The following is a 57,671-nucleotide window of genomic DNA, read 5'->3' on the forward strand; positions in this document are numbered from 1 at the left end:
ACCTACTACCAGGACGACGCGGATTCCACGCGCACCCTCACGCGCGACATCACCTTCCGGAACACGACCTACACGGCCAACAGCACGGTCAGCGTGGATGTCGGCCTCGACGCCTACGAGGGTTATTACGTCTGGTGGGCCGCGCAGAAAGAGAACTGGTCGCTCGGCCCGCGCGTCGGGTTGGTCTGGTATCGACTCGACATGTCGATGGCGCTGCAGGTGGATGTCAACGGCACTGTCGCCGGCGGCGCGTTCCGCGAGGAAGCGCAGGCCGACGTGCCCTCGCTGACGCTCGGCGGCGCATGGCGCTGGACGCCCGGCGGCCACAACAGGTGGCGCATCGGCGCGGACGCGGGGTATTTCAAGGCGAACATCAACGATATCGACGGCGACGTGGTCTTCGGCCGCATCGGCGTCGAATATTTTCCGTGGGAACGCTCCGGCTTCACGCTCGACTACTCGGTCAGCAAGATCAATGTCGATGCGGCGAAGACCGACTTCATCGGCAACCTGGACTTCATCGACAGCGGCTTGAAGCTCGGGTACATCTACCGCTGGTGATGCATGACGCGCGCACCGCCTTCGCCCTGGCGCCAGCCCCTGGCGTGGCTGGTGGTGACGCTGCCCGCAATCGCCGTGGCCGCGAGCCTGTTCGTGCTGTTGCCGACGACGGGGTTGCCCTCGAGTCGCGCGCTGCGCGGTGAAGCCGATCTGACGGCGCAGCGCATGCACCWGGTCGCGCGCGTGCACAGGGTCGGCGCGACCATGGACGTGCAACTGCTCGGCGACGGCCTGGATCGGGCAACGCAACTGGAACTCGTGCTGCGGCATCCCTTGCGCGCTGCCGATGATCGCCGCGTCGCGCTCGCACCGACGTCGACCGGCTGGCACGGTCGCCTGGATGCCGTCGACTCGGCGCATGACTGGATCCTGGAACTCGCGCCGGCCGATGGTCGCTGGCGGTTGCTCGGGCATTGGCCGGCGAATGCCCCCGAGGTTGCGTTGCGGCCTGCTGCCACCACGCAGTAGTCGGTGGTCGACGCCGTCACTCCCCCACGCAGAGGCCGCCCGATGTCCGTCACCAATCCCGAAACCGGCACCAACGTCCATGAAATCGCCGAGCGCATCTATCGCATCAGCACGCCGATCGACTTGCCGGACGGCACGGCGTTCTCCTTCAACCAATACCTGATCGAGGACGACGAGCCGCTGCTGTTCCATACCGGGTTGCGGCAATTGTTCCCGTTCGTGCTCGAAGGCGTGGAGAGCGTGATGCCGGTGACGCGCCTGCGACACGTCGCGTTCTCGCATGTCGAAGCCGACGAATGCGGCGCGCTCAACGACTGGCTCGCCGTCGCACCGAACGCCACGCCGCTGTGCGGGACGATCGCCGCCATGGTGTCGGTCAACGATCTGGCCGATCGCGCGCCGCGCGCGCTCGCCGACGGGCAGGCGCTGTCGCTTGGCCGCCACACGGTGCAATGGATCGACGCGCCGCACCTGCCGCACGGATGGGAATGCGGTTTCCTGATGGAACAACACACGGGAACGATGCTGTCCGGCGATCTTTTCACGCAACCGGGGCGCGGGCTGCCCGCGCTGACCGAAGACGACATCCTCGGCCCGAGCGAAGCGTTTCGCGGCGCGATGGATTATTTCTCGCACAGCAGGAACGCCGGCGCGCTGCTGGAGAAACTTGCGAGCCACAACCCGACGACGCTCGCGTGCATGCACGGGAGCGCGTGGCGCGGCGATGGTGCATCATTGCTGCGTGCCCTCGCGGGCGAACTGGCGCGCTGAACGCATGAGCAAGACAGTCGTCGTAACGGGTGCGAACCGCGGCATCGGGTTGGCGTTGGCTCAGCAGTTCGCCGCGCGCGGCGATCGCGTGATCGGCGTGTGCCGCAAGACGAGCGATGCGCTCCAGGCCACGGGCGCGCAAGTCGAAGCCGGCATCGACGTCACCGATGCGGCGGCCGTGCAGTCGCTTGCCAGGCGCTTGCGCGACGAACGCGTCGACATCCTGGTCGCCAACGCCGGCATCCTCGAGCGCGGCGGGCTCGATCCGCTCGACATCGACGCGATCCGGCGGCAATTCGAGGTCAACGCGCTCGGCCCGCTCATCGTCGTCCGTGCCTTGCGCGACGTGCTCACCAGCGGTGCGAAGGTCGCGCTGATGACCAGCCGCATGGGGTCGATGGAGGACAACAACTCGGGCGGGTACTACGGTTATCGCGCGTCGAAAGCCGCGTTGAATGCGATCGGCAAATCGCTGTCGCTGGATCTTGCACCGCGCGGCGTGTCGGTCGTGCTGTTGCATCCGGGCTATGTCGGCACCGACATGGTCGGCGGCACCGGCGATGTCACGCCCGAGGAGGCGGCGACGCAACTGATCGCACGCATCGACGCATTGACGCCGGAGCGTTCGGGCACGTTCCAGCACGCGAACGGGTCGGCCTTGCCCTGGTAGTCACTTCGGCAGGCGTCATTTCGGTTTGATCTTCGCCTTCGCCGCCGTCTTCAGCTTCGCGCGCTCATCGAGTACCGCCGTGACCAGCGCGCCGACGAACACGATCACCGCGGCGTAATAGATCCACACCAGCGCGAGCACCAGCGTTCCCATGGAACCGTACGCAACGCCCGGCGATGCGGTCTGCAGATACCACGCGATCGCCGCGCGACCGAGTACGAACAGCAGCGCCGTGATCGCGCCCCCCTGCAGGGCGCGTCGCCAACCGACGTTGCGATCGGGCAGGTACTGGTACATCAGCGCGAACCCGATCGCATAGACGAGCCATGCGGCCACGCTCGCCATGAGCGGCAACATCCAGTCGAAGCGCCCGAACACCACCTGCAGCACGGTGGTGATCGTCATCGAGACGAGCAACAGGAATCCGAGACCGAACACGAGCCCCAGCGAAAACACGCGCTTGCGCAGCCAGGCCTTCAGGCCTTCCAGATGCGCGGCCTCGGTGCGGAAGATGCGGTTGAGCGCATCCTGCAATTGCGCGAACACAGCCGTGGCACCGACGAACAGCAACGCCAGGCTCCACCAACCGGCGATCGATCCGGTGTCCGGCCGCGCCTTCGCGTTCTGGATGATCGTGCGCCCCACGCCTTCGGCTTCCGCGCCGGCGAGCAGCGCCACTTGCCCCATCACCGCGTCCTGCGCGCCGGGAAGCAAGGCCGAAACCAGCCACACCAGCAGCAACAGCAGCGGCGCGAGCGACAACAAGGCGTAGAGCGCGAGCGCCGCCGATTGCGTCATCAGGTCCGCATCGACGAATCGACGGAACAGCGCGCCCGCAAAGCTGCCCTCCGCTCGTCGGACGAAGGCCGACACGGTCGGCTTGAGCTTCGATCGGCCGCTCTTCTCCCGCGGCGCCGTGGACTTGGTGGGATCGAGTTTCTTCGCGAGTTTCGCCATGCCGCCAGCAAGCCAGCCGGCGCGTGAAGACAGGATGGCGATTCAGCGCGGCTATCGGCTTGATTCGAACGTTCGATTATCCCGATGGCGAGCGCAGGTCTACCGTCGTGCTGTTGCCCCCGCCACCGGCCATGCCAAGGAGCTGCCCATGAACGAGATGTCGAAGTGCCCTGTGATGGCCCACCGCAAGACGCGGAACAACTCGCACTGGTGGCCGGACCAGCTGAATCTCGACGTGCTGCACCAACACGCGGGGCTGGGCGATCCGATGCTGGAGGATTTCAACTATCGCGCCGAGTTCAAGACGCTCGACCTGGATGCCGTCGTCAAGGATCTCAACGACCTGATGACCGACTCGCAGGATTGGTGGCCCGCCGACTTCGGCCACTACGGTGGATTCTTCATCCGCATGGCGTGGCACGCCGCGGGGACGTACCGCATCTTCGACGGCCGCGGCGGTGCGCGTTCGGGCGAACAACGCTTCGCGCCGCTCAACAGTTGGCCCGACAACGGCAACCTCGACAAGGCGCGTCGCCTGCTGTGGCCGATCAAGCAGAAGTACGGGCGCAAGTTGTCGTGGGCCGATTTGATGATCCTCGCGGGCAACGTGGCGATCCAATCGATGGGTGGACCGATCTTCGGTTTCGGCGGCGGCCGCGAGGACGTGTGGGAGCCGCAGCCCATCGACTGGGGCCCGGAATCCACGTGGCTCGGCGACGAGCGTTACAGCGGCGAGCGTGAACTCGCCAATCCCTTCGGCGCCGTGCAGATGGGCTTGATCTACGTCAATCCGCAGGGGCCCAACGGCAATCCGGATCCGGTCGCGTCCGGCCGCGACATCCGCGAAACCTTCGCACGCATGGCGATGAACGATTACGAGACCGTCGCGCTCGTTGCCGGCGGACACACCTTCGGCAAGTGCCACGGCGCCGGGCCGGATTCGCACGTCGGCACCGATCCGGAAGGCGCGAACATCGAGGAGCTCGGCCTGGGCTGGAAGAACGCGTTCGAGAGCGGCATCGGCGAACACGCCATCACCAGCGGCCTGGAAGGCGCATGGACGGCGACGCCGACGCAGTGGGACATGAGTTACTTCGAAACCCTGTTCGGCAACGAATGGGAACTGACGAAGAGCCCCGCCGGCGCGCACCAGTGGAAGCCGAAGGGCGATGCGAACCGCAACGTTCCCGACGCCCACGTGAAGGGCAAGTTCCACCAGCCGATGATGACGACGGCCGATCTTGCGTTGCGCTTCGATCCTGCGTACGAAAAGATCTCGCGGCACTTCCTGGCCAATCCGGCGGAGTTCGCCGATGCCTTTGCGCGTGCGTGGTTCAAGCTCACGCATCGCGACATGGGGCCGAAGCTGCGTTACCTGGGCAAGCTCGTGCCGAAGGAAGATCTGATCTGGCAGGATCCGGTGCCAGCCGTCGATCATCCGCTGATCGGCGATGCGGACATCGTGGCATTGAAACAACAGATCCTCGCGTCGGGTTTGTCGATTCCGCAATTGGTGAAAGCGGCGTGGGCCTCGGCGTCGACGTTTCGCGGCTCGGACCTGCGCGGCGGCGCGAACGGTGCGCGCGTGCGCCTGGAACCGCAGAAGAATTTCGAAGCCAACGAGCCGGCCGAACTCGACAAGGTGCTGGCGCAACTCGAATCGATTCGCGGCGGCTTCGGCAAGCAGGTGTCGCTCGCGGACATGATCGTGCTCGGCGGCGCGGCTGCCGTGGAAGCTGCGGCCAAGAAGGCAGGGCACAACGTCACCGTGCCATTCACGCCGGGCCGCGCCGACGCGACGCCCGAGCAGACCGACGCCGATTCCTTCCTCGTGCTGGAACCGGCGCTGGACGGCTTCCGCAACTACGCGCGCGAGGGCGCGGAGAAACTCGCCGCGATCGCGATGGTCGACCGCGCGAGCCTGCTGACACTCACCGCACCGGAAATGACGGCGCTCGTCGGCGGCATGCGCGCGCTGGGCGCGAATACCGGCAACACGCGCCACGGCGTGTTCACCGACCGCCCCGGCACGCTCACGACGGATTTCTTCCACAACCTGCTCGACATGCGCACGGCGTGGAAGCCCTCGGAAAGCGAACCCGGCGTGTTCGAAGGCCGCGACCGCAAGACCGACGCCGTGCGATGGACCGCCACGATGGCGGACCTGATCTTCGGCTCCAATGCACAACTGCGCGCACTGGCGGAGGTCTACGCGGCCAGCGATGGCGAAAAACATTTCGTGGGCGACTTCATCGCGGCGTGGACGAAGGTGATGGAACTGGATCGCTTCGATCTGAAGTACCGGAACCTCGCCGCCTGACGCAGTTCTCCCCCCGGCTTCCCCGCCAGTTCCATTGGCGGGGAAGCAATGCAACTTCCATACCCACACACGCCCTCACTTGCCCTACCTACCAACTGGTAGGCAAATGGGCGCATGCCCGAAACGCGCGCCCGGTTGCTCGCCGAAGCCGAGATCCTCCTCCGGACCCGCGGCTATGCGGCTTTCAGCTACGCCGACCTCGCCGATCGCATCGCGATCCGCAAGGCCAGCATCCACCACCACTTCCCGACCAAGGAAGCGCTGCTGGCGGCGCTGGTCGATGAATACCTCGCGCGCTTCGTCGCCAAGCTCGCCGAACTCGTCACGACGCAATCCGGTGTGCGCGATCGCCTGCGCGCCTACGCGCATTTGTTCCTCGACGGCATCGAACAGGGCTTGTTGCCGCTGTGCGGTGCGTTGTCGGCCGAGCGCAACGCGTTGCCCGACGGCATGCGTCCCGTCGTCGCGCGTTTCTTCCGGTTGCACCTGGACTGGCTCGTCGAACAGATCGACGCCGGCATCGCCGCAGGCGAAATCGCCCCGCAGGCGAATGCGGACGACGCGGCGCACCTGCTGCTCGGCGCACTCGAGGGCGGCAGCTTCGTGGCGTGGGCCCTCGACGACCCGGCGACGATGCTGCGCGCGTTCGACGCGGCGATGCTGACCCTCGCACCACAACGCACCGCGCCGGCGACACGGCGCGCTTCCCCCAGGAGATCGTCATGAGCAACACGTATCGCGGCACCTGCTTCTGCGGCGCCGTTGAAGTCGAAACCACCGGCGCGCCCGTCGGCATGGGCTATTGCCATTGCAATTCCTGCCGCAGTTGGTCCGCCGCACCGGTCAACGCCTTCACGCTGTGGCCGACCGATGCGGTGCGCGTGACGAAGGGCCAGGCGTTCGTCGGCCACTTCAGCAAGACCCCGCTCAGCGACCGCCATTACTGCACGCAATGCGGTGGTCACCTGATGAACAAGCATGCGCCGTTGAATCTCATCGACGTGTTCGCGGCGACCTTGCCGACGCTGAAGTTCGAACCGGGCGTGCACGTCAATTATTCGGAGACGGTCCTCCCGATGAAGGACGGCCTGCCGAAGTTGAAGGATTTCCCGAAGGAGCTCGGGGGGAGTGGCGAAGCGGTGCCCGAGTGATGCGAGGAGTCTTAACCAACACTTAGCCCGAAGTCCTGCGACCACGTCGAACCGTTGACCTTGCACCAAGTGCAGGCGGCAGCTTCCGCGCTCCCCTGTGCCCCGGAGTGGCTCGTGAAGCAGTTCGATGTGCGTCGTTCTCCCTCGTTGCCTCGTAAGGTCCTTTGCCACGCGCTGCTGGTCGCATGCGCCGGTGTTTCCTTCTCCGCCGCGGCCGCCGACGAGTGCGGCCCGGCCACCACCGGCCAGGTCGTGTGCACGCCGACGGGCCCCGAGCCCGCACCCCAGGTGCATTACCAGGGCGTCACCGATTTCGAGCTGCTGCTGAAGCAGGGTTTCAACATCGACGGCAACGCCATGCCCGACGGAGACACGGCCGTCGTCGTCTACGGATCGGGCGCGCTGTCGCTCGTCGCGGAAGAGGGCACGGTCATCCGTGCACACGACGCGTGGCCAGCCGTCGACATCGTGTCGATGGATGGCCCGGTGAATGTGCACGTCGACCAGGTGTTCGGCGGCAACGTCGGGATCGCGGCGCTCGGCGCGGGCGATGTCAGCGTCTGGGCCAACCAGGTTGAAGGCGTCGTGGCTGTCGAGGCGATCAGCACCGGGGGCGACGTCATTGTCGACGTGGCGAGCGTCGCCGGCGGCGCGTTCGGTGCGGGCGTGTCGGCCATGGCCGAACAGGGCAACGTCACCATCCTCGCAGGTGAAACCATCGCCACCGGCGATTTCACAACCGGCCTCTACGCCTCTTCGCACAACGGTTCGACGTCCATCGAGGCGGGTTTCATCCGCGCCGAAGGCCTCGGTGCGACGGCGATCTTCGCCGAGTCGTGGGAGAACGGTGACGTCCTCGTCGATGTCGGAACGGCGGTGGCGCTCGGCGATGGCGGCATCGGCATCCTCGCCGGCGCAGGACTGGGTGATGTGGCCATCCGCTCCGATTGGGTTAGCACATCGGGCAATGGCGGCGTCGGGATCGGCGCATTCGCGTTCAACGGCGATGTCACGCTCGACACCGGCGGCGTCGGCACCGACGGCGACAATGCGCGGGGCATCGACATCAGTGCGCTCGGCACCGTCACCGTGGACAACGATTCGGTCTTCACCATGGGCGTCGGATCCGATGCGATCAGCATCGAAAACGTTGGCGAAGTCCTGCTCCATTCGCAGCGCCTGACCACGTACGGCAACCAGTCCTACGGCCTGCGCGTGCTTACCGGCGCCGAAGTGATGCTGGACATCGACGAGATCACGACCTACGGCGAAGGCTCGGCCGCACTGTTCGTCGGCAACGACACCGGAGACATCCTTGCGCGCGTCGGCCGCGTGCATACATGGGCGACGACGGGCGACTGGTTCGCGATCGGGCTGAGCTCGAACACCGGCGACGTCGCATTGCTGGTCGAGGAAGAAGCGATCGCCGAATCCGGTATTGCCATCACGACGTCTTCGATGCAGGGCGGCGCGTCGATCGCGGTGGCCGAAGGCGCGACGGTGTACGGGCAGGCGATCGCGATCGATTCGGCGACGGCCACTGGCACGCGCATCGACATCGCCGGCACCATCGAAAGCGGCACGGGCCCGGTGATCAAGGTCGCGGGCAACGAGTGGGGCGTTGGAGCGGCCGATGTCCGCATCGCCTCGACGGGGACGGTCCGTGGGCACGTGCAGTTGTCCGGCGGAGACGATGTCGTCGCAAACGCCGGTGCGTTCCGCAGCGCAGGCAACAACGTGTTCGGCGAAGGCAATGACCGCTTCGCCAACATCGGGCGGGTGGAACTGCTCGAGGGTGCGACGTCGATGGCATTCGAGGGGCTGGAGCGTTTCGAGAATTCTGGCCGCGTGTCGCTCGCCAATGGCCACGTGGGCGACGTGCTCACGATCGACGGCACGTTGCATGGCGCGTCGGGCGGCACGCTTGCCGTGGATCTCGACGTCGTCGGGCACGCGGCGGACGTGATCGAAGTCGGCGCGTTGTCCGGCACGAATGCGCTGGAGCTGGACCTCGTCGGCCGCGGTTCGCTGCTCGGCATGAACGGCATCCGCGTGCTGTCTTCCGGAGGCGCGCAGACGGGCCAGGAACTCGTGCTCGCCGACAACAGCCGCAATCGCGGCTTCATCGGTTTCAAGGTCGCCTATGACGGCATCGACAGCTGGATGCTCGAGACCGACCTCGCCGACGGGGCGTATCTCGCAGGGGCCGTGCCCTCCGGCGTGCGCGACCTGTGGCGGCAGGGCGCGCAGTCGGTGTCGAGCCACCTCACGGCCACGCACGACCAGGCCGATGCGAACGGCGTCTGGTTCCAGGTCACCGGCGGCGATCTGGAAGGCACGTCGAATCTCTCGCACGCCCTGGGTTCGCGCGAACTGGAATGGCAGGGCGACCACAACGGCGCGCAGATCGGCGCGGAGATGACGATCGGCCAATGGCGGGCCGGCCTCACCGGCGGTTACGACAAGGCGGAGATGGACCTCGGCGGCGTCGAGAAGACGAAGCTCGACTCCATCAACGCCGGCCTTTACGCGCGCTGGTCGAACGACGGCTGGTTCACCAATGCAATGCTGCGTGCCGACCGCATCGACGTGGACAGCGACTGGTCGTCGATCGGCCTGGTCGACACAGGCGATGGCAGCGCCGTGGGCCTGGACATCGAGGGCGGGCATCGCTTCACGCTTTCGCGCATGTACATCGAGCCCTACCTGCGCGGTGCGTGGATCGACGTGTCGCTGCCGGACCAACAGGGCAACGCGGGCAGCGTGCACTGGGACGGCAGCGCCGTGGCGACCGGCGAACTGGGCCTGCGCCTGGGCGTGGCCGAAGGGTGGAACGGCGTGCGCCCGTATGCGGCGATGTCGATGGCGCGCGAATTCGGCGGCAAGGATGCGACGGTGTTCGATGTCGGTACCGACCGCGTGCGCGTCACCGATGAAGGAGACCGCAGCTTCGGTCGTTTCGCCGGCGGCGTGGAATGGACGATCGGCCGCGTCGACCTGTATGGGGAAGTGGAAGCGCGCGTGGGGGACATGGAAGGGGTCGGCGGGCGCCTGGGCGCACGCGTCAGGTTCTGAGCGTCACGACGCGCCGATGGCGGGTTGCAGGGGGCCTGGCCCCCTGCGGCCTGTCGGCTCACGCTTCCGCGCGAGCATCCATCCATCGCCGCAGATGGCGTTGCATGCGCTCGATTCTCTTTCGTTCGCCTTCGAGCTGGTCCAGATGCGAACGCAGGAGTGCGTGAAGGCACACGCGATCGCCGTCGCGGCCCAAGGCCTGCGCGATTTGCGCCAGCGACAGACCAGCGCGTCGCGCACGCCGCACGAGGCGCGCACGCTGCAGATCGTCCTGGCCATATTGGCGATAGCCACTGGAGGTGCGCGAGGGTTTAGGCAGCAGGCCGCGTTTTTCGTACATGCGGAGCGCGGCGGCGCTGATGCCGACGCGACGTGAAGCTTCACCGATGTCGACGAGTTGCTGAGGCGATTCGAAGCAGACCACGGCGGAATTGCTTTTGTGCGATTGAGTGGTTAACGCAACCAAAAACGCACGCAGGACACGGAACGTGGCGTCCATGCCGTAAGTCAGCCCCTCCTATGGCGTGGTCGATGCTTCCGGGTCGGCCGTCGCGGCCATCCACACCGCGCCCGTCGCCAAGTCGAACGTCACGACCTTGTCTCGCAGGAACGGCATGCCGAGATTTCCGTCGATGATCATGTCGGGCGTGAATGCATTGCCCTTTGCGCGGAAATCCGCGGATTCCGGAGGCGGGCCGCACCTTCGCCGGCTACCGCATCTACACCGCGCCGCGAGCCTGAAGGAACGCGTCGCCCATGCAACGAAATTGCCTGGCCTTCTCTCGCGCGAATCGCGCTCGCGATGCCTGTCGGCGTGCCATCGGAGTTCCCCGGCAGGTCGATGCACTCGTAGCCGGATCACCTTCGCGCTGACTCGGCCAGGGAGGCCGCCTCGCCGATGTTGTGGAAGCCTTGCGACTTGGCGTCGGCCAGTTCCGGACTTGGGTTTTATGCGGCATGGAGGGGGAAGTGCTGCCGGGTGAGAAGGCCGACGTGGTCCGCGCATTGCAGAACGAAGGCCGCGAATTCAAAGTGTAGGTACCGAAGTACGTACCACGACCGCCTGTTTGCCTTTTCTTCCATTACAAATCAACGACTTATTCAGCGCATGCTGTTAATGATCGACAACTACGACAGCTTCACCTTCAACCTCGTGCAGTACCTGCAGACCTTGGGGGCCGAAGTGAAGGTCGTGCGCAACGATGCGATCACGGTCGCGGAGATCGAGGCGCTCGCGCCGGAGCGCATCATGATTTCGCCGGGGCCGGGCACGCCGCACGATGCCGGCGTGTCGCTCGACGTCATCCGCGACCTCGGCCCGCGCATCCCGGTGTTCGGCGTGTGCCTCGGGCACCAGACGCTCGGACAGGTGTACGGCGGCGACGTCGTGCGCGCGAAGACGATCATGCACGGCAAGACTTCGCGCATCCGCCATGAAGGGCAGGGCGTGTTCGCCGGGTTGCCCGACGGTTACGAAGCCACGCGCTACCACTCGCTCGTCGTGGCGAAGGACACCTTGCCCGATTGCCTCGAAATCACGGCCTGGACCGAGGACGACAACGGCGGCTTCGACGAGATCATGGGCCTGCGCCACCGCGAACATCCGGTCGAGGGCGTGCAGTTCCATCCCGAGTCGATCCTCACCGAACACGGCCACGCCCTGTTGCGCAATTTCCTGGAACGTTGACGATGCCCATCACGCCCCAGCAAGCGCTGCAGCGCACGATCGAGCATCGCGAGATCTTCCACGACGAAATGGTCGAGCTGATGCGCGCGATCATGCGCGGCGAGGTCTCTCCCACGATGACCGCGGCCATCCTCACCGGCCTTCGCGTCAAGAAGGAAACCGTCGGCGAGATCGCCGGCGCGGCAACCGTGCTTCGCGAATTCGCGCGGCCGGTGCCGGTGCGCGATCGGACGAACCTGGTCGACATCGTCGGCACCGGCGGCGACGGCGCGCAGACGTTCAACATCTCCACGGCCGCGATGTTCGTCGTCGCGGCCGCCGGCGCGCGCGTGGCCAAGCACGGCAACCGCAGCGTGTCGTCGAAGTCGGGCAGCGCCGATGTGCTCGAAGCGCTCGGCGTGCAGATCGAACTGGCGCCCGAGAGAGTCGCCGAGTGCATCGAACGGACGGGCATCGGCTTCATGTTCGCGCCCGTGCATCACCCGGCGATGAAAGTCGTTGCGCCGGTGCGCAAGGAAATGGGCGTGCGCACGATCTTCAACATCCTCGGGCCGCTGACCAATCCCGCCGGCGCGCAGAACATCCTGATGGGCGTCTTCCATCCGGATCTGGTCGGCATCCAGGTGCGCGTGCTGCAGGAGCTCGGTGCGCAGCGCGCACTGGTGGTGTGGGGGCGCGACGGCATGGATGAACTCTCGCTCGGCGCGGGCACGCTCGTCGGTGAATTGCGCGATGGCCTCGTGCGCGAGTACGACGTGCACCCGGAAGATTTCGGCATCGCGATGGCGGCCTCGCGCAACCTGCGCGTCAACGACGCGGGCGAGTCGAAGGTGATGCTGCTCGCCGCATTGGAAGACACGCCGGGGCTGCCGCGCGAAATCGTCGCGCTGAATGCGGGCGCCGCGTTGTATGTCGCCGGAAAGGCCGAATCCCTGGAGGACGGCATTGCGCTGGCACGGCGCACGATCGCCTCGGGTGCGGCGCGGGCCAAGCTCGACGAATTCGTCGCCGCCACGCGTTCGCTTGCGGGAGTCACCGCATGACGATGCACGCGGGCTTCGCGCAGTTGCCGGAACCGCCGTACTACGCGGTGATCTTCTCCTCGCTGCGCAACGGCGAGGACGACACGGGTTACGCCGCGGCGGCCGACCGCATGCTCGAACTGGCGGCGCAACAACCGGGTTATCTCGGCGCGGAAAGCACGCGCGGCAGCGACGGCTTCGGCATTACCGTGTCCTACTGGGCGAGCGAATCGGCGATCGCCGCGTGGAAGCACCAGGCCGAACACGCGGCCACGCGCAATTATGGTCGCAAGTATTGGTACGAACATTTCGAATTGCGCGTGGCGAAAGTCGAGCGCGCCTACGGCAAGCCGACGAAGGGTTGAGACGGCAAGTGAAGCAAATGCACGATGTGCTGGATACGATCCTGGCGCGCAAGGCCGAGGAAATCGCCGAGCGCCAACGCGTTCGCCCGCTCCAGGCGCTGCGCGAGGCGGCGCTTGCGATGCCGGAACCGCGCGGTTTCGCACAGGCCATGCGAGACAAGCGCGCGCACAACCTGCCGGCCGTGATCGCCGAGGTCAAGAAAGCGAGTCCGTCGAAGGGCCTGATCCGCGCGGACTTCGACCCTGCCGCCATCGCGCGCAGCTACGAAGCCGGCGGCGCCACGTGCCTGTCCGTGCTGACCGACGTGGATTATTTCCAGGGCAGCGATGCCTACCTGCAACAGGCGCGCGCTGCCTGCGCGCTGCCGGTGTTGCGCAAGGATTTCACCATCGACGAGTACCAGGTGTACGAGGCGCGCGTGCTCGGCGCCGATTGCATCCTGCTCATCGTCGCTGCGCTCGACGACCTGCGCCTGGCCGAACTCACCGTGCGCGCGCTCGAATTGGGCATGGACGTGCTGGTCGAAGTCCACGACCTCGACGAACTCGAACGCGCGCTGCAGGTGCCCGCGCCGCTGTTGGGCGTGAACAACCGCAACCTGCGTACGTTCGATGTCTCGCTCGACACCACGCTGTCGCTGCGCGAGGCCGTGCCGGCCGATCGCATCCTCGTCACCGAGAGCGGCATCGCCACGCGCGCCGACGTGCGGCGCCTGCGCGATGCGTCGGTCAACGCGTTCCTGGTCGGCGAAACCTTCATGCGTGCGCCCGATCCGGGCACCGCCCTGCGCGAGTTGTTCGCATGATCCACGCGCCCCTGGTCGTCTTCGACTTCGACCACACGCTCTACGACGGCGATTCCGGCGGCCACCTGGTGTTGTGGCTGCTCAAGCGCAGTGGGCTGCGCCGCATCGGCGCGTTGCTGGCGACGCCGCTGCTGTTGCCGCTGGTCGCCTTCCTGCCGACGCGGCGCTACGGCATTTCCGGTTACCTGTGGATCGGCACGCTGGGGCTGCACGAACGGCGCGATCTGGACAAGCTCATCGACCAATACGTCGCGCACGACGCGCCGCGCATCCGCGAACGCCTGTTGCCCAAGGCGCTTGCGGTGCTGCAGCAGCATCGTGAGGCGGGCGATCGCGTCCTTGTCGCAACGGGCGCGCCGCCGGAGCTGGCGCGCGCGATCCTGGATTTCGTCGCGCACGAGGACCTGCCGGTGATTGGAAGCGTGTCGCGTCCGTTCCTCGGCGGCCTGGTCACGCGCGACCACTGCCACCACGAAAACAAGATGCGCATGGTGCGCGCGGCGGGCTACGACCCGATCGACGTCGCGTATTCCGACAGTGCCGCGGATCTGCCGCTGTTGCTCGCCGCGCGTGCGCCCGTCGTCGTGAATCCGAAAGCGAGTCGCGTGGAGATGTTCCGGCGCGTGTTGCCGCCGGGGACGCCGATTCTCAATTGGGGTTGCGAGGATCGCGCCGGCGATCCCGCCTGAGCTTCAATCGCCCAGCAGTTTCACGAAATGGCGCGAGCCATCGCTGTAGCCGCAGGCGTGGTAGAAGGCGTGCGCGCCGGTGCGCGAGGGATTGCTCGTGACTTCCAGCCGCACCGCGCCGTTGCGGCGCGCCAGCGTTTCCATCTCGCGCAACAGTCGCCGGCCGATGCCCTGGCCGTAACAGTCTTCGGCAACGACCAGCGCGGTGATCCGGGCGACATCCGCGCCGCGGGTCAGCGAGTAATTGAGCTTCATCGCCGCCAGGCCCGCCGGCGCGCCATCGCGCTCGGCAAGCAACAGGAACTGCCGGGTTTCTTCGCGAAAGTGCGCAATGCGCGCATGCGCTTCGACGGGCGTGCACGGATAACCGAGTGCCTCGAGCAGGGCGGCGACCGCTTCGGCGTCGCCCGGCTCCACGCCGCGCACCCGCAGGACCATGGCGGGTGCTTCGGCGTGCATGCTCAGCGCGTTCCGTAGAGCACGACGGTCTTGCCGCGGGCATGCAACTTGCCTTCGGCTTCGAGCTTCTTCAGCACGCGGCCGGCCATTTCGCGCGAACACCCCACCAGGCGCGCCAATTCCTGGCGCGACACGCGCAACTGCGTGCCCTGCGGATGGCTCATCGATTCGGGCTCGCGCGCCAGGTCGTGGAGCGTGCGCACGATGCGATCGGTGACGTCGAGGAAGGCCAGGCGGCCGGCCTTGCGGCTGGTGTCGAGCAGGCGGCGCGAAAGCTGCGCGCCGATCATGTAAAGGATCTTCGGCGCGTCGGCGATCAGCGGGCCGAGCAGCAGTTGGTACAGGCGCTCGTAGCTGATCTCGGCGAGCTCGCACGGCGTGCGCGTGCGCAGTGCGACTTCGCGTCGTTCGGTCTCGATGAACAGGCCCATCTCGCCGACGAACTCGCCGGCGCCGAGGTAGCCGAGCACCAACTCACGGCCGTCGTCTTCCTCGGTGATGATGCTCACCGACCCGTTGACCACGTAATACAGCGTGCCGGCCGGATCGCCGGGGCGGAAGACGTCGGTGCGGGTGGGATAACGACGGCGGTGGCATTGCGCGAGGAAACGTTCGAGCGTCGGGCCGTCGGGCGCGAGGGGGCTGGAGGCGCGTCGGAGCGGCGTGGCGTGGAAGTTTGGGCTCATGGGCGCTCTGGTGCTCAGGGGATGTTGAAAACAGGGGATCGCCGCAGCTTAGGCCCAATTCCGGGGCAGTGGTAGATACGTGCAGGCCATGCGATGCCCCTTCCGGGCCGCATGCCGCATAATCGCGCCCCTCGACGGCTCCCCCTCGCCGTAGCACCACCCAAGGACTCGACCGATGGTCAAGCCGCTGCCGCGCCTCAAGCTCCAGGGTTTCAACAACCTGACCAAGGYGCTGTCGTTCAACATCTACGACGTCTGCTACGCGGTGTCGGAAGAGCAGCGCCAGCGCTACATCGAATACATCGACGAGGAATACAACGCCGACCGCCTCACCCAGATCCTGACGGACGTGGCGGAGATCATCGGCGCCAACATCCTCAACGTGGCCCGCCAGGACTACGACCCCCAGGGCGCGTCGGTGACCATCCTGATCAGCGAGCAGCCGGTCGTGGAGAAGGCGCTGGCCAAGGGCGTGATCTCCGAGGCAGTGGTCGCGCACATGGACAAGTCGCACATCACGGTGCACACCTATCCGGAGACCCACCCGGACAACGGCATCGCGACCTTCCGCGCCGACATCGACGTGGCCACCTGCGGCGTGATCTCCCCGCTGCGCGCGCTGAACTACCTGATCGAGAGCCTGGAATCGGACATCGTGGTGATGGACTACCGCGTGCGCGGCTTCACGCGCGACATCAAGGGCCGCAAGCATTACATCGACCACAAGATCAACTCGATCCAGGACTACCTGGCCAAGAACGTGAAGTCGCGCTACGAGATGCTCGACGTCAACGTCTACCAGGAAAACATCTTCCACACGAAGATGCATTTGAAGGAATTCGACCTCGACAACTATCTGTTCGAGGAAAAGGCGAAGAACCTGTCCTTCAAGGAGCGCATGAAGATCGAGGCGCGGCTCAAGCGCGAGATCGAAGAGCTCTATCACGGTCGCAACCTGACCGAGTGATCCCACGGAGGCCGGCGCAAGCCGGCCTTCGCGCACCTAGATCCGGTATGCGATCGCCTTCATCAGGTTCGACGCGGCCGCCATCAGCGTCGGCACCGGTCGCGGCAGCACGCGGGCGCCTTGCGACTGTGCATGGTCGGCATGGCGCGCTTCATCGGCCTTCATCGTTTCCAGGATCGCGCGGCTGCGCAGGTCGGCGGCGGGGAGGCGTTCGAGGTGTTCGTGCAGGTGGGCTTCCACCTGGCGCTCGGTTTCGACCACGAACCCCAGGTTCCAGCCATCGCCGCGCAGCCCGGCGAGGACGCCGATCGCATAGCTGCCGGCGTACCAGACCGGGTTGAGCAGGCTGGGGCGGTCGTCGAGTTCGGCGAGCCGGTCGGCGCACCAGGCGAGGTGGTCGGTCTCTTCGGCGGCGGCGGCGAGGAGTGCCTGCCGGGTCTCCGGGTCGCGTGCGACGGACGCCTGCCCGACGTAGAGCGCCTGCGCACAGACCTCGCCGACATGATTGATGCGCATCAAACCCGCGGCGTGCCGACGTTCGTCGTCCCCGAGAACCACCTCCGCGGTATCGCCCGCGGGGTTGCCCCGCGACGCATCCGGGCGGCCGAAGACGGTGGACAACGCGTTCTGCGTGTCGATCAGGAAGCGGTCGAGCGGGGTGAGGTCGCGCATGGCCGGCAGTGTACCGACCTGTTGCCGGAAGCCCGGGCAGGCAGCCGTCTGAAGGGTTCAGGTGTCCGATTGTCCGCTTTCGGTCACCGTGATGGCCGTCCTATTCCATTCGTGAGGTTTCTCACCTTAAACTCGGCTGAACTGAGTCGAAACCGAGACTCAGGTCACAGGGGTTGTGGCCTTTGCATCGCAGGACGCGGCGCAGGGGCTTCGTAAAACACATCAGGGGAACAACTTGAAGAACGATCGCACCCGGGCGAGCCGCAAGGCCGCTCGTCGCTACAACGTCGCTCCCGTGGCGCGCGCCGTCCGCTCCGTCCTTACCCTTTCCGCCGCCGCCCTGATGTTCTCGGGCACCGGCGTCGTCCTCGCGAAGTCGCCGGTCGTCGCGCCGCTCCCCGTCGAGCGCGCCAGCCTGTCGCACGAATTCGCGAAGGTCGTCGACCTGACGCGCGTGTCGGACGAATGGACGCCGAAGAGCGTCGTCGACGAAGAATTCCAGTCCTTCGCCGCCCCCATGGGCGTGGTCGAACCGACGATGTTCGCCGCGGGCGCCACGCTCGAAGGCTTCGGCATCGTCGACGACCCGACGATCCTGCCCGGTTCGTTCCACACCGGCCCCGGTGGCGTCAGCGGATCCGACGATGCGGTCTTCCGCAACTGGGATCTGTCCGTCCCCTACAACGGCCCGGTCAATTGGAACCTGACCGACGGCTTCGTGCCGACGGCGCAGGTCTCCACCACCGGCATCGCGGTCGGCGCGTTCATCAGCAACGACGACTCGCTCCACGTTTCCAATGACTGGGACGGTACCGACGTCACCGGTTACACCTGGGCCGCGGGCCTGGAAGTCGAATCGCCCGGCATCACCGGCGTGGAAAACTTCGATTCCATCACCTCGACGGTCACCGGCGCCGACGGCGTCGCCTTCGGCGTGTACGCCATCGGCAACGCGGGCGCGTGGATTTACAACGACGGCACGCTCGCGGTGAACGGCGATGGCGCCGGCGCCGACGCGTTCGGCATGTACGTGTTCTCGAGCAACGGCATCGCCGCCACCCGGAACTTCGCCGACATGGCCGTCTACGCAGACGGCGATGCCGTCGGTTCCTCCGCGGTGTCGCTCGGCGCCAACGCGTGGAATGCCAACAGCGGCACGATGATCGTCTCCGGCTACGACGCGCAGGGCATGTACGCCGCCTCCGTGGCCGGCGATACGTTCGGCCAGAACACCGGCACGCTGAGCGTCAGCGGCTTCTACGCGACCGGCATCTATGCGCTTTCGATCAACGGGACCGCGCACGCCGACAACTACGCCAACCTCGATGTCTACGGCGCATTCGCGCAGGGCGCGTGGGCACGTTCGATCAACGGCTCGGCCGAGGCGTCCAACAGCGCCGCCGGCGTTGTCAACGTGGACGGTTACTACGGCGCCGCGGGGCTCATCGCCAATGCCGACAACGGCACGGCGACGGTCACGAACGCCGGCATGGTCAACGTGATTTCCTCGGCCGGCGTCGCGCGCGGCGCGTTCGCCTACGGGCAAACGGCCGTCGTCACCAACAGCGGCACGCTCACCACGGGCGCCGCGATCCAGGCCATCGGCATCGACGCCGAGGGCGACCGCGGTGCGACCGTCACCAACAGCGGCACCATCGTGGCCGGCAGCAGCGGCGACGCGATCGGCGTGTGGGCGACCAGCAATGGCGACACCCGCGTCGTCAACGACGTCTCGGGCAACATCGACGTCGACTCGGTCAACGGCATCGCCTACGGCATCTACGCCGGCGGTTACGACGCGTACGTGCGCAACTTCGCGAACGTCGATGCAGCGTCGGTGTACGGCGATGCGATCGGCATCGGTGTCGCCGGCGTGTACGCCTTCGCCCAGAACGACGGCACGATCAACGCCAACGGCGGTTCGGCCGGCATCGGCATGTTCGGTTACGGCGTGGTTTCGGCGAACCTCGACAATGACGGCTCGATCAACGCGACCGCGAGCGCGACCGAAGGCTTCGCCGCCGGCATCCTCGCCATCGGCGACAGCGTCGGCGCGATCAACGGGGGCACGATCTACGCCTCCGGCGCCTTCGCGACCGGCATCGACATGCGCGGCACGAGCGCCGGCAGCGTGGAGAACTACGACGACGTCATCGTCCGCGGCGGCGACGTCACCGGCATCAGCGTGCGCGCCAGCGGCCAGGGCGGCACGGCGAATGTCCTGAACTACGGCGTCGTGGATGCGCAGGGCGACCTGTTCGCCGTGGGCATCGCGGCGGTCGCGCGCGGTTACCTCGGCACGGCGAGCGTCTACAACGGCGGCAACGTCACCGCCTCGGCGAAGTACGGTGCGGCGCAGGGCATCGTGGCTTCGGCCGACACCGCTGCCTCCGTCGACAACCAGGGCGTGCTGCATACCTACGGCGGCGACAGCGCGTACGGCATCCTCGCGCTCTCGGCCGACGGCGACGTCACCGTCGACAACGGCAACCAGATCATCACCGCCGCGTCGAACCGCGGCTACGGCATCGCCTACGGCATCGCGGCGCAGTCGAACAACGGCCTGGTGTCGATCACCAACGACGGCTTGATGATCACCGCCGGCGAAGACACCGCCATGGGGATTTACGCTTCGACGAAGTGGAACGACGTCGAGGTCACCAACAACGGCGCGCTCGTTTCGGTCGCCAAGTACGGTGCGGCCACCGGTGCGATTGCCATCACCTACACCGGCGATGCGACCGTCACCAACGGCGAGTACGGCCAGGTGCTGGCGAGCGGCGCCTATTCGGCCGGCGGCCTGCGCGCGATTTCGCTGTACGGCGATGCGATCGTCACCAACGACGGCACCGTGCAGACCTCGGCCGGCGCGCTCGACCGCGGCCTGACCGCGCGTTCGCTGTACGGCGGCACTGCGACCATCACCAACAACGGCACCATCGAGACCAACGGCGGCTACAGCTCCTACGGCGTGTGGGCGCGCTCGGACTACGGCGATGCCATGGTGCACAACACCAACAGCATCAAGTCCACCTCGACGAACGGCGTGGCCTACGGCGCGCTCGCCGGTGGCGCGTACACGATCAGCATCGACAACAGCGGCGAGATCCTCGCCTACGCGACGAACGGGACCGCGGCCGGCGTACTGGCCTATTCGCTGGGCGGCGATGCGAGCGTCACCAACAGCAACTACCTGCTCGGGGTCGCGGGCGACAAGGCCTATGGTGCGCAGGTCATCGCCAATGCCGGCACCGCGTCGCTGACCAACACCGTCGACGGCAGGATCGTCGCCAGCGGGTACAACGTGGCCGATGCGGTGTTCGCCTCGGGCGCGGTGGTCGACGTTCAGAACTACGGGGCGCTGACGGCCGACGCCGACGGCTGGGCCGCGGGCGTCGAAGCGGTCGGCGGCGACATCAACCTGGTTTCGCACACGGGCGCCGACATCGTCGCCTATGCCTATTCGGGCCGCGCCACGGGCCTGTTCGCGAACGCCGACGGCGACGCGACGGTGCGCAACGGTGGCAGCCTCGACGTGGATTCGTTCTCGGGCGACGCGTTCGGCACGTTCGCGCAGGCCGGCGGCAACGCCATTCTCACCAACGGCGGCGCACTCACCGCGAATTCGGTGCAGGGCGATGCGTTCGGCATGGTCGGCATCGGTTACAACGCCGACCTCAGCCAAAGCGGTTCGATCACGGTCGGCGGTTACGGCACGGCGGTCGGCATCCAGGGCGTCGGTTACGCGCACGCGAACATCGTCAACAACGGCGACGTCGGCGTGACGGCGGTTTCCGGCATCGCGGCAGGCCTCTACACCTACGCGGTGCACGACACGCGCCAGGTCAACAACGGCACGATCACCGCGCACGCCGGCAGCGGCCGCGCGTTCGGCATGTACGCCTACGGCTTCGACCAGACCGAGGTCCGCAACCTCAAGGGCCATTCGATCTACGCGTCGGTCGACAACGGCCAGGCCTACGGCATGTTCGGCTACGGCGAAGACGCGCTCCTGGTCAACGACGGTGCGATCACCGCGACCTCCGGCAACGGCACGGCCATCGGCATGCTCGGCGTCGGCTACGCGACGAGCGCGGTGTCCAACCGCGCCACCGGTTCGATCGTCGCCACCGCCGAAAACGCCTTCGGACTGGTCACCAACGGCGACGTCGCGACAGGCACCAATGGCGGCGACATCGCCGCGCATGGCGGCAGCAACGCCATCGCGATGCAGGGCCTGGGCATGTACGAGGGCAGCACGGTGTCGCTGACCAACAGCGCGACCGCCACGCTGTACGCCAACGTGGCGAACAAGTACGGCGCGGCCGCGGGCATCGTTGGCAACGCCGACGGCGACGTGGGAATCACCAACGGCGGCACGATCGCCGTGCGTAACGGCCACTACACCTACGGCGTGCAGGGACATTCGGATTCGGGCAACGTCTCGATCCACAACGCCGGTGACATCACCAGCTACGCGAGCGTCTTCAACGGCAACGCTTTCGGCATCGACGCGTCGGGTTACGGCGACGTCGCGGTCGATTCCTCCGGTTCGATCATCGCCACCGGCAAGTACGCGACGGGCATTTCGGCCTTCGCACAGGCCGGCGACGTCACGGTCGACAACGGCGGCGCCCTCACCGCCAATGCGCTGCTGCGCCAGGGCCTGGGCATCGTCGCGATCGCCGATGCGGGCGACACGACCGTCGGCAACACCGGCACGATCACGATCAACGGCGCCGCACCGGGCGCGATGGTGATGGGCGTGGTCGCCGGTTCGTACAACGGCAGCGCCACGATCCACAACGACGCGGGCGCGACCGTCACCACGATCTCCCAATACGGCGTCGCGGGCGGCCTCTACGCGTTCGGCCCCGATGTGTCGATCGACAACGGCGGCGACGTGTTGGTGACCGGCGGCCTCTCCGCGGTCGGCATCGGCTTCGACGCCGATCACGCGACTGTCTCCAACGGTGGCACGATCACGGTTTCGCAACTGGGCGGTACGCCGCAGGCGCCGACGCTCGAAGTCACCCCGGGCAACGGCATCGGCATCGCCGGTCATGTCGCCGAAGGCGGTTCGGCGGTCGTGACGAACGACGGCGCGATCAGCGTCACGGCCCTGGAGAATGCGTTCGGCATCCAGGTGGACGGCTCGGGCGACATCTCGGTCGATTCCGCCGGTTCGATCGTCGTGGGCGGCGCGTTTGCGGCCGGCATCGCGGCGCTCACCGACGCGGGCGACCTGTCGATCGACAACGGCGGCGACGTGCACGTGACCGGCGACGCCGCCGCAATGGGCGTAGGCTTCGACGCGGATCACGCGACCATCGCCAACAGCGGCACGATCACGGTCTCGCAGCTGGGCACCGCGGTGCAGCCGCTCGACGTCGCGGCCGGCAACGGCATCGGCATCGCCGGCTACGTCGGTGCCGGTGGCCTGGCCACGGTGACCAACGACGGTGCGATCGACGTGGCCGCCCTGGACTATGCCTTCGGCATCCAGGTCGGCGGTTACGGCGACGTGGTCGTCGACGGCGCGGGTGCGATCACCGTGGAGGGCAGCACCGCGGTCGGCATCCACGTCGACGCGCTTGCCGACGTCGGCGCGACGCATGTCGACGTCACCACGGGCGCCATGCTCACGGCCCACGGCGCGAACGCGGCCATGGGTGTGTTCGCCTACGGCAGCACGGTCTCGATCCAGAACACGGGCACGACCGAGGTTTTCTCGAACTTCGACGCGATCGGCCTGCGCGGCATCGGCGTGGACGCCGTCAGCATCGGCAACAGCGGCGACCTGAGCGTCGGCGCCTACGGCCACGACGCCACGGGCATCTCGGCGCTCTCCGGCGTGTCGGCCGCCATCGCAAACACCGGCGATGTGTCGGTCTCGATCGGCGAGGGTGGCGCGGGCAAGGCGTTCGGCCTGCACGCGCGCAGCGATGGCGATACGTCCGTCGTGAATGGCGGCACTGTCACCGTCGATGCCACCGCGCTCCCGAACGACGGCACCGCCTCGGGCCTCTACGCCTTCGGCTACGTGACAGCGAATCTCGACAACACCGGCGAGGTGACGGTCACTGCCGGCGCCGACGCCTCCGGCGGCAGCGTCTTCGGCATCGACGCGACCTTCCACAACGCCGGCGGCATCACGGCAACCTCGCTCCACGGCGACGCGACCGGCGTGTTCGCCAACGGCGAAACGATCGGCTTCGGCAACGCCGGCGACATCACCGCGCACGGCTACGGCCGCGCTTACGGCGCGCTCGTCCTGGGCTACGGCACCGTCGCGGTGGACAACGGCGGCGACATCACCGCGCTCGCACAGGGCCGCGCCAATGGCCTGGTCGTCGGCGGCGACAGCGTGACGGTGGCCAACGCGGGCGACATCCATGCCATCGCCTATCAGGGCGCGGCGGCGGGTGCCTTCGCCTTCTCCTACGGCAACCTCGACTTCAACAACAGCGGTTCGATCACCGCGCAAGCCGCTGGCGACGTGATCGGCTTGGCCCTCGAGGCCAACGGTGATGCGACGCTCGCCAACAGCGGCCTGCTCGGCGCGATCCACCAGGATCACGCCGTCGCGTTGAACCTCGACGTGCTTGGCACCGCCACGGTGAACAACATCGGCGACATCGTCGCGCAGGGCTCGGAAGAAGGCAGCATCGCCATCCAGGGCGGCGACGGCTTCGACCTGGTCACCAACGGCGGCGACATCGTCGGCGCGCTGGTGATGGGCGCGGGCGACGACCGCCTGACCAACGCGGCGGGCGGCACGTGGTCGGTGCGCGGGCACGCGACCGACTTCGGCGACGGCGACGACGCCATCGTCAACGCGGGCACCATCGTGCTGCACGACGCGGCGATCAGCCTCGGCGGCAACGGCACGGCCGGCAACAGCTTCACCAACAACGGCCTGCTCTCGATCGCCGGCGACACCGCGGTCGACATGGGCACCGGCGGCATGGTGGCGCTGGCGGCGGGCAACGCGCCGGTTTCGGTGCTCAACCCGCTGGCCTTCACCAACAACGGCACGATCAGTTTCCTCGACGGCGCGCCGGACGACATGCTCACGATTACCGGCGACTTCGCAGGCCAGGGCGCGCTGAACGTCGACGTCTCGCTGCTCAACGGCACCAGCGACATGCTGTACGTCGACGGCAACATCGTCGGCAATTCGGTGCAGACGCTCAACGTCAACGTCCTCGACCTGCTGACCAGCGCCACCGAAATCGACATCCCGGTGGTCGTGGTGGAAGGCGATGCGACGGCGAGCAACGTGAAGGCGGGCAGCATCGTCGCCGGCAACGTCAACTTCAACGCGAACAACTTCCTCGACCTGAAGGTCGCGGTGAGCCCGCACGTCAACGCGCAGAACGGTTCGGTCGACGTCTTCGCGCTGACGCTCGGCTTCGGCGGCCTCAACGACACCGGCGCGCTCGCCACCGCGATCGCGCCGGGCGCGCACAGCCTGATGGCATCGCAGGTGGGCACCTTCCGCCAGCGCATGGGCGTGTTCTCGCAGCTGGGCGACAGCGACAAGGGCGCATGGGTGCGCGTGTTCGGCGACAAGGGCACGATCACGCCGGACGCGCAGCTCGACAACCTGCCGGCGTCGAACAACTTCGCCTTCGACCAGACCAACCAGGGTGTCGAGGCGGGCGTCAACGCGCTGGTCACCGACGGCTTCTACCTCGGCGCCAGCCTGTCGAAGTCGCGCGGCAAGCAGGACCTGGCCAACGGCTTCGGCGACGACGACATCGACGGCACCACCGTCGGCGGCTACGTCACCTGGCTCGGCCAGAACGGCATGTACGCCGACGTCTCCTACCGCTGGATGCATTTCGAAGCCGACATGACGTCCTTCGGCGGCCATCGCGAAGTGGGCGGCGACGCCGGCGCGTTCAACGCCGAGCTCGGCTGGAACGTGTGGACCTCGGCCGGTGGCATGAAGCTCGTCCCGCAGGTGCAGTACACCCGCACGAAGGTCGAGAACATCGATCGCATCGAGGGCGACCTCGCCGACTTCGTCTCCGACGGCGGTACGTCTTCGCGCGCCCGCCTGGGCCTGGAGATGGAGCAGACCTTCCAGTCGGCCTCGGGCACGAAGTGGACGCCATATGGCGTGCTGAGCCTGGTGCGCGAGTTCGACGGCGAGACCGGCTTCACCGTCGCCGACACCTTCACCGGCCGCACCAGCACCGAAGGCACCAGCGGCCAGGTCGAGTTCGGCGTGAACGCGAAGATCGGCCAGCGCGTCGACGTGTGGGGCGGCCTGAACTACATGGACGGCGGCGCCATCGACGGCGTGTGGGGTGGGCAGGTCGGCGTGCGCTACACCTGGTGATCGTGGTGGTCCCGGCGGCCTTTCGCCGCCGGGGCCCATTCAGCGGTCCGAGCCGGGAAGCCCAAGCAAAAAGCGCTGGCTCCCGGCGCTGAAATCGATTCAACTGTCCTGCTGGGCAGGGGATATCTGGAGAAGTTCGTGGCAAGCAACAAGAAGACGCCCGGCGGCAACACGCCCGCCGAGCCGGCCGAAGGCGCACCGGCCCAGGCCGCTGAAGCAGCGGCCAAGCCCGCGGAAAAGGCGCCGCTGGATCTCACCCAATTGAAAGTCGAGAAGAGCTGCTCGCGCGGGTTGTCGACGTGGTTGTCGAGTAACCGCGTCTCGCTCGCGATCTCTTCCTACCAGACGGGTCGCGTCTACCTGGTCGGCAGCGACCAGCAGGGCCGCGTGTCGTTCTTCGAACGCATCTTCGAACGCGCGATGGGCATCGTCGGCAACGCGCAGCGCATCTATCTCGGCGGCCTGTACCAGCTGTGGCGCTTCGAGAACGTGCTGCGCGCGAACGAAATGATCCACGGCAAGTTCGACAAGTGCTACGTGCCGCGCAATGCGCAGACGATCGGCGACCTCGACATCCACGAGCTCGGCATCCGCAACGATGGCCGCGTGGTGTTCGTCAACACGAAGTACTCGTGCCTGGCCGAGTTGAGCACGACGCACAGCTTCAAGCCGATCTGGAAGCCGAAGTTCATCAGCAAGCTTGCGCCGGAAGACCGTTGCCACCTCAACGGGCTGGCGATGAAGGACGGCGCCCCGAAGTACGTCACCGCGGTCTGCAAGTCCGACGCCGTCGACGGTTGGCGCGATCGCCGCATGAACGGCGGCGTGGTGATCGATGTCGAGACCGACGAGATCGTCTGCGAAGGCTTGTCGATGCCGCACAGCCCGCGCTGGGCCAACGGCAAGCTGTGGGTGCTCAATGCGGGCACCGGACACTTGGGTTACGTGGATTTCGCGACGAAGTCCTTCGTGCCGACGGCCTGGTTCCCGGGCTTCCTGCGCGGGCTGTCGATCGTCGGCAACGTCGCCGCGGTGGGCCTGTCGAAGCCGCGCAACCAGCGCTTCGAAGGACTGCAGCTGGACGAGGAACTCAAGAAGCGCGATGCCGAACCGTGGTGCGGCGTGCAGATCGTGAACCTTTCGAACGGCGACGTCGTCAACTGGATCCGCTTCGAAGGCGACATCAGCGAAATCTTCGACATCAGCTTCCTGCCGAATGTCGTCAACCCGATGATGATCGGCCTGCGCACGGCGGAAATCCGCGAGCTGATCACCTTCGAACCCGAACAACAGCCGTCGCAGTCCGAGGCGCTCGCATGAAATCGCGTATTTTCTTCGCCGTTGCATTGATGGTGGCCATGCCCGCGTACGCGCAGCAGGCCGGCAAGCCCGCGCAGCCCACCTTGCAGGGCGGCCCCGACGTGACCTTCGCCGCGTGGGACAAGGACGGCAACGGCACGCTGTCGAAGGATGAATTCCGCGCCGGCTGGATGGCCACGCGCGAGGACCTCGCATTGCGTCGCCTGCGGGGCGAATTCGCGCGCCACGATGCCGACAAGAGCGGCAAGCTGGAGGCCGGCGAATACGGCCAGCTCGCGCTCGTGGTGCGCGCGGGCAAGTCGGCGCCGGCGATGACGGCGTTCGACAAGGACAAGGACGGCGGTTTGCAGTTCGCCGAGTACCTGGATTTCGTGAAGGTCGCGAGCGCGCAGCAGCAACCGCGCGCCAGTGCGCCCGTCGCCCCGAAGGCGAAGTGACGATGACTTATTCGATCGTTCCGGTCTGGGGCAAGGTCACGCCGGAACTGCAGGCCGAACTGGCCGACTTCTGGATCGGCCACAAGGCGATGGTCGACGTGGAGCGGGCGAAGTTGCGCGCGCAGCAGGCCGTGTGCGTGCTGCGCGATGCCGACGGCGCGCTGTGCGGCGTGGCCACCGCGTTCGTGCAGGTGCGCCCGCGCCTGCGCCAGCCGATGTACTACTTCCGCCAGTTCATCGCCCCTGCGCATCGCCAGCAACAACAGGCGCTGCCGATCTTCAAGGCCTCGTGCGAGATCCTGGAAGCGGCCAATCGCGAGAAGCCGCAGTGCCTGGGCGTGCTGATGGAGATCGAGAACCCGGACCTGGCGCGGGTGTTCTCGCACGTGGTCGGCGCGCGCACGGGTGCGGTATTCCTGGGCTACTCGCCGCGCGGGCACCAGCTGCGGGCGGTCTACTTCAAGGGCGCCAAGCTCTTCGCGCCGGCGCAGTTGCGCCGTCGCAAGCCGGCCCCGGCGGGCGTGAAGGCCCCGGAAACGGCCCCCGCGGCCTGAGTCGGAGCGGGGCGAGGCTTGCGGCGCCCCCGTCGCGCCGGTATCATTCCGCCTCTTTTGTTCCGCCCTACATCGCGCGGCAACCTTCCGGCAACCCCGGAACAAGCCCGACCATGTACCAATCGAGTCACGCAATGAAGACTTTTACCGCCAAGAACGAGACCGTCCAGCGCGACTGGTACATCGTCGACGCCGAAGGCAAGACCCTCGGCCGCCTCGCCACCGAGCTCGCACGCCGCCTCCGTGGCAAGCACAAGCCCGTTTACACGCCTCACGTCGATACCGGCGATTACCTCGTGGTGATCAACGCCGAGAAGATCCACGTGACCGGCAAGAAGCTGCAGGACAAGATGTATTACCGGTTCACCGGTTACATCGGCAACCTCAAGTCCGAATCCCTCGGCCAGGCGCTCGAGCGCCACCCCGAGCGCGTCATCGAAACCGCCGTCAAGGGCATGCTGCCCAAGAACCCGCTGGGCCGTGCGATGTATCGCAAGCTCAAGGTCTACGCTGGCCCGAATCATCCGCATACGGCCCAGCAGCCGCAGCCCCTGGACATCTAAGGTAACGACATGGCTATCCAGCAGAATTACGGCACCGGCCGCCGCAAGTCCTCGACCGCCCGCGTGTTCCTGCGCAAGGGCACCGGCACCATCACCATCAACGACCGCACGATCGAAGATTTCTTCGGCCGTGAAACCGCCCGCATGATCGTGCGCCAGCCGCTCGAGCTCACCCAGTCGACCGACAAGTTCGACATCATGGTGACGGTGGAAGGCGGCGGCATCACCGGCCAGGCCGGTGCGATCCGCCTCGGCATCTCGCGCGCGCTGGTGGAATACGACGAGTCGCTGAAGTCCGACCTGCGCAAGGCCGGTTTCATGACCCGCGACGCCCGCGAAGTCGAACGCAAGAAGGTCGGCCTCCACAAGGCCCGCCGCGCCACGCAGTTCTCGAAGCGCTAATTTTTCGAGCACGGCATTCGCGGTAGAATCGCCAAACAGCTCTATAGCCCCGTCGCCAAGCGGTAAGGCACCTGACTCTGACTCAGGCATTCGGTGGTTCGAATCCATCCGGGGCTGCCAAACAAGAAGACCCGCCGAAAGGCGGGTTTTCTTTTTTCCGTACAATGCACGGCTCCCACGCGCTGGATGAGCCCCTGCAATGAAGCTCGGTTCCCTCAAGGAAGGCGGCCGCGACGGCACGCTGATCGTCGTCTCCCGCGACCTTGCGCGCGGCGTGCGCGCCACCGCCATCGCGCCGACGCTGCAGCGTGCGCTGGAAGACTGGTCCAATGCCGCCCCCCGCCTCAACGCGCTGTCCGATGCGCTCAATGCCGGCACCGCGCCCGATGCCTTCGACATCGACATGGTTGCGCTCGCCGCGCCCCTGCCGCGCGCCTACGAATTCGTCGACGGCAGCGCGTACCTCCCGCACGTCGAACGCGTGCGTCGCGCGCGCGGCGCCGAAGTGCCGGAGAGTTTCTACGTCGATCCGCTGATGTACCAGGCCACCAGCGCCGGCTTCCTGGGTCCGCGCGATGCGGTGAAGGTCGTCGACGAAGGCTATGGCATCGATCTGGAAGCGGAGATCGTGGTGATCACCGACGACGTGCCGATGGCCGTCTCGCCCGAACGCGCCGCCACGCACATCCAACTTGTCGGCCTGGTCAACGATGTCTCGCTGCGCAACCTGATTCCCGGCGAACTGGCGAAGGGCTTCGGTTTCCTGCAGTCCAAGCCGCGCTCGGCGCTGTCGCCGGTCTTCGTGACGCCGGACGAACTGGGCGATGCGTGGCAGTCCAACAAGGTGCACCTGCCGCTGGTGACGCACGTCAACGGACAATGGTTCGGCGCGCCGGAAGCGGGCGTCGACATGCAGTTCGATTTCGCGCAGCTGCTGGCGCATGCGGCGAAGACGCGTCCGTTGTCGGCCGGCACCATCGTCGGCTCGGGCACGATCGCCAACGAGGACACGTCCAAGGGCGCCTCGTGCTTCGCCGAAAAACGCACGGTGGAAACGCTCGAACACGGCAAGCCCTCGACGCCCTTCCTCTCCTTCGGCGATTCGGTCCGCATCGAGATGCTCGACGCACAGGGTCGCAGCCTCTTCGGCGCCATCGACCAGCGCATCGAACGCCAGACCCCGGCGGTCTGAGGTCGCGTCCATCGGGCGCATCCGGGCGGGCTTTCGCACCCGCCCCGGCCAAGCTAAGGTGACGGCGCCGCAGCCGCGGCACGGGGGGAAGGGCGGCAGTGAACGACCGGCTTCGTCTGTATTCGTACTGGCGCTCCAGCGCCGCGTATCGCGTGCGCATCGGCCTGAACCTCAAGGGCCTGCCGTACGAACAGTTCCCCGTGCACCTGGTGCGCGACGGCGGCGACCAGCACAAGCCTGCGTTTCGCGCGGCGAATCCGCAGGGCCTGGTGCCGGTGCTCGAACACGGCCAGCGCATGCTGCGCCAGTCGATGGCGATCCTCGAATACCTCGACGAAGTGTGGCCCGATCCGCCGCTGCTGCCGGCCACCGCGCGCGACCGCCAGCGCGTGCGTGCGCTCGCGCAACTGGTCGCGTGCGACATCCATCCGCTCAACAACCTGCGCGTCCTCCAGTATTTCGAACGCGAGTGGCACGTGCCGCAGCCCGAGCGCGACGAATGGGTGCGCCACTGGATCTGCGACGGTCTGGATGCCTTCGAAGCGATGCTGCACGACCATCCCTCGACGGGCGCCTACTGCGATGGCCACGCGCCGACCATCGCCGATGCCTGCCTGATCCCGCAGCTGTACAACGCGCGCCGCTTCGGCGTGGACATCGCGCGCTTCCCGACGATTGCGCGCATCGAGCAGGCGTGTCTCGCGCATCCGGCCTTCGATGAAGCGCGGCCGGAGAAGCAACCCGATGCGCCGGAGAAGCCTGCCGGCTGAAAAAAAGCCCCGCAATGCGGGGCTTTTTCCTTTCCGGGGCGAACCGGCGTCAGTGCGTTTCGAACACGTCCGCGTAAGGGTCGTGCTCGCCGGTTGCGCCTTCGGAGAGGCGGAACTTCAGCGCCAGGCCGTCGCGCGAGTCGGCCGCGTTGAGCGCCGATTCCTTTTCGACCTTGCCTTCCTTGTAGAGGCGGAACAGACACTGGTCGAACGATTCCATGCCCGCTTCCAGCGATTCTTCCATCGCCTGCTTCAACTCGTGCACCTGGCCGCGGCGCAGCAGGTCGCGGATCATCGGCGTGTTGATCAGCACTTCGCAGGCGGGGATGCGGCGGCCGTCGACGCCGATCACCAGGCGCTGCGAGATCACCGCCTTGAGGTTCAGCGCCAGGTTCATCAGCACGTTCTTGTGCGCGGCCTCGGGGAAGAAGTTGAGGATGCGTTCGATCGTCTGGTCGGCGTTGTTGGAGTGCAGCGTCGCCAGGCAGATGTGGCCGGTTTCGGCGAACGCGATGGCTGCCTCCATCGTCGTTGCATCGAGGATTTCGCCGATGAGGATGACGTCCGGCGCTTCACGCATCGCGTTCTTCAGCGCGTTGTGGAAGGCGTGCGTGTCCAGGCCGACCTCGCGCTGGTTCACGATCGACTTCTTGTGCTTGTGCAGGTATTCGATCGGATCCTCGATGGTGAGGATGTGGCCGGCCGAAGTGTTGTTGCGGTGGTCGATCATCGAGGCGAGCGTGGTGGACTTGCCCGAACCGGTGGAGCCCACGATCAGCACCAGCCCGCGCGGGGCCATGATGATTTCCTTGAGCACCTGCGGGAGCTGCAGCTCCTCGATCGATGGGATGATGCTGCGGATGGCGCGGATCACCATGCCCACTTCGCCGCGCTGCTTGAACACGTTCACGCGGAAGCGGCCCGAGTCGGCCAGGGCGATGGCGATGTTGAGCTCGAGCTCGCGCTCGAACTGCGGCACCTGGCCCTCGTCCATCAGGGAATAGGCGATCTTCTTGACCATGCCCGCGGGCAGGCCGGTGTTGCCGAGCGGATAAAGCTTGCCTTCGACCTTGATGTACACCGGCGCGCCGGTGGTCAGGAACATGTCGGAGGCATTCTTCTCCGTCATCAGCTTCAGGAAATAGCCGATGTCCATAGCGCGTACTCTCTCCCCGAGGCGACCGTTGCATGCACGGCGCCGGCTTAACACAATGACTGCGCGCTCAATCCCCTAAAGACCGGCACGGCACCCTCTATGCGATCAAGCTTCGCACACTTCTCCCGAACGCAACACGCGAGGCTCTGCGGCCTTGTGATCGCAATCGCGTTGTCCGGCTGCGCAAGCGTGCCGCCGCCGACCGGGGAGTTGTCGGCCGCGCAACAGTCGGTCTCGCGCGCCGAAAGCGCCGATGCCGACCAGTACGCGGCCGCCGAACTGGCCGCGGCGCGCAATGCGCTGGGGTCGGCGCAGGCGGCGATGTCGGCCGGGAAGGACGAGGACGCGCGTCGCTTCGCAATCTCCGCTTCTTCATGGGCCGACCTCGCGGTGGCCCGCAGCCGCGCGGCCACGACGCAGGCCGATTACGACCAGCGCCGCCAGGAGATCGCCGGCCTGCACCAGCGCCTGCAACTGGGCACGAACGACGAAACGCCGGCGCTCGCCTGGCCCGCGCCCCCGCTCACGCAGAGCCCGGACCTGGCGGCCGCACTCTCGCAACGCCTGGTCGCGCTCGACGCCGACAGCCGCCTGCAAGGCCTGGCCGCCTACGAGCGCCTGCGCGCACGGCAGGCCGTCGATGCGCTGCCGCAAGCCCGCAAGAGCGACCGTGCGCAGGCCAGCCAGGTGGCGCAGCAGCGCGTGGAGACGGCCGAGACCGCGGCCCGTACCGAGGCCACGCGCCGTGAAGTCGACCGCCTGGACCGGGAACGCAGCGACCTGCTGGTCGAATCCAGCCGCCAGGAAGCCGAGCGCGCGCGCCAGGAGGCCGAGCGCCTGCGCCTGGAGTCGCAGATCCAGATGGAAGAAGCGCAGCGCCTGCGCGCCGCCGCCGAATCCGAGGCGGCCGCCCGCCAGCAAGCCGAAGAGATCGTCCTCGATGTCGCCGGCGACCAGGCCGCCAAGCTCGCCGCCGCCAAGGCACGCGATGCCGAACTCGCCCGCAAGGAAGCCCAGCTCACCGGCGCCGTCGGCGATCTGCCGCCGTCGAAGCGCACGTCGGCCGGCGAAGTGTTCACGCTCGCCAGCGATGCGTTCGCCTCGGGCAAGGCCACGCTGTCCACCAGCGGCAAGGGCAGCCTCGGCGCGCTGGGCGCCTACATCGCCGCGGCGCCCACCGGCCGCATCCGCATCGAAGCCCACACCGACTCACAGGGCGAGGACGCCGCCAACAAGGAACTCTCCCAGCGCCGCGCCAACGCCGTGCGCGACGCACTCGCCGCCGCAGGCGTGCCCAGGTCGAAGCTGCAGGCCACCGGGATGGGGGAATCGTCCCCGATCGCCAGCAACGACAGCGCCGCGGGGCGGGCGCGCAACCGCCGCGTCGAGATTATCGTCGCCGACAAATAACCTTTTATTTTCAAGGTCTTGACACAGCCTTGCCGACTGTCGGCAAGCGGCCGCAAATCGATGAGTGTCCCCTTGCCGAGTCGTGGGGGGAGGAGTAGCGTCGGTTTCCCCGAGCAGAGTTTTGCTCGGCCAGCGAGAGACCAGGCCGATGTCGCAAACGCCCGTATCCGAGGAGCGTGCCGCCGGACGAAACGTCCGGGCCGGCGCCGAATCGAATGCCCCGGCGGCCTGCGAAATCATCGACCCGATGTACTCGCCCCCATGGACGCCCCGTGCCGAAAGGTTCGGGGCGTTCGCGTTTTGAAGGTCGTGCGATTTACAGGAGGCTGACATGTTCGAAGGGCAACCGCAGGCGGAACTCGACGCGCTGATGAAGACCAATCCCGAGTTCAAGAGCCTGTATCAGCGCCACAAGGAACTCGACAAGAAAGTGCTGGACGCCGAACTGGGCGTGCTGGCCGTCGACGACCTGACTTTGACGAAGATGAAACGCGAGAAGCTCGCCGCGAAAGACCGCCTCGTCACGATGTACGACGGACGACACTGACTTTCCTACCGTCGCGGGCGGCACCGGCGTCCTCGTCCGCCGATGCCGCCCGCGGTGGCAACCGGGCCGCGCCGACTCAAGCGCCGCCCTGCATCAGCGATAATCGCCCCTCTCGCCGCGCAACGCGGCCGCACCAGGGCGAACGCGCATGCCGATCCACCAATCCGTGCTCGAACTGATCGGGCAAACCCCGGTCGTCCAGGCCCAGCACCTCGACACGGGCCCGTGCACGCTGTTCCTCAAGCTCGAAAGCCAGAACCCCGGCGGCTCGGTGAAGGACCGCATCGGCGTTTCGATGATCGAGGCCGCGGAAAGGCGCGGGGACATCAAGCCCGGCGACACCCTGGTCGAAGGCACCGCGGGCAACACCGGCATCGGGCTCGCGCTCGTCGCACAACAGAAGGGTTACAAGCTCATCCTCGTCGTGCCCGACAAGATGAGCCGCGAGAAGATCTTCAACCTCAAGGCAATGGGCGCGCAGGTCGTGCTCACGCGCAGCGACGTCGCCAAGGGCCATCCGGATTACTACCAGGACATGGCCGAGCGCATCGCGCGCGAAACGCCCGGCGCATATTTCATCAACCAGTTCGGCAATCCCGACAACCCCGCTGCGCACGAGTTCGGCACCGGCCCCGAAATCCTGCAGCAACTCGATGGCGACCTGGACGCCATCGTCTTCGGTTGCGGCAGCTCGGGCACGATGACGGGCCTGTCGCGTTGTTTCGCCCAGCACTCGCCGAAGACCGAGCTGATCCTCGCCGACCCCGTGGGTTCGATCCTCGAGGAATACATCAATCGCGGCACGCTTTCGGACAAATCGGCGAGCTGGATGGTCGAAGGCATCGGCGAGGATTTCCTGCCGCCGATCTCCGACTTCTCGCGCGTGAAGAAGGCCTACGCGATCCCCGACAAGGAGAGCTTCCTCACCGCGCGCGAGCTACTCTCGAAGGAAGGCATCCTCGGCGGCTCGTCCACCGGCACGCTGCTCGCCGCCGCGCTGCGTTACTGCCGCGAACAGACCAGCCCCAAGCGCGTCCTCGTCTTCGTCTGCGACACGGGCAACAAATACCTGTCGAAGATGTACAACGATTACTGGATGCTCGACAACGGATTCCTCGAGCGCGAAACGCAGGGCGACTTGCGCGACCTCATCCTGCGCCCGTACTCGCGCAAGGACACGGTGGTCGTCGCGCCGACCGACCTGCTGGTCACCGCGTACCAGCGCATGAAGCTCTACGACGTCTCGCAACTGCCCGTGATGGAGGGCGAGAAAATCGTCGGCATCGTCGACGAATCCGACGTGCTGCTGCACGTCTACGGCAACGAAGACCGCTTCCGCGACCCGGTCTCCACCGCGATGGTCTCCAAGCTGGACATCCTCGACGTGCGCTCGCCGGTGGAGGCCCTGCTACCCGTCTTCGACCGGGGGCACGTGGCGATCGTCACGGAAGGGACGACCGAAGGCACGCGTTTCCTCGGCCTCATCACCCGCATCGACCTGCTGAACTGGCTGCGCCGCCGGGTGCAGTAAAGCGGGTATGGGCTAGACTTCCCGCCTTGATTCCACGAGGCGGGCAGGCATGAAGGACGAGGGTCGCAGCGCGAAAAACCATGGTCGGGGCACCCTGGCCATCCACGCGGGCCAGTCGCCGGACCCGTCGACCGGCGCGGTCATGACGCCGATCTACGCCACCTCCACTTATGCGCAGTCCAGTCCCGGCGAGCACCAGGGCTTCGAGTACTCGCGCACGCACAACCCGACGCGCTTCGCCTACGAACGCTGCATCGCCGGCCTGGAAGGCGGCACGCGCGGGTTCGCGTTCGCCTCGGGCCTGGCCGCGACGTCCACGCTCCTCGAACTGCTCGACACCGGCGACCACGTCGTCGCGATGGACGATGTATACGGCGGCACGTTCCGTTTGTTCGAACGCGTGCGCCGTCGTTCGGCCGGCCTGGATTTCAGTTGGGTCGACCTCACCGATCGTGCGCAGTTCGAAGCGGCGATCCGCCCGAACACGAAGATGGTGTGGATCGAAACGCCGACCAATCCGCTGCTGAAGATCGTCGACATCGCGGCGATCGCGAAGATCGCGAAGCAGCGCGGCCTGCTGGTCGTCGTCGACAACACCTTCTCCTCGCCGATGGTGCAGCGCCCGCTCGAACACGGCGCGGACATCGTCATGCATTCGGCGACGAAGTACCTCAACGGCCACAGCGACATGGTCGGCGGCATCCTCGTCGTCGGCGACAATGCCGAGCTCGCCGGGCAACTCGCGTTCCTGCAGAACTCGATCGGCGCCGTGCAAGGGCCGTTCGACAGCTTCCTCGCGTTGCGCGGCCTGAAGACGCTGCACCTGCGCATGCGCGCGCATTGCGAGAACGCACTGGCACTGGCGCAATGGCTGGAAACGCAGCCTGCGATCGAACGCATCCTCTATCCGGGCCTGGCCTCGCATCCGCACCACGCGCTCGCCAAGCGCCAGATGGACGGCTTCGGCGGCATCGTCACGATCTTCGTCAAGGGCGGCCTGGAAGCGTCGAAGCGCTTCTGCGAACGCACGGAGCTCTTCACGCTGGCCGAATCGCTCGGCGGCGTGGAAAGTCTCGTCAATCATCCTGCGATCATGACGCACGCCTCGATTCCGCCCGAACGCCGCGCGCAACTGGGCTTGTTCGACAACCTCGTGCGCCTGAGCGTCGGCGTGGAAGACCTGGCGGATCTGCAGGCCGACCTGGCGCACGCACTGGGCTGACGGATGCAGGACGCGATGGAATTCACCGGCGAGCGGTACGTGCCCACGGAGCAGGGCGAAATCCGCCAGGAACACGTGCATCGCTACGCATGGGCGCAACCGCTCGCGCAGGGGCGCGACGTGCTCGACATCGCCAGCGGCGAGGGCTACGGCGCTGCGATGCTTGCGCAATCGGCGCGAAGCGTCACGGGCGTGGACATCGATCCGGACGCCGTGCGCCACGCCGCCGCGCGCTATGCCGCGGCGAACCTGCGCTTCATCGAAGGCAGTGCCGCGCAGATCCCGCTGGCCGATGCGAGCATCGACCTGGCGGTCTCGTTCGAGACCATCGAACACCACGACCGCCACGACGAGATGCTGCGCGAGTTGCGCCGCGTGCTGCGCCCCGACGGCGTGCTCGTGTTGTCCTCGCCCAATCGCGTCGTGTATTCCGAACTCGCCGGCCACCACAACGAATTCCATGTCCGCGAACTCGATTTCGCGGAACTCGACGTCCTGCTGCGCCGCCATTTCCCGGCGGTGCGTTACTACGGCCAGCGCATGTCGGCCGGTTCGCTGGTGGTGCCGATCGGGGGCGAAGGCGCCGCGACGATCTCGCCGTTCGCCGATGCGCCGGCCGGCGTCGCCCCGCGCGCGCCGAAGATGCCCGACCCCGTCTATTTCATCGCTCTGGCCGCTGCCGACGAGGCACTGCTGCCCGCGCGCGATGCATCGGTGTTGTTCTCCGACGAGGAAGACCTGTACGCACGCACGCGTCAAGTCGCCGATTGGGCGCGCCAGCAGGACGTGACGGTCCAGGCCTTGCGCGAACGGGTGGGGACGCTGACCGAGGAACACGCCGGTGCGGTCCGCTGGGCGCAATCGCAGTCGAACGACGCGGAAGCGTTGCGCGCGCGGGTCGGTACGCTGACCGAGGAACATACGCAGGCGGTCGCGTGGGCCCGGGGCCTGGATGCCGAACGACAGGAAACCGTCGCCTGGGCCAAGCGCCTGGACGCGGAACGACAGGAAACCGTCGCCTGGGCCAAGCGCCTGGACGCGGAACGACAGGAAACCGTCGCCTGGGCCAAGCGCCTGGACGCGGAACTCGACGAAGTGCGCCGCCAGCACGCGGCCCTGGTCGGCGAACATGGCCGCACCGTGGCCTGGGCGCAATCGCTGGATCGCGATGTCCTTGCATTGCGCGAGCGCGTCGTGGAGGCAGCGGAGGAGGCGCGCCGCATGCTGCAGATCCTCGCCGACACGCACCGCGAACTCGCCGCGGAAATCGACGCGCGCGATCGCTACGCACAGCAACTGCGCAACATCATCGACCAGATTCGCGGCTCCGCCGCATGGCGCATCACCGGCCCGTTGCGCCGCGCGTTGGCGAAGCTGCGCAAGACCGCTCCGGAAGTCGCGCTCCCCGCGGCGCCCGCGGCGGCGGGTGCACGCTCCGTGCGCTTCGGCGATCTGCGCTTCGATCCCGTGGACGCACCGCGCGTGACCGTCGTCGTGCCGACCTACGGCAATGCCGCGTACACCGCGGCGTGCCTGCGTTCGCTGATGATCGCCGGCGCGTCCGTTCCGTACGAAGTGCTGGTGCTGGAAGACGCCTCGGGCGATGCGGCGATGGAAGCGTTCGCCGGCGTTCCGGGGCTGCGCTACCACGTCAACGCAACCAACCTCGGCTTCATCCGCTCGTGCAACCAGGCCATCGCGCTCGCGCGCGGCGATTTCCTGGTGTTCCTCAACAACGACACCGAGGTGCGGCCGGGCTGGCTCGACGCGCTCCTGGATGTCTTCGCGAACAACGCCGATGCCGGCCTCGCCGGTTCGAAACTGATCTACCCCGACGGTCGCCTGCAGGAAGCCGGCGGCATCGTCTGGCGCGACGGTTCGGCCTGGAATTACGGGCGCCTGGGCGATCCGAACGCGGGCGAGTTCAACTACGTGCGCCGCGTGGACTACTGCTCCGGCGCCGCGCTGATGGTGTCGCGCGCGCTGTTCGAACGGCTGGGCGGCTTCGACGAACGTTACGTGCCGGCCTACAACGAAGATTCCGACCTCGCTTTTCGCGTCCGCGAACAGGGCCTGCAGGCGTACTACACGCCGTTCTCGGTCGTCGTCCACCACGAAGGCATCTCGCACGGCACCGACACCGGGTCGGGCATCAAGGCCTACCAGGTCGAGAACCAGCGCAAGTTCCTGGAACGCTGGAACGACACGCTCGCCGCGCACTATCCGAACGCGCACCGCGTGGCGCGTGCGCGCGATCGCGCCTGGGATCGCCCGGTCGTGCTCGTGGTCGACCATTACGTGCCGCAGCCCGACCGCGACGCAGGCTCGCGCACGATGGTGGCCTTCCTGCGCCGGCTCGTCGAAGCCGGCTGCGTCGTGAAGTTCTGGCCCGACAACCTGCACTTCGATCCCGACTACACGCCCGCGCTGCAGGCGCTCGGCATCGAGGTGTACACCGGCGGCAACTGGGTGCGCGGGCTGCCGGCGTTGCGCGAAGCGATCGGCGAGGAAGTCGACGCGATCCTGCTCTCGCGCCCCGACGTGGCGGACAAGTATCTCGCGCAGGCACGCGAAGCCTTCCCGCGCGCGCGCATCGCCTACTACGGCCACGACCTGCATTTCCGCCGCGTGCGCCAGGAAGCCGACGTGCTCGGCCAGCCGGCGTTGCTCGCGCATGCCGACAAGCTCGAGGAACTCGAGCGCGCGGTGTGGCGCGGCGCCGACGTCGTGCTCTATCCCTCGCAGGAGGAAGCCGACGCCGTGCGCGCACTCGAAGCGAAGGTCGACGCGCGCGCGATCCTGCCGTATGCCTACGATGCGTTCCCGCGCATGGAAGGCCCGTCCGAACGCAACGGCCTGCTGTTCGTCGCGGGGTTCGCGCATCCGCCGAACGTCGACGCCGCCGAATGGCTCGTCTACGACATCATGCCGCGCGTGTGGGCGAAGCGCCCCGAGGCACGCCTGTCGCTCGTCGGTGCGAACCCGACGCCGCGCGTGCAGGAACTGGCGGAGGACCGCGTCGAGGTCACGGGCTTCGTCAGCGACGAAGCGCTGTTCCGTCGTTACGCATCGGCGCGCGCATGCGTCGTGCCGCTGCGCTTCGGCGCGGGCGTCAAGAGCAAAGTGGTCGAAGCCTTCCAGCAGGGCACGCCGCTGGTGACCACGCCGGTCGGCGTGCAGGGCCTGCCCGGCGCCGCAGCGGTCTGCGCCGTCGCCGAGGATCCGCAATTGCTGGCCGATGCGATGATCGCACTGCTCGACGACGACGCGCTGTGGACGCAACGTTCGAACGCCGCCACCGACTATGTCGCACAGTTGTTCTCGCGCGAGGCGATGGCGGCCACGCTGCTCGATGCACTCGGCATTCCCGCGGGAGCCGCGCGATGATCGTCCGCGCACGCGCGCCCCTGCGCCTGGGCCTCGCCGGCGGCGGCACCGATGTCGCCCCGTATTGCGACCTGCACGGTGGCTTCGTGATGAACGCGGCCATCGACAAATACGCCTACGCGATCGTCGATCCTTCGCCCGACGGATACGTCGAATTGCATGCGCTGGATCGCCAGTGCGCGGTGCGCTGCAAGACCGACGCGGTCGCCACCGACAACCGCGACCTGCAGTTGCTGCTCGGCACCTACCTGCGCATCTGCCGCGATTTCCTCGACGACCAGCGTCCCGCGATCCGCCTGCGCAGTTTCTCCGACGCACCGCCCGGCTCGGGCCTGGGCTCCTCGTCGACGATGGTCGTCGCGCTCGTCACCGCGCTGGCCGAGTATTTCGGCCTGGCGCTGGGCGAATACGAGATCGCGCGGCTGGCCTACGAAATCGAGCGCCAGGACCTCGCGCTCGCCGGCGGCAAGCAGGACCAGTACGCGGCGGCGTTCGGCGGCTTCAACTTCATGGAATTCCACGCCAACGACCGCGTCATCGTCAATCCGCTGCGGGTGAAGGACTGGGTGGTCGCCGAACTCGAGGCCTCGCTGCTGCTGTACTTCACCGGCGTCTCCCGCGAGTCGGCGCGCATCATCGACGAGCAGGCGCGCAACGCGAAGGCCGGCACCGCGGCGCCGCTCGAAGCGATGCACCAGCTCAAGGCCGAGGCCGTGGCGATGAAGGAATCGCTGCTGCGCGGCGACCTGGAAGCGTTCGCGCGCACGATGCAGGCCGGCTGGGAAGCGAAGAAACAGATGGCGGCCTGCATCACCAACCCGATGATCGATGCCGTCGAAAGCGTCGCGCGTGCCCACGGCGCACGCGCCACCAAGGTGAGCGGCGCGGGTGGCGGTGGTTTCATGATGTTCGCGTGCGACCCGGCCGACCGTGTCGGCCTGTCGCGCGCGTTGTTGTCGCAAGGCGGCACGTTGCTGGATTTCCATTTCAATCCCGGCGGCGCGGTCGCATGGAGAACCCCATGAAGGACGTCATTGCAAGCGAGTTCTCGAAGGCGCTCGCCAACTTCTCGGCGATGGCCGGCGACGCGGCGCTGGCCAGGCGCATCGAAGACGCGGTCGAACTGTGCACGCGCGCGTTGCGCGAGGGCGGCAAGATCCTCTTCGCCGGCAACGGTGGCAGCGCGGCCGACGCGCAGCACTGGGCCGGCGAACTGGTCAGCCGCTTCTATTACGACCGCCCCGGGTTGCCGGGCATCGCGCTGACCACGGACAGCAGCATCCTCACCGCGATCGGCAACGACTACGGTTACGACTATGTGTTCGCGCGCCAGGTCGAAGCACTGGGCAAGCCGGGCGACGTGCTCGTCGCGATTTCCACCTCCGGCAATTCCGCCAATATCCTGCGCGCGATTTCCGCGGCGAAGGAACGCGGCATGCGCGTGGTCGGGTACACCGGGAAATCCGGCGGCGCGATGGCGGGCGATTGCGACATCTGTTTCCAGGTGCCCTCCAACGAAACCCCGCGCATCCAGGAAGGCCACGAATTCCTCGGCCACATGCTCTGCGCGCTGATCGAATCGCAGATGCATCCGCGGGAACCGGTGCGCGACGCACCGCCCGCAGCGCCGAGCGCGGAACCGATGTCCGGCGAAGACGCGGCGTATGCCGCGCGCCTGGCGAAGGAACAGGACTACTACCGCGAAGTCGCCGACGTCCACGCGCTGCCGGACATCTTCCATTACTGGTCGCACACCTACCTGCGGCCGATGTTGGAAGAATTCGGCATCCACGGCATGGACGACTGGTTCGTCGCGCACCTGCTGGAAAGCGCGCAGCGCACGGGCAGCCCGTCGCCGGTGTTCGTCAGCATCGGTGCGGGCAACTGCGACACCGAGGTGCGCATCGCGCAACTGCTGCGCGAACGCGGCCTGGCCGATTTCACGATCGAATGCCTGGAGATCAACCCCGCGATGCTCGCGCGCGGACGCGAGCTCGCGCAGTCCGCCGGCGTGGCGCAACACCTGCGTTTCGTCGAGGCCGACTTCAACCGCTGGCGCCCGACCGCCACCTACGACGGCGTGATGGCGAACCAGTCGCTGCACCACGTGGTGAACCTGGAAGGCCTGTTCGATGCGATCCGCGGCGCGATGCATCCGAAGGCCTACTTCGTCATCAGCGACATCATCGGGCGCAACGGGCACCAGCGCTGGCCCGAGGCCCTGGAAAAATTGCAAACGTTCTGGCAGGAGCTCCCGGCGTCCTATCGCTTCAACCGCGTGCTGAACCGCCAGGAAGAACGTTACGAAAACTGGGATTGCTCGACCGAAGGCTTCGAAGGCATCCGTGCGCAGGACATCGTGCCGCTGCTCGACGAGCGCTTCGAGTTCTATCGCAACGTGGCCTTCGGCAACCTCGTCGACGTGTTGATCGATCGTGGCTTCGGCCACAACTTCGACGCGAACGGGCAGTGGGACCGCGAGTTCATCGATCGCGTGCACGCGGCCGACGAAGACGGCTTCCGCGAGGGCACGCTCACGCCCGCGCACATGATCGCGGTGCTGACCGTCGGAGAGCCTCCGGCACGGCAGTATTCGCGCGGGTTGTCGCCCGAGCGTTGCGTGCGGCGTCCCGGGTGACGGCGCGCATCGACGAAGCGATCGTGCTCGCGGGTGGTCTCGGCACGCGCCTGCGCGCGGTCGTGCAGGACCTGCCCAAACCGCTCGCGCCGGTGGCCGGACGTCCGTTCCTCGCGTGGGTGCTCGACCGGCTCGCGCATGCGGGCATCCGGCGCACGATCCTCGCCACGGGTTACGGCGCGGCAACGATCCGCGACACGGTCGGTGATAGGTGGGCGGGCATGACCCTCGTGCATTCGGTGGAAACGCAACCGCTCGGCACCGGCGGCGCCGTCGCGCTCGCCGCACGCGCGTTGCAGGGCGATGGCGTGCACGTGCTCAACGGCGACACCTGGCTCGCCTACGACCCGCATGCACTCGAAACCGCGATGCGCGCGGCGGGCACGCGGGCCGCGATCGCGCTGGCGCACGTCGAGGATGCCGGGCGCTACGGCGCGGTCGATGTCGACGGCGGCCGCGTCGTCGCATTCCGTGAAAAAAGTGGGCAGGGCGGCGGTGCGATCAACGCCGGCTGCTACTGCCTGACGCACGCCGCACTCGCGGCGTTTCCGGAGCGCGACGCATTTTCGCTGGAGCGCGACGTCCTGCCGGATCTCGCGGCCGCCGGCGAACTCGCCGCGTTCGACGACACGCGCGACTTCATCGACATCGGCGTGCCGGAAGACTACGCGCGCGCGCAGGCGTGGTTCGCGCGGTCGTGAGCGATCCGGTGCGCAGCCATCGCGACGCCGACGCCGATGCGCAACTGGCCGCATGGCGCGGGCCGCGTCGCGCGTTGTTCCTGGATCGCGACGGCGTGATCAACGTCGACCACGGCTACGTGCACGCCGCCGCGGACACCGATTTCCTGCCGGGCATCTTCGATCTGGTTCGCACGGCACGCGAAGCGGGATTCCTGCCGATCGTCGTCACCAACCAGGCCGGCATCGCGCGCGGTTACTACGACGAGGCGGCGTTCCGCGACTACACCGCGTGGGTGCATCGCGCGTTTGAGGCCGAAGGCGCGCCCTTGCTCGCGACGTACTTCTGTCCGCACCACCCCACCGCGGGGCTCGGCCCGTTGCGGCAGGACTGCACGTGCCGCAAGCCCAAGCCCGGCATGCTGTTGCAGGCGGCGCACGACTTCGGGATCGACATGGCCGGCTCGTGCCTGCTCGGCGATACGCAGGCCGACCTGGACGCCGCGCGCGCCGCGGGCCTGCGCGACTGGCGGCGCCTCGCGGGACAGGGCGCCGTGGCGCCGGACTTCACGGATCTGCGTCAAGCCGCGGCCTGGGCCCGGCAGGCACGCTGATACACTAGGGGCCGAAATTGAAAGGTCTTTTTGCACGCATGCGCCAAGTCATCAATCAAGCCGTGGCTGCCGCGCCGGGCACGGAGGAGCATTCACTCCTGAACCGACTCGTCGGCCTCGCGCCCCGGCCCTGGCAGCTGGATCGCGGCCGCGCCATCCAACTGGGCCACCTCAGGGGCTGGGGGCTCCAGTTCGGCACGCTGCAGCAGGAAATCGCCGCGCAGCCGGATTTCCAGGCAGCGCTGGCCCTCGCGCATGGGCGCGGTTCGCTGCTCACCCCGCACAAGCTCATGAACCTGTACCTGCTCATCAAGCTCGGCCTGCCCGAACTCGAGCAGGGCGACATCGTCGAATTCGGCAGCTACAAGGGCGGCTCGGCGATCTTCATGGCGTCGCTGTTGCGCGCGCACGGGTCGAAGGCGCGCGTGTATGCGCTGGATACTTACGGCGGCATGCCGAAGACCGACGCAGTGCGCGACCTGCATTCGGAAGGCGACTTCCGTGACACCAGCTTCGAGGATTTCCGCGACGCCATCGCGCGCGCCGGCCTCGAGGAATGGCTGGTTCCCGTGAAGGGCCTGTTCGACGAAACCTTCCCGGCCATCGTCGCCGAAGGGCGCAAGGTCGCGATTGCGCACGTGGACTGCGACATCTACGAAGGTGTGAAGTACGCCATCCTCGCCAGCAAGCCGCACATGGTGCATGAGGGCTACTTCGTGTTCGACGATCCGCTGTTCGGTTCGTGCCTGGGCGCGATGCAGGCGATCGAGGAAACGCTGCTCCATGAAGATCGCCTGTTCGCCGAGCAGATGTACCCGCATCCGGTCTACCGCTGGCCGCCGCTGTCCTGATCGATCCGATGGACGTCCCCATGCCGGCGGTTGCGCCCGCCCCTTCGCTCGCGGTGTCAGCGTGGCGCGACTGGTCGCGCAGCTTCGCGCTGTGGCGCCTGTGGACCGCGTTGGGGATGGAAGACCTGTCCGACCGGTATCGCCGCACCTTGTTCGGCATCTCCTGGGTCATCACGTCCTTTGCGGTGTTCGTGTTCGTGAAGGTGGTGATCTTCGGCCAGATGTCGCGGGTGTCCTTCGCCGAGTTCGCGATGTTCGTCACCGTGGGCTTCGGCCTGTGGACATTCATCAACAGCATGGTGATCGACGCGTGCGTCGCCTACGCCGGGTCGGCGAACTGGCTGATGGGCACTTCGATCCCGTATCCGGTGTATTTCCTGCAATCGATCTATCGCAACTGGATCGTCTTCGCGCTCACGCTGGTCGTGATGGTCGCCGCGGTGGTGTGGCAGAAATCGCACTGGACGCCGACGATGCTCTGGGCCGTGCCGGGATTGCTGGTCTACGTCGTCACGCCGATCTGGCTGTGCGCGATCCTCGCGCCGCTGTGCCTGCGCTGGCGCGATGCGTACCACGCGATGCAGACGATCATGCGTTTGCTGTTCTTCGTCACGCCGATCATCTGGATGCCCGGGCAGACCCCGGCGCTGGAGAAGATCGCGGCATACAACCCGGCCACGCATTTCATCGAGATCGTGCGCCAGCCGCTGGTCTACGACACCGTGCCGTGGACCAGCTGGGCGATCGTGCTGGCGACCACCGTCGGCGGCCTGGTCCTGGGCGCGGTCGCGTATGCGACCACTCGCAATCGCATCGCGTTCTGGCTCTGACATGCACCTGCGTGCCCACGATCTGGCGCTGAGCTTCCCCTTGCGCGCGCGCCCCGGCGGCCACGCGGAGTTTGCCGGCCTTCACGGCAAGCTGGGCGGGCGCGTGGAAGGCGGCGAAGGCCATCGTCGCGTGCTCGCGCTCGACGGCGTGTCCCTCGACCTGCGCCAGGGCGACCGCCTTGCGATCATCGGCCACAACGGCGCGGGCAAGTCGACGCTGTTGCGCGTGCTCGCGGGCATCTACCACCCGCAGCGCGGCTACGTGGATGCGAGCCATCCGGTGTCGGGGCTGTTCAACATTTCCTTCGGCTTCCGGCAGGAAGCCACCGGCTATCGCAACATCGTCCTCAAGGGCCTGATCGCCGGGAGGACGCGCGCGCAGATCGAACGCGCGCTGCCGGAGATCGTCGAGTTCACCGGCCTCGGCCCTTACCTCGACATGCCGCTGCGCACCTATTCGCAGGGCATGTCGATGCGCCTGGCCTTCGCGATCGCCACCGCGTTCTCCAGCGACATCCTCGTCATGGACGAATGGATCGGCGCCGGCGACGCGGCGTTCCGCGAGAAGGTCGTGGCGCGCATGAATTCCTTCGTCGAGGCCGCGCACATCCTGGTCGTGGCCTCGCACAGCGCCGGGCTGCTCAAGCGCATCGCCACGCGTGCGATCTGGATGGAAGGCGGGCGCATCCGCGCGTTCGGCGCGCCCACCGACCTGATCGAAGAATACGAAGCGGACGCGAAGGAAGAACTCCGTCGCGCGACGCCGCCCATCGACACCTCGCTGATCGAGTTCCGCGCGCGCAACATCGCGCCGGGCACGGCGGAAATCGCCTGGGACGTGCGCGAGAGCGGCGCGAAACACGTCGAGATCGTCGTCCGCCGCCTCGACGGCCGCGAGGTGCACTGGATGCGGGGCGGACACGCCGGCAAACAGAAGACCGGCCCGTGGGTGCAGCCGGGCATGGAGTTCCGCTTGGTCGCCATGGGCACCGACGAGGTGCTCGCCACCATCGTCGCGGGCGAAGAAGAGGCGGGCGAAGCCGTGGCGCCCGCGCCCGTCGTGCCGATGGCGGGGCGCGCGATCGATCTGTCGCGCATCGACTTCCGCCTGCGCAACGTCGCCCCGCGCACCGTCGAAGTGTCGTGGGACCTGCGCGAAAGCGGCGCAGACGACGTGCAGGTCGTGGTCACGCGCCTGGATGGCAGCGAAGTGCGCTGGATCCGCGGCGGACGCATGGGCCGCGAGGTCACCGGTGCGTGGGTGCGGGCCGGCATGGCGTTCCGCCTGGTCGCTTCCGACAGCAACGATGTCCTGGCGCGCGTGGTCGCCGGCGAAACCGAATCCGGAGAGATCGAACACTCGTGATGGATGGAATGCACGACCAGGATGCGTCGCTGAACTTCGTCGTCGGCGGCATGCCGCGCGGCGGCACGACCTACTTCGGGCAGTTGTTCAACCTGCACCCGGATGTCTTCTGCTACGTCATGGAGACGGCGTTGTTCCGCGAGTTGTCGATCTTCGCCGCGGATCGCCCGTTGCCGCCGGAAAACATGGCGGTGCTCGAAGCCTACCTGCGCGCCGACCTGCGCCTGACGGTGGTCGACGGCACCGAGGAAAGCCGGCTGGCGACATTCCCGCGCCTGCCGAAGTACCGCAACCTGATGTTGCTAAACGGGCTGGCCGAGCCCTCGGGCCCGGGCCTGCGGGTGTGGGACGCCGCGCGCTTCGAGTCCTTCCTCGACGCCTTGCTCGCACTGTTCCGCGCCGGCCTCTACGGCCCGGAATTGTTCGCCGAAGGCGCGCGCCTGCTCGCGCGGCAGTTCCGCCAGGTCACCGCGCGTCCCGTGCTCGGCGAGAAGACGCCGGACAATTTGTTCCACCTGGATGCGCTGCACGCCGCCGACCCGAACCTGAAAGTGTTCGCCGCCGTGCGCGAGCCGCACGCGACCATCGAATCGATGAAGCGTCGCGCGCGGCGCAATCGCGGCTTCGGCGACAGCGCATTCGCGGCCGAAGTGCGCGGCGCGATCGCCGACTACTACCATCACCTGCGTCCGGCCTACGAGTTTTCGCTCGAAGCGCCGCCCGGCGTCTTTCACGTGCATCGCTACGAAGATTTGTTGCGGGACCCTGCCGCCGAAATGGAGCTCGCCTTCGCGCAGATCGGGCTCGACACGCCGAAGGTCACGCGCCGCATGTTGCCGCAGATGTCGTTGCCCACGCCGGAGCGGTTCCTGACCGACGAGGGCGTGACGCCGGCCGAGCATCGCCTCGTCGAAATGATCTGCGGGCCGATGCTGCGCGCGTTCGGTTACGCAGACAACGCGCCGCCGCTGGGCGATGCCGCTGGCTTCGAGGAAGGCATCATCCCGCTGTCGGGCTTCCACGCGCCGCGCGGCGCGCCGATCCAGGACGTGTGGATCGCCCGGCGCGCCGACCTGTACGTGTTGTACGAAGGCCACCGGAAGTCGCTGTACTTCAACCTCGGCGTCAACCTGCCGCCGGCGCTGAGCGTGTACGACGTCGCCGTCGAGTTCGAAGTCGACGGCGCGGTGATGCATGTCGAACGCGTGCCGGCGCAGACCCCGTGGTTCGTCGTGGAGTTGCCCTTGCCGACCAACGCGGCGCACCACGCCATCGGCAGCTTTTTCGGCGCGCGCATCGTCGTGCGCGCTTCGGCCTGGTACGTCCCCATCTCCGTGTCGGGCGCCGGCCCGGACCTGCGCGAGATCAGCGTGCTCGTCCGCGAGGTCCGGCTGGTCTGATCGGTTACGCTTTGCGCCTTCTTGTCCCCAGGTCGTCGCCCATGCGCCTTTATTCGAAGCTCGCCGTCCTTGTCCTGTCCGTCGCCGCGGTCGCCGCCTGCCAGCGCGAAGCGCAGGCGCCGGCCTCCAACGCCACGGTCGCGCCGGCCGCCACGGTCGCGGCACCCGCCACGATCGCCAGCGCTGCCCCCGCCGCGCCCGCCACCGCGCAGGCGCTGTGGTTCGAGCCGGCATCGGTGGAAACCTGCGACACCAAGGCGGTCAAGGTGCTCGTCCACTGGAACGCGCGCACCTTCGACGGCGTGAAGACCGTCGAGGTCAAGGGCATCGGCCCGGGCGGCAAGGAATCGCTGTTCACGCGCGGCGGCCCGCGCGGCGAGCGCGAAACCGGTGTATGGATGACGGCGAACCGCGAGATGGTGCTGCGCGACGCCGACAACGGCAAGGAGCTCGCACGCGCTCGCCTGGCGGGCGTGGCCTGCACGAAGTAAGGCTGCAAGCGATCTGATCGCGCATTGGAAACACGATGACTGACTCGCTGCGTCGCGCCGGCTTGCTGGTGCTGGCGATCGCGTTCCTCGTCCTGCCGATCCGTTCGCTCATCGTGGAAGGGCCCTTCGATTGGCACGTCGCGCAGGCGGCGGCCATCGAAGGCGGGCTGGAAGCGATCGGGCTGTTCGGCTGCGTGCTGCTCGGCCTTGCCTTGCCGGCGCGTCGCGCGGGGGCGTGCATCGTCGCGCTCGCGACGTGGTTGTTCGCCCGCCGCCACGGCGTGGATGCGTCGATCATCCTGGTCGTGCTGTATGCCGAGGGGGTGTTCGCCCTCGGCTGGCGCCTGCTGCCCTTCGCCGGGTTCGCGCAACGCGCGCGCCCCGGCGTGTCCATCGTCGCCGGCGTGCTTGGCGTCATCGCGTGGTCGCTCGTTGCCTGGACGCTCGCGCTTGCCGGGGCTCAGACCCCGTCGGCGTTCCGTTTCGCCGCGCTGGGCGTGCTGGGCATCGCGCTGCTGGTGCATCGCGGTCCGTCCCTGTCGGGGCTCGCCTGGCGGGCGGTGCGCCGCGCGTCGGGTTGGTCGCGCGTCGCGGCCGCGTTCGCCGGTGCATTCGTCGTCGTGCTCTTCGCCAAGGCGTCGGTCGTGATCGACTACGACTCGCTCTGGTACGGATTGCGCGGCGAATCGGTGCTGCTGGGCGAGGGCGGGCTGTTCCGCAACCAGGGGCTGGTGGCGGTCGTCCATTACTACCCGAAACTCTACGAAGTCCTGCTGCTTCCCTTCGCCGGGCTGGACAGCACCTCGCTGGTGTTCGGCGTGGGCATCCTCTCGTCGCTGCTCGTCGCGGCGACGGTGGTCGCGATCGTCGGCGCGCTCGGCGTTCGCGGGCCGCTGCGTTTGTTGGCGGGCGTGCTCGCGATGACCGTGCCCGCGCTCGCGAACATGGCGGTCTCCGCGAAAGGCGATGCGTTCTCCGCATGGTTGATGTTCGTCGGCGTGTACGCGCTGTTGCGCCTGCGCAACTCCGGCGCGCCGCGCTGGTTCTGGGTGGGGCTCGCCACGGCGGGCCTGTCGTTGCTATGCCGTCTTTCCAACATGCCCTATGCGGCGCTGCTGGTTCTGATGCTCGCGGGCGCGCTCATGCCCGCCGGGCAGTGGCGCAATGCATGGCGCGACCGGGGCGCGAGGGTGTTCGCCGCCGCCGTGGTGCTCGCCGGCATCGTCACCTGGCGCAGCTGGCTGGTGGCCGGCGTGCCGCTGATCGCACCCAACGCGATCGTCGGGCTGGAACAGCAGTTGGGCTTCACGCTCGCCTATCCCGTCGCACTGTTGCCGGGCGGCAGCACGCTACCGACCTTGCCCGTGTTGTCGGGCCTGTGGCAATTCCTGTTCGCGCCCGCCGCGCTGCCGCACGTGATGATCACCTGGACCGGCAACGCATGGGCGTGGTTGCCGCTGGTCGCGTTGTTGCTGGGTGGTCGCGTGCGCCCGACGTCGCGTGACTGGCCGCTGCTCGCGATCGGCCTGCTGTTCTTCCCCGTGCTGTTCTCCTATCGCCATCCGATCCCCGGCGGCGACGGCAACTATTTCATCGTGCCGATCATCGCGCTGCTTGCATGGGGCATCGTGCGCGTGGCGTCGGCGCGTTCGCGTGCGTTCGTTCCCGCGGTGGTGTTCGCCTTCGTCCTTGCGCAGGCGGCGGTCGCATTCGTGACGGGGTCCTGGGGCCCCGGCACGCGTCCGTTGGACACCACGTACACGCGCACGCCCGACGAGCTGCGCATGCGCGGCGACCACGAGATTCCGCGCGCGCGCCTGGCGGGCGTGGCGCATTTCTTCGACGGCATGCCGGCCGGCACGCGCGTGGTGGGCATGCCCGATCCGGACGTGCGGGCGAACGCGCCGGTGGAGTGGTTCCTGGGCGTGCGTTACGAACCGCTGGATTCGGTCGCCGACCAGCGTCCCGCCCTCGTCGCCGACGTGCGTGCGCTGACCGAGTTCCTGCGCACGACGCGCGTGGCCTACGTCGTGCTGCCCGAAGGCCCCGCGTTGCCGCACGCACCCACGCCCCGTGATGCGCTCGCCGCGCTCGTGCGGCAGGCGCTCGCGGCGCGCATCGCCGAGGGCAGCGCGCGCGAGGCGTTCCGCGATGCCGATTACGTGGTGTTCGCGCTCGATGCCAATGCCGCGCAGACGGTGGCCCTCGCCGGTGGCGGCGAGGCGAGCCTCGCATACGACACGACCGCGCTTTGCAGCGCAGGCACCGCGCAGGTGGCGACGATCGCCTGGCACGGCACCGCGCAAGGCGTCGCCATCGAAGTCCGCGCGCCAGGGGCGGCGAAGGCGACGTTGTTCGCCCAGGGCCCCGCACGCGGCCATGCAAAAACGGGACAGTGGGTCGCGCCGGGCGCGGAGTTCATCGTGCGCGCGGGGCGCGCGGGGCCCGTCCTGGGCGTGTTGCGCGCGCGCTGCGATTAACGACCCAGGCGCGCGGCCGCCGACACCGCGTGCCGGGCTTCGAGCAGTGCACCGGCCAGCGCGGCGAGCAACAGCACGGCCATCGCCGCCAACGACAGCGCGATCGCGCGATCGGGCCCGACACCCGGATGCTGTGCGAGCAGGAAGGTCAGTCCCGCTTCCCGCACGCCGAGCCCGGCGAGCGAAATCGGCACCAGCGTGGCGAGATTCGCGATCACCACCGCGGCGACGAGTTCGGCGGCCGGCAGCGACAGGCCGAGATCCCGCGCCAGGAGCACGTAGATGCCGATGACCAGCCCCTGCGTCAGGATGGCCAGCGCCGTGCTGCGCGCGACGAGCCCATGATCGCCGGCGTATTCGGCGATGCGCGCGGCGATCGCCGCGACCGCGTCGCGCGCGCGCAGCAACCACGGACCGCGCAGTTCGAGCCGTGCGGCGTATCGCGCGATCACGAAGCACCCATACAGCCCCGCCACGCAGGCCGCCGCGATCCCGGCGACGATCGCCCATTGCCAGGGCGGCGCGTGCCGCGACATTGCCAGCGCCGCCAGGCCGATCAGCGACAACCCGAACAGGCCGGTGGCCTTGTCGAACACGATCGACCCCGCGACATGGCGCAGGTCGGGTTGGCGCGATTTCACGACCAGCATCTTGCCGACTTCCCCACCGACCTGGCCGCTGGGCAGCAGGGCGTAGAAGAACGACGCGATCAAGGCACGCAACAACACGCCCAGGCGTGCAGCGCGCAGCGCGAGGTGCCACTTCACCGCCATGCCGACGATGCACGCGGCCAGCAATCCCACTGCGCCGGCGATCGCGCCCGCATGCAGCGCCGCGAATTGCTGCCGCAGATCGCCGAAGTCGTAGACCGCGAACAACGCACCGAAGGCGAGCACCGTCGCGCCGGCGCGCGCGGCGAGCCAACCGCCCGCGCGCGTCATGCCGAGCACCCGGCGCGGGGCGCGTTCAACGCGGCTTCTCCGCGACGCCCACGACTTGCAGCCCCGCGCGGCGCAAGCCGGGGATCTTCAGCGTCCAGTCGTCGAGCCGCGCCGCCAGCCGCGTGATTCCGCGGATGCCCGGAATGAAACGGAACAGTCGGTTGAAGACGAGGACGTCGCTGTTCATGAAGAAACAGAAACCGAGGAACCCGTAGGTCTTCCATGCGAGCGGGCGCAAACCGTGGCGCTCCAGCACCGGCACGGTTTCCTGCCACAGCAGCGGGCGTTCGGTGTCGTGGTCCAACGCCGGCGAGAAGCGGTAGATCACCGCGCGGATCGCGCGCCAGGGCCAGAAATCGCTCACCGGTTCGCGGAAAAAGAAACGGCCGCCGGGTTTCAGGATCCGGTGCACTTCGGCGAACAGCGCGTCGCGATCGTTGACGTGGTGGATGCCGCCGAACATGAAGACCGAATCGAACACGGCATCGGCCAGCGGGAGGCGCGTGGCATCGCCCTGCACGAAGCTGCATTCGGCGCCGAATTCCGCCGCCGCCGATTCCAGCATCGAGCGCGAGATGTCGACGCCGATGGCGCGGTCGAATCGACCGGCGAGCAGGCGCACCGCTTCGCCGCGGCCGCAACACAATTCGGCGATGGCCTGCAGGTTCGCGCCGTCGAGTTCGCGTTCGAAGGCCGCGTCGAGATACGCGGTGTATTCCAGCGTATGCGGGTAGGTCAGGTTGGCGATGTAGTCGGCCGCGACCCGATCGTAATGCGCCTGCTGGATGCGGCCGGCGTCGGAGAGGAAGTGCTCGGCGAACAGCGGGATCCCGCTTTGCGTGACCGCGTAACGACGCGTGCGCGATGCATTGACGAGCGCGCCTGCGTCGGCGTGCAAAGGTTCGCCCGTTTCCGGGCAACGCAACAGGGCGAGCAGGGCGGCATCGATCGGTGGCGTTGCGGGTTGGGGCATCGGATCAGGCATGGGCGGGTCGGGTGTCGGGTGCGCGGGCATCGCGCGGGGATGCGGCAAGCGTGTCGAACACCACGCACTGGCTCCAGAGCGCGAGCCGGTGATCGGCGACGCCGCGGCGATGCGCGTCCAGTTTGCCGCGCCAGAACGGCGCCGACAGTGCAGCCGGATCGGCCGGCAACGCACCCTGCGCGAACCACCGGCCGATCGGCACGGCGAACCCCTGCTTGCGCCGGTGCACGATTTCGCGCGGCAGGAAACGTTCGGCCGCGCGCTTGAGCAACCACTTGGTGGTGTTGCCGCGCAGCTTCACCGAGGACGGCAAGCGGCGCGCGAAATCGACCAGGTCGATGTCGAGGAACGGCGCACGCACTTCCAGCGAGTGGAGCATGCTCGCGCGATCCACCTTCGCCAGGATGTCTTCCTGCAGGTACAGGCGCACGAAGAAGTTCGTCGCGCGATCCACGGGGTCCTTCGACGGGCAGTTGTCCCACGCGTCGATGGCCTCGCTGTAGACCGCGTCCAGGTCGACCGGCTCACCCGCCAGCGCTTCGAGGTCGGCGTGCGAAAGCGGCGCCATCCACGTGGGCAGCCACAGGTGCGCCGGGTGGTCCAGTCCGCGCAGCATGCGCTTGACCTTGAAGTCGAAGCTCATGTAACCGTGCGACACCGGAAGCCGCGCGGCCAGCATCGAGACCGCGCGATGCACCGGCCGCGGCAGGTGCGACCAAACTTGCGCATGGCGCAGCGCCTTGAAGGGATCGTAGCCGGCGAACAGCTCGTCGGCGCCGTCGCCGCCGAGGGCGACGGTGGCGTGCCGGCGCGCGTGCTGGCACAGCAGGTAGGTCGGAAGCAGGGAGGAATCGGCGAAGGGTTCATCGAGATCGCGCGCCAGGCGCGGAAGGATTTCCAGCGCCCGTTCGATCGACAGTGTCTCGACGACATGCGAAGCGCCAATGTGCCGCGCGACCAGCGCGGCGTGCGCGGTTTCGTCGAAGCCGGCTTCGTCGAAGCCGATGGAGAACGTCGTCAGTTGTTCCCGCCCCACGTGTCGCATCGCGAGCGCGGCGACCATCGACGAATCGATCCCGCCGCTGAGGAATGCGCCGACCGGCACGTCCGCGACCAGGCGCCGTTGCACCGCCGCATCGAGCAGTGCGATCAGTTCATCGGTCCACGCATCCGCTGCGCGCGCGGTGACCGCCACGTCGGCCGGTTCGGCCTCGTAGGCCCAGTAGCGTTCGACGGATGGCGCACAGGTGGCCAGGTCGACCGTCATCGAGTGGCCGGCGGGCAATTTGTGCACGCCTTCCAGATGCGTGAGCGGCGCCGGGATGTAGCCGTAGGCGAAGTATTTGCGAATCGCCAGCGGCGAGGGCGTCGACGGCACGGCGGGATGTTCGCGCAGTGCGGTGAGCTCGGAAGCGAAGGCGAATCCCTCGCGCCCTGCGTGCCAGTACAGCGGCTTCTTTCCGAAACGATCGCGCGAGAGGAAGAGTTCCTTGCGTTCGCGGTCGAGCAACGCGAACGCCCACATCCCGTTGAGGCGGCCGGGCAACGCGCGTCCCCACGCGCGGTAGCCGTGCAGGAGGACCTCGGTGTCGGAGTGGTCGCTGCGGAAGTGCGCACCCTGCGCTTCGAGTTCGCGCCGCAATTCGCGGAAGTTGTAGATCTCGCCGTTGTAGACCAGGACGAAACGGCCGTCCTGGCTTTCCATCGGCTGCGCGCCGCCGGCGATGTCGAGAATCGACAGGCGGCGATGGCCGAGGAACACGCCGTTGTGCGCATCGACGAAGTGACCGTCGGCATCCGGGCCGCGATGCGCGATGCGGTCTGTCATGCGCCGCAGCACGTCGGCGTCGACGCGCGCGAAACGCCCGACGGCGCCGGCGATGCCGCACATGGCTTAGCCCTCCGCGCGCGCGCCGACGACGCGCGCGACGTGATAGACGGGCTTGGCCTGCGACTCGTGGTACGTGCGGTTGAGCATCTCGGCGAGCAAACCCATCAGGAAGCTCATCACGCCGAGCGCGAAGAGGATCACCGACAGCATCGGCAACGGCGTCTTGATCAGCGAGGTGCCTTCGAAGAATTTGAGCCACAGCGCCCACGCCATCACCAGGCCGGCGCCGGCGAAGTTCAGCAGCCCGAAACCGCCGAACAGGTAGATCGGCTTGCTCGCATAGCGGAACAGGAACTTCACCACGACCAGGTCGAGCACCACCTTGATCACGCGCTCCAGGCCGTACTTCGAGGTGCCGTGGACGCGCGGATGGTGCGTGACTTCGAGTTCGGTGACGCGCGCGCCGTTCCAGGCGGCGTAGATCGGCACGAAGCGATGCATCTCGCCGTACAGCTTCACGTCGTCGAGCACGCGGCGGCGATACGCCTTCAGCGAGCAACCGTAGTCGTGCAGGTGCACGCCCGACACCGAGGAGATCAGGCCGTTGGCCAGGCGGCTGGGGAGATTGCGCTTGATGGCCGCATCCTTGCGGTCCTTGCGCCACCCGGAGACGACGTCGAAGCCCTCGTCGAGTTTGGCGAGCAGGCGGCCGATGTCGGCCGGGTCGTTCTGCAGGTCGCCGTCCATCGGCACGATGATCTCGCCCGAGGCGTGGTCCAGGCCGGCCATGAACGCCGCGGTCTGGCCGTAGTTGCGGCGCAGGTGCACGACGTGCACGCGCGGGTCGGCGGCGGCGATGGCATCGAGGCGTTCGGCCGATCGATCGCGGCTGCCGTCGTTGACGAAGATCAGTTCCCAGGGCCGGCCGAGCGCGTCGAGCGCCGCGGCCGTGCGCGCATGGAGTGGATCGACGTTGTCTTCTTCATCGAAGATCGGAACGGTGACCGAGAGTTCCGGTGTCGCGGCCTCGGGCGGGTTCATCCGAGCGCGGCCTGCAACTCCGGCAGCAGCTTGAACAGATCGCCGACCAGGCCGATGTCGGCGATTTCGAAGATCGGCGCTTCGGGATCCTTGTTGATCGCGACGATGGTGCCCGCGTCCTTGATGCCCGTCAGGTGCTGGATCGCGCCGCTGATGCCGACGGCGACATACAACTCCGGCGAGATGATCTTGCCGGTCTGGCCGACCTGCATCTCGTTGGGCACGTAACCGGCGTCGACGGCCGCGCGCGAGGCGCCGACCGCGGCGCCGAGCTTGTCGGCGAGCGCATAGACGATCTTGAAGTTCTCGGCCGAGCCCACGCCGCGGCCACCGGACACGACGCGGCGCGCGCTCTGCAGGTCGGGGCGATCGGACTTGCCGGCGGCCAGGCCCTGGAAGCGCGTGTGCGTCGGGAGCGTCGCATCGGCGTTCGCCGATTCGACGCTCGCGCTGCCATCGCGCGCCACTTCCGGCCACGACGCCGTGCGCACGGTGGCGACGACCGGGCGACCCTGCGGTGCGTCGACGGTGACGATCGCATTGCCCGCGTAGATCGGACGCTTGAAGGTGTAGGCGCCTCCGATTGCCATGACGTCGGACACCTGCGACACGCCGAGCAGCGCGGCGACGCACGGCATCAGGTCCTTGCCGAACGTGGTGCTCGGGCCGAACACGTGCGTGTAGCCGTCGGCCAGCCTGGCGACCTGCGGCGCCTGCACTTGCGCGATCGCATTTGCATTCGCAGCGTTGGACACGGCCAGCACGCGCGCGACGCCCTGCAGCTTCGCCGCTTCGGCGGCCACGCCGGCGGGATCGGCCGCAAGCACGAGCACGTCGATCGATTCGGGATTCAGCGCCTTCGCCGCGGACACGCACTTGGCGGTGGACGCGTTGAGCTTGCCGTCGAGATGTTCGGCAACGATCAGGACCTTGGACTGCGTGTTGTTCGACATCAGAGCAACCCCTTCGCTTTCAGTGCGGCGACCAGTTCGGCCGCGTCCTTCACCATCACGCCCTTGCTGCGCTTGGCGGGCGGCGCGTAGTGCGTGGTCTTGAGTTCGTCGCCGGCCTCCACGCCGAGGTCGGCGAACGGGATGGACTCCATCGGCTTGCTCTTGGCCTTCATGATGTCGGGCAGCTTGATGAAGCGCGGCTCGTTGAGGCGGAGGTCCGTGGTGACGACGGCGGGCAGGTCGACTTCGAGCGTTTCCAGGCCCGCGTCGACTTCGCGCACGACCGTGGCCTTGCCATCGGCGACGTCGAGCTTGGAAGCGAAGGTCGCCTGCGGGCGGCCCCACAACGTGGCGAGCATCTGGCCGGTCTGGTTGGCGTCGTCGTCGATGGCCTGCTTGCCGA

49 protein-coding genes, 1 tRNA gene and 1 pseudogene (2 of these 51 running past the window's edge) are annotated in these 57,671 nt (G+C 67.5%); 38 read left to right on the plus strand and 13 right to left on the minus strand.

Annotation, left to right across the window (positions count from 1 at the left end; genetic code table 11):
• The 4 genes in view from ACXJJ8_RS07355 to ACXJJ8_RS07370 are tightly spaced (at most 42 nt apart) and all read left to right on the plus strand, a layout consistent with a single transcriptional unit that may run on beyond the window.
• A protein-coding gene (locus ACXJJ8_RS07355; RefSeq protein WP_499028299.1) for a hypothetical protein crosses the window boundary here: on the plus strand, positions 1 to 561 show its 3' portion. The gene continues 267 nt to the left of window position 1, outside the view; only the last 561 of its 828 coding nucleotides appear in the window; its start codon lies off the left edge, out of view; its stop codon occupies positions 559 to 561.
• 3 nt (positions 562 to 564) lie between these two features.
• Positions 565 to 1,029 (plus strand): FixH family protein, encoded by a 465-nt coding sequence (locus ACXJJ8_RS07360; RefSeq protein WP_499028302.1) that lies wholly within the window; start codon positions 565 to 567, stop codon positions 1,027 to 1,029.
• Positions 1,030 to 1,071: 42 nt separating this feature from the next.
• Positions 1,072 to 1,800 (plus strand): oxygen-binding di-iron domain-containing protein, encoded by a 729-nt coding sequence (locus tag ACXJJ8_RS07365; RefSeq protein ID WP_499028304.1) that lies wholly within the window; start codon positions 1,072 to 1,074, stop codon positions 1,798 to 1,800.
• Between the two features lie 4 nt (positions 1,801 to 1,804).
• Positions 1,805 to 2,470, plus strand: a complete 666-nt coding sequence (locus ACXJJ8_RS07370; protein ID WP_499028307.1) for an SDR family oxidoreductase — start codon at positions 1,805 to 1,807, stop codon at positions 2,468 to 2,470.
• A 15-nt stretch (positions 2,471 to 2,485) separates the two neighbouring features.
• Here the strand turns inward: ACXJJ8_RS07370 and ACXJJ8_RS07375 are convergent, their stop codons facing one another.
• A complete protein-coding gene (locus tag ACXJJ8_RS07375; protein WP_499028309.1) occupies positions 2,486 to 3,427 on the minus strand; it encodes a YihY/virulence factor BrkB family protein in 942 nt (313 codons plus the stop codon).
• 148 nt (positions 3,428 to 3,575) lie between these two features.
• Between ACXJJ8_RS07375 and katG the strand changes: the two genes are divergently transcribed.
• From katG to ACXJJ8_RS07395, 4 genes are all read left to right on the plus strand, one after another.
• Positions 3,576 to 5,747, plus strand: coding sequence for a catalase/peroxidase HPI (gene katG / locus ACXJJ8_RS07380; RefSeq protein ID WP_499028312.1), 2,172 nt, complete (start codon positions 3,576 to 3,578; stop codon positions 5,745 to 5,747).
• A gap of 114 nt (positions 5,748 to 5,861) precedes the next feature.
• A complete protein-coding gene (locus tag ACXJJ8_RS07385) occupies positions 5,862 to 6,473 on the plus strand; it encodes a TetR/AcrR family transcriptional regulator (RefSeq protein ID WP_499028314.1) in 612 nt (203 codons plus the stop codon).
• Complete coding sequence (locus ACXJJ8_RS07390) at positions 6,470 to 6,898, plus strand: GFA family protein (protein ID WP_499028316.1); 429 nt, start codon at positions 6,470 to 6,472, stop codon at positions 6,896 to 6,898. Before ACXJJ8_RS07385 ends, ACXJJ8_RS07390 begins: the two co-directional genes overlap by 4 nt.
• 114 nt (positions 6,899 to 7,012) lie before the next feature.
• Positions 7,013 to 9,973, plus strand: a complete 2,961-nt coding sequence (locus ACXJJ8_RS07395; protein ID WP_499028318.1) for an autotransporter outer membrane beta-barrel domain-containing protein — start codon at positions 7,013 to 7,015, stop codon at positions 9,971 to 9,973.
• Positions 9,974 to 10,031: 58 nt separating this feature from the next.
• Here ACXJJ8_RS07395 and ACXJJ8_RS07400 read toward each other — a convergent pair whose 3' ends face one another.
• Positions 10,032 to 10,397, minus strand: coding sequence for a MerR family transcriptional regulator (locus tag ACXJJ8_RS07400; RefSeq protein ID WP_499028320.1), 366 nt, complete (start codon positions 10,395 to 10,397; stop codon positions 10,032 to 10,034).
• 93 nt (positions 10,398 to 10,490) lie between these two features.
• A complete protein-coding gene (locus ACXJJ8_RS07405) occupies positions 10,491 to 10,613 on the minus strand; it encodes a hypothetical protein (protein WP_499028322.1) in 123 nt (40 codons plus the stop codon).
• Between the two features lie 468 nt (positions 10,614 to 11,081).
• Between ACXJJ8_RS07405 and ACXJJ8_RS07410 the strand changes: the two genes are divergently transcribed.
• From ACXJJ8_RS07410 to ACXJJ8_RS07430, 5 genes are read left to right on the plus strand one after another with little or no spacing between them, the layout of a single operon-like run.
• A complete protein-coding gene (locus tag ACXJJ8_RS07410) occupies positions 11,082 to 11,660 on the plus strand; it encodes an anthranilate synthase component II (protein ID WP_499028324.1) in 579 nt (192 codons plus the stop codon).
• Positions 11,661 to 11,662: 2 nt separating this feature from the next.
• Positions 11,663 to 12,703, plus strand: coding sequence for an anthranilate phosphoribosyltransferase (gene trpD / locus ACXJJ8_RS07415; RefSeq protein WP_499028326.1), 1,041 nt, complete (start codon positions 11,663 to 11,665; stop codon positions 12,701 to 12,703).
• A complete protein-coding gene (locus ACXJJ8_RS07420; protein WP_499028328.1) occupies positions 12,700 to 13,047 on the plus strand; it encodes an antibiotic biosynthesis monooxygenase family protein in 348 nt (115 codons plus the stop codon). Before trpD ends, ACXJJ8_RS07420 begins: the two co-directional genes overlap by 4 nt.
• Positions 13,048 to 13,064: 17 nt before the next feature.
• On the plus strand, positions 13,065 to 13,853 hold the full coding sequence (gene trpC / locus ACXJJ8_RS07425) for an indole-3-glycerol phosphate synthase TrpC (RefSeq protein WP_499028628.1): 789 nt from the start codon (positions 13,065 to 13,067) through the stop codon (positions 13,851 to 13,853).
• Positions 13,850 to 14,542, plus strand: a complete 693-nt coding sequence (locus tag ACXJJ8_RS07430; RefSeq protein WP_499028330.1) for a haloacid dehalogenase-like hydrolase — start codon at positions 13,850 to 13,852, stop codon at positions 14,540 to 14,542. Before trpC ends, ACXJJ8_RS07430 begins: the two co-directional genes overlap by 4 nt.
• Positions 14,543 to 14,545: 3 nt before the next feature.
• Here ACXJJ8_RS07430 and ACXJJ8_RS07435 read toward each other — a convergent pair whose 3' ends face one another.
• Positions 14,546 to 15,001, minus strand: a complete 456-nt coding sequence (locus tag ACXJJ8_RS07435) for a GNAT family N-acetyltransferase (RefSeq protein ID WP_499028332.1) — start codon at positions 14,999 to 15,001, stop codon at positions 14,546 to 14,548.
• 2 nt (positions 15,002 to 15,003) lie between these two features.
• Positions 15,004 to 15,687 (minus strand): cAMP-activated global transcriptional regulator CRP, encoded by a 684-nt coding sequence (gene crp / locus ACXJJ8_RS07440; protein WP_499028335.1) that lies wholly within the window; start codon positions 15,685 to 15,687, stop codon positions 15,004 to 15,006.
• 175 nt (positions 15,688 to 15,862) lie between these two features.
• On the opposite strand from crp, the gene speD reads away from it, so the two are divergent.
• On the plus strand, positions 15,863 to 16,654 hold the full coding sequence (speD, locus tag ACXJJ8_RS07445) for an adenosylmethionine decarboxylase (protein WP_499028337.1): 792 nt from the start codon (positions 15,863 to 15,865) through the stop codon (positions 16,652 to 16,654).
• Between the two features lie 36 nt (positions 16,655 to 16,690).
• On the opposite strand, the gene coq7 is transcribed toward speD, so the two are convergent.
• The gene (gene coq7 / locus ACXJJ8_RS07450; protein ID WP_499028339.1) at positions 16,691 to 17,326 is read right to left on the minus strand and encodes a 2-polyprenyl-3-methyl-6-methoxy-1,4-benzoquinone monooxygenase; all 636 of its coding nucleotides are present in this window, start codon (positions 17,324 to 17,326) and stop codon (positions 16,691 to 16,693) included.
• 235 nt (positions 17,327 to 17,561) lie between these two features.
• On the opposite strand from coq7, the gene ACXJJ8_RS07455 reads away from it, so the two are divergent.
• The 9 genes from ACXJJ8_RS07455 (at position 17,562) to maiA (ending at position 30,914) form a co-directional block, all read left to right on the plus strand.
• Positions 17,562 to 25,676: a hypothetical protein gene (locus ACXJJ8_RS07455; protein WP_499028342.1), complete on the plus strand. Its 8,115-nt coding sequence runs from the start codon at positions 17,562 to 17,564 to the stop codon at positions 25,674 to 25,676.
• A 138-nt stretch (positions 25,677 to 25,814) separates the two neighbouring features.
• Entirely contained in the window at positions 25,815 to 26,996 is a 1,182-nt protein-coding gene (locus ACXJJ8_RS07460; protein WP_499028344.1) for a TIGR03032 family protein, read from the plus strand.
• Complete coding sequence (locus tag ACXJJ8_RS07465; RefSeq protein ID WP_499028347.1) at positions 26,993 to 27,433, plus strand: EF-hand domain-containing protein; 441 nt, start codon at positions 26,993 to 26,995, stop codon at positions 27,431 to 27,433. The genes ACXJJ8_RS07460 and ACXJJ8_RS07465 overlap by 4 nt, the downstream gene beginning before the upstream one ends.
• A 2-nt stretch (positions 27,434 to 27,435) precedes the next feature.
• The gene (locus ACXJJ8_RS07470; RefSeq protein WP_499028349.1) at positions 27,436 to 27,987 is read left to right on the plus strand and encodes a hypothetical protein; all 552 of its coding nucleotides are present in this window, start codon (positions 27,436 to 27,438) and stop codon (positions 27,985 to 27,987) included.
• Positions 27,988 to 28,121: 134 nt separating this feature from the next.
• The gene (gene rplM, locus ACXJJ8_RS07475; RefSeq protein WP_499028351.1) at positions 28,122 to 28,550 is read left to right on the plus strand and encodes a 50S ribosomal protein L13; all 429 of its coding nucleotides are present in this window, start codon (positions 28,122 to 28,124) and stop codon (positions 28,548 to 28,550) included.
• A gap of 9 nt (positions 28,551 to 28,559) precedes the next feature.
• The gene (gene rpsI, locus ACXJJ8_RS07480) at positions 28,560 to 28,952 is read left to right on the plus strand and encodes a 30S ribosomal protein S9 (protein ID WP_499028352.1); all 393 of its coding nucleotides are present in this window, start codon (positions 28,560 to 28,562) and stop codon (positions 28,950 to 28,952) included.
• A 45-nt stretch (positions 28,953 to 28,997) separates the two neighbouring features.
• Positions 28,998 to 29,072, plus strand: a tRNA-Gln gene (locus ACXJJ8_RS07485).
• A 79-nt stretch (positions 29,073 to 29,151) separates the two neighbouring features.
• The gene (locus ACXJJ8_RS07490) at positions 29,152 to 30,144 is read left to right on the plus strand and encodes a fumarylacetoacetate hydrolase family protein (protein WP_499028354.1); all 993 of its coding nucleotides are present in this window, start codon (positions 29,152 to 29,154) and stop codon (positions 30,142 to 30,144) included.
• A gap of 98 nt (positions 30,145 to 30,242) precedes the next feature.
• Positions 30,243 to 30,914 carry a maleylacetoacetate isomerase gene (gene maiA / locus ACXJJ8_RS07495; protein WP_499028358.1) on the plus strand — a complete coding sequence of 224 codons (672 nt, stop codon included), beginning with the start codon at positions 30,243 to 30,245 and terminating at the stop codon, positions 30,912 to 30,914.
• A 49-nt stretch (positions 30,915 to 30,963) separates the two neighbouring features.
• Here the strand turns inward: maiA and ACXJJ8_RS07500 are convergent, their stop codons facing one another.
• A complete protein-coding gene (locus tag ACXJJ8_RS07500) occupies positions 30,964 to 32,070 on the minus strand; it encodes a PilT/PilU family type 4a pilus ATPase (protein WP_499028361.1) in 1,107 nt (368 codons plus the stop codon).
• A 156-nt stretch (positions 32,071 to 32,226) separates the two neighbouring features.
• On the opposite strand from ACXJJ8_RS07500, the gene ACXJJ8_RS07505 reads away from it, so the two are divergent.
• From ACXJJ8_RS07505 to ACXJJ8_RS07575, 15 genes and pseudogenes are all read left to right on the plus strand, one after another.
• Positions 32,227 to 33,480 (plus strand): OmpA family protein, encoded by a 1,254-nt coding sequence (locus tag ACXJJ8_RS07505; protein WP_499028364.1) that lies wholly within the window; start codon positions 32,227 to 32,229, stop codon positions 33,478 to 33,480.
• A gap of 331 nt (positions 33,481 to 33,811) precedes the next feature.
• Positions 33,812 to 34,027 (plus strand): HP1242/YdcH family protein, encoded by a 216-nt coding sequence (locus ACXJJ8_RS07510; RefSeq protein ID WP_498963771.1) that lies wholly within the window; start codon positions 33,812 to 33,814, stop codon positions 34,025 to 34,027.
• 148 nt (positions 34,028 to 34,175) lie between these two features.
• On the plus strand, positions 34,176 to 35,558 hold the full coding sequence (locus tag ACXJJ8_RS07515; protein ID WP_499028368.1) for a pyridoxal-phosphate dependent enzyme: 1,383 nt from the start codon (positions 34,176 to 34,178) through the stop codon (positions 35,556 to 35,558).
• Positions 35,559 to 35,607: 49 nt separating this feature from the next.
• Positions 35,608 to 36,780, plus strand: a complete 1,173-nt coding sequence (locus ACXJJ8_RS07520; protein WP_499028375.1) for a cystathionine gamma-synthase — start codon at positions 35,608 to 35,610, stop codon at positions 36,778 to 36,780.
• A 15-nt stretch (positions 36,781 to 36,795) separates the two neighbouring features.
• On the plus strand, positions 36,796 to 40,167 hold the full coding sequence (locus tag ACXJJ8_RS07525) for a glycosyltransferase (RefSeq protein WP_499028380.1): 3,372 nt from the start codon (positions 36,796 to 36,798) through the stop codon (positions 40,165 to 40,167).
• Entirely contained in the window at positions 40,164 to 41,192 is a 1,029-nt protein-coding gene (locus ACXJJ8_RS07530; RefSeq protein ID WP_499028382.1) for a GHMP family kinase ATP-binding protein, read from the plus strand. The genes ACXJJ8_RS07525 and ACXJJ8_RS07530 overlap by 4 nt, the downstream gene beginning before the upstream one ends.
• Positions 41,189 to 42,805 carry an SIS domain-containing protein gene (locus tag ACXJJ8_RS07535; protein ID WP_499028385.1) on the plus strand — a complete coding sequence of 539 codons (1,617 nt, stop codon included), beginning with the start codon at positions 41,189 to 41,191 and terminating at the stop codon, positions 42,803 to 42,805. Before ACXJJ8_RS07530 ends, ACXJJ8_RS07535 begins: the two co-directional genes overlap by 4 nt.
• A complete protein-coding gene (locus ACXJJ8_RS07540) occupies positions 42,802 to 43,506 on the plus strand; it encodes a nucleotidyltransferase family protein (RefSeq protein ID WP_499028388.1) in 705 nt (234 codons plus the stop codon). The genes ACXJJ8_RS07535 and ACXJJ8_RS07540 overlap by 4 nt, the downstream gene beginning before the upstream one ends.
• On the plus strand, positions 43,488 to 44,099 hold the full coding sequence (locus ACXJJ8_RS07545; protein WP_499028390.1) for a D-glycero-alpha-D-manno-heptose-1,7-bisphosphate 7-phosphatase: 612 nt from the start codon (positions 43,488 to 43,490) through the stop codon (positions 44,097 to 44,099). Before ACXJJ8_RS07540 ends, ACXJJ8_RS07545 begins: the two co-directional genes overlap by 19 nt.
• A gap of 38 nt (positions 44,100 to 44,137) precedes the next feature.
• Positions 44,138 to 44,950 (plus strand): TylF/MycF/NovP-related O-methyltransferase, encoded by an 813-nt coding sequence (locus ACXJJ8_RS07550; RefSeq protein WP_499028392.1) that lies wholly within the window; start codon positions 44,138 to 44,140, stop codon positions 44,948 to 44,950.
• A gap of 8 nt (positions 44,951 to 44,958) precedes the next feature.
• Positions 44,959 to 45,780 carry an ABC transporter permease gene (locus tag ACXJJ8_RS07555; RefSeq protein WP_499028394.1) on the plus strand — a complete coding sequence of 274 codons (822 nt, stop codon included), beginning with the start codon at positions 44,959 to 44,961 and terminating at the stop codon, positions 45,778 to 45,780.
• Between the two features lie 133 nt (positions 45,781 to 45,913).
• Positions 45,914 to 47,146, plus strand: a pseudogene (locus ACXJJ8_RS07560) (ABC transporter ATP-binding protein); the annotation flags it as partial.
• The gene (locus ACXJJ8_RS07565) at positions 47,146 to 48,546 is read left to right on the plus strand and encodes a sulfotransferase family protein (protein ID WP_499028397.1); all 1,401 of its coding nucleotides are present in this window, start codon (positions 47,146 to 47,148) and stop codon (positions 48,544 to 48,546) included. The pseudogene ACXJJ8_RS07560 and the gene ACXJJ8_RS07565, both read left to right, overlap by 1 nt.
• Before the next feature lie 41 nt (positions 48,547 to 48,587).
• The gene (locus ACXJJ8_RS07570; RefSeq protein ID WP_499028399.1) at positions 48,588 to 49,037 is read left to right on the plus strand and encodes a hypothetical protein; all 450 of its coding nucleotides are present in this window, start codon (positions 48,588 to 48,590) and stop codon (positions 49,035 to 49,037) included.
• A 35-nt stretch (positions 49,038 to 49,072) separates the two neighbouring features.
• Entirely contained in the window at positions 49,073 to 51,517 is a 2,445-nt protein-coding gene (locus ACXJJ8_RS07575) for a hypothetical protein (protein WP_499028401.1), read from the plus strand.
• Here ACXJJ8_RS07575 and ACXJJ8_RS07580 read toward each other — a convergent pair.
• The 6 genes in view from ACXJJ8_RS07580 to ACXJJ8_RS07605 are tightly spaced (at most 25 nt apart) and all read right to left on the minus strand, a layout consistent with a single transcriptional unit that may run on beyond the window.
• Positions 51,514 to 52,458: a lysylphosphatidylglycerol synthase transmembrane domain-containing protein gene (locus ACXJJ8_RS07580; RefSeq protein WP_499028403.1), complete on the minus strand. Its 945-nt coding sequence runs from the start codon at positions 52,456 to 52,458 to the stop codon at positions 51,514 to 51,516. The genes ACXJJ8_RS07575 and ACXJJ8_RS07580 overlap by 4 nt on opposite strands.
• 25 nt (positions 52,459 to 52,483) lie before the next feature.
• Positions 52,484 to 53,431: a class I SAM-dependent methyltransferase gene (locus ACXJJ8_RS07585; RefSeq protein WP_499028405.1), complete on the minus strand. Its 948-nt coding sequence runs from the start codon at positions 53,429 to 53,431 to the stop codon at positions 52,484 to 52,486.
• A gap of 4 nt (positions 53,432 to 53,435) precedes the next feature.
• Positions 53,436 to 55,334: an asparagine synthase (glutamine-hydrolyzing) gene (gene asnB / locus ACXJJ8_RS07590; RefSeq protein ID WP_499028408.1), complete on the minus strand. Its 1,899-nt coding sequence runs from the start codon at positions 55,332 to 55,334 to the stop codon at positions 53,436 to 53,438.
• Between the two features lie 3 nt (positions 55,335 to 55,337).
• A complete protein-coding gene (locus tag ACXJJ8_RS07595; RefSeq protein WP_499028410.1) occupies positions 55,338 to 56,315 on the minus strand; it encodes a glycosyltransferase family 2 protein in 978 nt (325 codons plus the stop codon).
• Entirely contained in the window at positions 56,312 to 57,268 is a 957-nt protein-coding gene (locus ACXJJ8_RS07600) for an electron transfer flavoprotein subunit alpha/FixB family protein (protein ID WP_499028412.1), read from the minus strand. The genes ACXJJ8_RS07595 and ACXJJ8_RS07600 overlap by 4 nt, the downstream gene beginning before the upstream one ends.
• Positions 57,268 to 57,671 carry the 3' portion of an electron transfer flavoprotein subunit beta/FixA family protein gene (locus ACXJJ8_RS07605; RefSeq protein ID WP_499028414.1) on the minus strand. It continues 343 nt past the right edge of the window, so only the last 404 of its 747 coding nucleotides appear in the window; its start codon lies beyond the right edge, outside the window — the gene reads right to left on this strand; it ends in the stop codon at positions 57,268 to 57,270. The genes ACXJJ8_RS07600 and ACXJJ8_RS07605 overlap by 1 nt, the downstream gene beginning before the upstream one ends.

It is taken from the genome of Lysobacter sp. P5_C4 (genome assembly GCF_054049695.1).

Excerpts from the sequence above, each read along its gene's own strand:
- ACXJJ8_RS07405 (WP_499028322.1), bottom strand. The coding sequence starts at position 10,613 with ATGATCATCGACGGAAATCTCGGCATGCCGTTCCTGCGAGACAAGGTC.
- ACXJJ8_RS07420 (WP_499028328.1), top strand. The coding sequence starts at position 12,700 with ATGACGATGCACGCGGGCTTCGCGCAGTTGCCGGAACCGCCGTACTAC.
- ACXJJ8_RS07565 (WP_499028397.1), top strand. The coding sequence starts at position 47,146 with ATGGATGGAATGCACGACCAGGATGCGTCGCTGAACTTCGTCGTCGGC.
- ACXJJ8_RS07370 (WP_499028307.1), top strand. The coding sequence starts at position 1,805 with ATGAGCAAGACAGTCGTCGTAACGGGTGCGAACCGCGGCATCGGGTTG.
- crp (WP_499028335.1), bottom strand. The coding sequence starts at position 15,687 with ATGAGCCCAAACTTCCACGCCACGCCGCTCCGACGCGCCTCCAGCCCC.
- ACXJJ8_RS07510 (WP_498963771.1), top strand. The coding sequence starts at position 33,812 with ATGTTCGAAGGGCAACCGCAGGCGGAACTCGACGCGCTGATGAAGACC.
- ACXJJ8_RS07595 (WP_499028410.1), bottom strand. The coding sequence starts at position 56,315 with ATGAACCCGCCCGAGGCCGCGACACCGGAACTCTCGGTCACCGTTCCG.
- ACXJJ8_RS07580 (WP_499028403.1), bottom strand. The coding sequence starts at position 52,458 with ATGACGCGCGCGGGCGGTTGGCTCGCCGCGCGCGCCGGCGCGACGGTG.
- ACXJJ8_RS07535 (WP_499028385.1), top strand. The coding sequence starts at position 41,189 with ATGAAGGACGTCATTGCAAGCGAGTTCTCGAAGGCGCTCGCCAACTTC.
- ACXJJ8_RS07530 (WP_499028382.1), top strand. The coding sequence starts at position 40,164 with ATGATCGTCCGCGCACGCGCGCCCCTGCGCCTGGGCCTCGCCGGCGGC.
- trpD (WP_499028326.1), top strand. The coding sequence starts at position 11,663 with ATGCCCATCACGCCCCAGCAAGCGCTGCAGCGCACGATCGAGCATCGC.
- ACXJJ8_RS07585 (WP_499028405.1), bottom strand. The coding sequence starts at position 53,431 with ATGCCCCAACCCGCAACGCCACCGATCGATGCCGCCCTGCTCGCCCTG.
- ACXJJ8_RS07575 (WP_499028401.1), top strand. The coding sequence starts at position 49,073 with ATGACTGACTCGCTGCGTCGCGCCGGCTTGCTGGTGCTGGCGATCGCG.
- ACXJJ8_RS07465 (WP_499028347.1), top strand. The coding sequence starts at position 26,993 with ATGAAATCGCGTATTTTCTTCGCCGTTGCATTGATGGTGGCCATGCCC.
- ACXJJ8_RS07430 (WP_499028330.1), top strand. The coding sequence starts at position 13,850 with ATGATCCACGCGCCCCTGGTCGTCTTCGACTTCGACCACACGCTCTAC.
- ACXJJ8_RS07490 (WP_499028354.1), top strand. The coding sequence starts at position 29,152 with ATGAAGCTCGGTTCCCTCAAGGAAGGCGGCCGCGACGGCACGCTGATC.
- ACXJJ8_RS07550 (WP_499028392.1), top strand. The coding sequence starts at position 44,138 with ATGCGCCAAGTCATCAATCAAGCCGTGGCTGCCGCGCCGGGCACGGAG.
- coq7 (WP_499028339.1), bottom strand. The coding sequence starts at position 17,326 with ATGCGCGACCTCACCCCGCTCGACCGCTTCCTGATCGACACGCAGAAC.
- ACXJJ8_RS07470 (WP_499028349.1), top strand. The coding sequence starts at position 27,436 with ATGACTTATTCGATCGTTCCGGTCTGGGGCAAGGTCACGCCGGAACTG.
- rplM (WP_499028351.1), top strand. The coding sequence starts at position 28,122 with ATGAAGACTTTTACCGCCAAGAACGAGACCGTCCAGCGCGACTGGTAC.
- ACXJJ8_RS07365 (WP_499028304.1), top strand. The coding sequence starts at position 1,072 with ATGTCCGTCACCAATCCCGAAACCGGCACCAACGTCCATGAAATCGCC.
- ACXJJ8_RS07385 (WP_499028314.1), top strand. The coding sequence starts at position 5,862 with ATGCCCGAAACGCGCGCCCGGTTGCTCGCCGAAGCCGAGATCCTCCTC.
- asnB (WP_499028408.1), bottom strand. The coding sequence starts at position 55,334 with ATGTGCGGCATCGCCGGCGCCGTCGGGCGTTTCGCGCGCGTCGACGCC.
- ACXJJ8_RS07390 (WP_499028316.1), top strand. The coding sequence starts at position 6,470 with ATGAGCAACACGTATCGCGGCACCTGCTTCTGCGGCGCCGTTGAAGTC.
- rpsI (WP_499028352.1), top strand. The coding sequence starts at position 28,560 with ATGGCTATCCAGCAGAATTACGGCACCGGCCGCCGCAAGTCCTCGACC.
- katG (WP_499028312.1), top strand. The coding sequence starts at position 3,576 with ATGAACGAGATGTCGAAGTGCCCTGTGATGGCCCACCGCAAGACGCGG.
- ACXJJ8_RS07500 (WP_499028361.1), bottom strand. The coding sequence starts at position 32,070 with ATGGACATCGGCTATTTCCTGAAGCTGATGACGGAGAAGAATGCCTCC.
- ACXJJ8_RS07435 (WP_499028332.1), bottom strand. The coding sequence starts at position 15,001 with ATGCACGCCGAAGCACCCGCCATGGTCCTGCGGGTGCGCGGCGTGGAG.
- ACXJJ8_RS07570 (WP_499028399.1), top strand. The coding sequence starts at position 48,588 with ATGCGCCTTTATTCGAAGCTCGCCGTCCTTGTCCTGTCCGTCGCCGCG.
- ACXJJ8_RS07375 (WP_499028309.1), bottom strand. The coding sequence starts at position 3,427 with ATGGCGAAACTCGCGAAGAAACTCGATCCCACCAAGTCCACGGCGCCG.
- ACXJJ8_RS07600 (WP_499028412.1), bottom strand. The coding sequence starts at position 57,268 with ATGTCGAACAACACGCAGTCCAAGGTCCTGATCGTTGCCGAACATCTC.
- ACXJJ8_RS07410 (WP_499028324.1), top strand. The coding sequence starts at position 11,082 with ATGCTGTTAATGATCGACAACTACGACAGCTTCACCTTCAACCTCGTG.
- ACXJJ8_RS07515 (WP_499028368.1), top strand. The coding sequence starts at position 34,176 with ATGCCGATCCACCAATCCGTGCTCGAACTGATCGGGCAAACCCCGGTC.
- trpC (WP_499028628.1), top strand. The coding sequence starts at position 13,065 with ATGCACGATGTGCTGGATACGATCCTGGCGCGCAAGGCCGAGGAAATC.
- ACXJJ8_RS07555 (WP_499028394.1), top strand. The coding sequence starts at position 44,959 with ATGGACGTCCCCATGCCGGCGGTTGCGCCCGCCCCTTCGCTCGCGGTG.
- ACXJJ8_RS07525 (WP_499028380.1), top strand. The coding sequence starts at position 36,796 with ATGGAATTCACCGGCGAGCGGTACGTGCCCACGGAGCAGGGCGAAATC.
- ACXJJ8_RS07520 (WP_499028375.1), top strand. The coding sequence starts at position 35,608 with ATGAAGGACGAGGGTCGCAGCGCGAAAAACCATGGTCGGGGCACCCTG.